Source organism: Streptomyces sp. NPDC014991 (assembly GCF_043080665.1).
Lineage (GTDB): Bacteria > Actinomycetota > Actinomycetes > Streptomycetales > Streptomycetaceae > Streptomyces.
In genome coordinates, this window is sequence record NZ_JBIBVY010000001.1 from 105,381 (window position 1) to 162,475 (window position 57,095).

At 72.1% G+C, this 57,095-nt stretch carries 52 protein-coding genes (1 of these 52 only partly in view); 13 read left to right on the plus strand and 39 right to left on the minus strand.

Annotated features, from left to right (window positions below; translation table 11 throughout):
* Positions 1 to 385: 385 nt before the first annotated feature.
* The 4 genes from ACF1BE_RS00455 to hisI all read right to left on the minus strand — a co-directional run bounded on the left by ACF1BE_RS00455 (position 386) and on the right by hisI (position 3,425).
* On the minus strand, positions 386 to 643 hold the full coding sequence (locus ACF1BE_RS00455; RefSeq protein WP_392196752.1) for an HGxxPAAW family protein: 258 nt from the start codon (positions 641 to 643) through the stop codon (positions 386 to 388).
* A gap of 199 nt (positions 644 to 842) precedes the next feature.
* Entirely contained in the window at positions 843 to 1,481 is a 639-nt protein-coding gene (locus ACF1BE_RS00460; protein ID WP_392196753.1) for a TIGR02234 family membrane protein, read from the minus strand.
* Positions 1,482 to 1,533: 52 nt separating this feature from the next.
* Positions 1,534 to 3,012 (minus strand): anthranilate synthase component I, encoded by a 1,479-nt coding sequence (locus ACF1BE_RS00465; RefSeq protein WP_392196754.1) that lies wholly within the window; start codon positions 3,010 to 3,012, stop codon positions 1,534 to 1,536.
* A gap of 11 nt (positions 3,013 to 3,023) precedes the next feature.
* A complete protein-coding gene (hisI, locus tag ACF1BE_RS00470) occupies positions 3,024 to 3,425 on the minus strand; it encodes a phosphoribosyl-AMP cyclohydrolase (RefSeq protein ID WP_392196755.1) in 402 nt (133 codons plus the stop codon).
* Between the two features lie 140 nt (positions 3,426 to 3,565).
* Here hisI and ACF1BE_RS00475 point away from each other — a divergent pair, with 140 nt between their 5' ends.
* Together ACF1BE_RS00475 and ACF1BE_RS00480 are read left to right on the plus strand one after the other, a co-directional pair.
* Positions 3,566 to 4,201, plus strand: coding sequence for a TIGR03085 family metal-binding protein (locus ACF1BE_RS00475; protein WP_392196756.1), 636 nt, complete (start codon positions 3,566 to 3,568; stop codon positions 4,199 to 4,201).
* A gap of 13 nt (positions 4,202 to 4,214) precedes the next feature.
* The gene (locus ACF1BE_RS00480) at positions 4,215 to 4,613 is read left to right on the plus strand and encodes a VOC family protein (protein WP_392196757.1); all 399 of its coding nucleotides are present in this window, start codon (positions 4,215 to 4,217) and stop codon (positions 4,611 to 4,613) included.
* A gap of 7 nt (positions 4,614 to 4,620) precedes the next feature.
* Here ACF1BE_RS00480 and ACF1BE_RS00485 read toward each other — a convergent pair whose 3' ends face one another.
* The 10 genes from ACF1BE_RS00485 to hisD all read right to left on the minus strand — a co-directional run bounded on the left by ACF1BE_RS00485 (position 4,621) and on the right by hisD (position 12,415).
* The gene (locus tag ACF1BE_RS00485; protein WP_392196758.1) at positions 4,621 to 5,871 is read right to left on the minus strand and encodes an MFS transporter; all 1,251 of its coding nucleotides are present in this window, start codon (positions 5,869 to 5,871) and stop codon (positions 4,621 to 4,623) included.
* 161 nt (positions 5,872 to 6,032) lie between these two features.
* The gene (locus ACF1BE_RS00490; protein WP_392196759.1) at positions 6,033 to 6,629 is read right to left on the minus strand and encodes a helix-turn-helix domain-containing protein; all 597 of its coding nucleotides are present in this window, start codon (positions 6,627 to 6,629) and stop codon (positions 6,033 to 6,035) included.
* Between the two features lie 73 nt (positions 6,630 to 6,702).
* A complete protein-coding gene (gene hisF, locus ACF1BE_RS00495) occupies positions 6,703 to 7,458 on the minus strand; it encodes an imidazole glycerol phosphate synthase subunit HisF (RefSeq protein WP_361984659.1) in 756 nt (251 codons plus the stop codon).
* Entirely contained in the window at positions 7,455 to 7,865 is a 411-nt protein-coding gene (locus tag ACF1BE_RS00500; protein WP_392196760.1) for a RidA family protein, read from the minus strand. The genes hisF and ACF1BE_RS00500 overlap by 4 nt, the downstream gene beginning before the upstream one ends.
* Entirely contained in the window at positions 7,862 to 8,587 is a 726-nt protein-coding gene (gene priA / locus ACF1BE_RS00505; protein WP_121789268.1) for a bifunctional 1-(5-phosphoribosyl)-5-((5-phosphoribosylamino)methylideneamino)imidazole-4-carboxamide isomerase/phosphoribosylanthranilate isomerase PriA, read from the minus strand. The genes ACF1BE_RS00500 and priA overlap by 4 nt, the downstream gene beginning before the upstream one ends.
* A 3-nt stretch (positions 8,588 to 8,590) precedes the next feature.
* The gene (hisH, locus tag ACF1BE_RS00510) at positions 8,591 to 9,235 is read right to left on the minus strand and encodes an imidazole glycerol phosphate synthase subunit HisH (protein WP_392196761.1); all 645 of its coding nucleotides are present in this window, start codon (positions 9,233 to 9,235) and stop codon (positions 8,591 to 8,593) included.
* Entirely contained in the window at positions 9,226 to 9,390 is a 165-nt protein-coding gene (locus ACF1BE_RS00515) for a hypothetical protein (protein WP_163010796.1), read from the minus strand. The genes hisH and ACF1BE_RS00515 overlap by 10 nt, the downstream gene beginning before the upstream one ends.
* 3 nt (positions 9,391 to 9,393) lie before the next feature.
* Positions 9,394 to 9,987: an imidazoleglycerol-phosphate dehydratase HisB gene (hisB, locus tag ACF1BE_RS00520; RefSeq protein WP_121789266.1), complete on the minus strand. Its 594-nt coding sequence runs from the start codon at positions 9,985 to 9,987 to the stop codon at positions 9,394 to 9,396.
* Positions 9,984 to 11,093 carry a histidinol-phosphate transaminase gene (locus ACF1BE_RS00525; protein WP_392196762.1) on the minus strand — a complete coding sequence of 370 codons (1,110 nt, stop codon included), beginning with the start codon at positions 11,091 to 11,093 and terminating at the stop codon, positions 9,984 to 9,986. The genes hisB and ACF1BE_RS00525 overlap by 4 nt, the downstream gene beginning before the upstream one ends.
* Positions 11,090 to 12,415, minus strand: a complete 1,326-nt coding sequence (gene hisD / locus ACF1BE_RS00530) for a histidinol dehydrogenase (RefSeq protein WP_392196763.1) — start codon at positions 12,413 to 12,415, stop codon at positions 11,090 to 11,092. The genes ACF1BE_RS00525 and hisD overlap by 4 nt, the downstream gene beginning before the upstream one ends.
* Before the next feature lie 199 nt (positions 12,416 to 12,614).
* Between hisD and ACF1BE_RS00535 the strand changes: the two genes are divergently transcribed.
* From ACF1BE_RS00535 to ybaK, 4 genes are all read left to right on the plus strand, one after another.
* Positions 12,615 to 14,192, plus strand: a complete 1,578-nt coding sequence (locus ACF1BE_RS00535) for an oxidoreductase (protein ID WP_392196764.1) — start codon at positions 12,615 to 12,617, stop codon at positions 14,190 to 14,192.
* 171 nt (positions 14,193 to 14,363) lie between these two features.
* A complete protein-coding gene (locus ACF1BE_RS00540) occupies positions 14,364 to 15,416 on the plus strand; it encodes a hypothetical protein (protein ID WP_392196765.1) in 1,053 nt (350 codons plus the stop codon).
* An 11-nt stretch (positions 15,417 to 15,427) separates the two neighbouring features.
* Positions 15,428 to 16,168, plus strand: coding sequence for an LON peptidase substrate-binding domain-containing protein (locus ACF1BE_RS00545; protein WP_392196766.1), 741 nt, complete (start codon positions 15,428 to 15,430; stop codon positions 16,166 to 16,168).
* A 16-nt stretch (positions 16,169 to 16,184) separates the two neighbouring features.
* Entirely contained in the window at positions 16,185 to 16,682 is a 498-nt protein-coding gene (gene ybaK, locus ACF1BE_RS00550) for a Cys-tRNA(Pro) deacylase (protein WP_392196767.1), read from the plus strand.
* A 63-nt stretch (positions 16,683 to 16,745) separates the two neighbouring features.
* Here the strand turns inward: ybaK and ACF1BE_RS00555 are convergent, their stop codons facing one another.
* From ACF1BE_RS00555 to ACF1BE_RS00570, 4 genes are all read right to left on the minus strand, one after another.
* Positions 16,746 to 17,414: an AAA family ATPase gene (locus ACF1BE_RS00555; protein WP_392196768.1), complete on the minus strand. Its 669-nt coding sequence runs from the start codon at positions 17,412 to 17,414 to the stop codon at positions 16,746 to 16,748.
* 34 nt (positions 17,415 to 17,448) lie between these two features.
* Positions 17,449 to 18,270 (minus strand): ABC transporter permease, encoded by an 822-nt coding sequence (locus ACF1BE_RS00560; protein WP_392196769.1) that lies wholly within the window; start codon positions 18,268 to 18,270, stop codon positions 17,449 to 17,451.
* 64 nt (positions 18,271 to 18,334) lie between these two features.
* Positions 18,335 to 19,348 carry an ABC transporter ATP-binding protein gene (locus ACF1BE_RS00565; RefSeq protein ID WP_392196770.1) on the minus strand — a complete coding sequence of 338 codons (1,014 nt, stop codon included), beginning with the start codon at positions 19,346 to 19,348 and terminating at the stop codon, positions 18,335 to 18,337.
* A 149-nt stretch (positions 19,349 to 19,497) separates the two neighbouring features.
* On the minus strand, positions 19,498 to 20,721 hold the full coding sequence (locus ACF1BE_RS00570; RefSeq protein ID WP_392196771.1) for an NYN domain-containing protein: 1,224 nt from the start codon (positions 20,719 to 20,721) through the stop codon (positions 19,498 to 19,500).
* Positions 20,722 to 20,945: 224 nt separating this feature from the next.
* On the opposite strand from ACF1BE_RS00570, the gene ACF1BE_RS00575 reads away from it, so the two are divergent.
* Complete coding sequence (locus ACF1BE_RS00575) at positions 20,946 to 21,125, plus strand: hypothetical protein (RefSeq protein WP_392196772.1); 180 nt, start codon at positions 20,946 to 20,948, stop codon at positions 21,123 to 21,125.
* A 70-nt stretch (positions 21,126 to 21,195) separates the two neighbouring features.
* Here ACF1BE_RS00575 and dnaE read toward each other — a convergent pair whose 3' ends face one another.
* Positions 21,196 to 24,735, minus strand: a complete 3,540-nt coding sequence (gene dnaE / locus ACF1BE_RS00580) for a DNA polymerase III subunit alpha (protein WP_392196773.1) — start codon at positions 24,733 to 24,735, stop codon at positions 21,196 to 21,198.
* A 237-nt stretch (positions 24,736 to 24,972) separates the two neighbouring features.
* On the opposite strand from dnaE, the gene ACF1BE_RS00585 reads away from it, so the two are divergent.
* The 4 genes from ACF1BE_RS00585 to ACF1BE_RS00600 all read left to right on the plus strand — a co-directional run bounded on the left by ACF1BE_RS00585 (position 24,973) and on the right by ACF1BE_RS00600 (position 29,712).
* A complete protein-coding gene (locus ACF1BE_RS00585; RefSeq protein WP_392196774.1) occupies positions 24,973 to 26,298 on the plus strand; it encodes a DUF2252 domain-containing protein in 1,326 nt (441 codons plus the stop codon).
* Positions 26,299 to 26,365: 67 nt separating this feature from the next.
* Positions 26,366 to 27,049 (plus strand): hypothetical protein, encoded by a 684-nt coding sequence (locus ACF1BE_RS00590; RefSeq protein WP_392196775.1) that lies wholly within the window; start codon positions 26,366 to 26,368, stop codon positions 27,047 to 27,049.
* 100 nt (positions 27,050 to 27,149) lie between these two features.
* On the plus strand, positions 27,150 to 27,962 hold the full coding sequence (locus tag ACF1BE_RS00595; RefSeq protein ID WP_392196776.1) for a thioredoxin domain-containing protein: 813 nt from the start codon (positions 27,150 to 27,152) through the stop codon (positions 27,960 to 27,962).
* 79 nt (positions 27,963 to 28,041) lie between these two features.
* Positions 28,042 to 29,712, plus strand: coding sequence for an alkaline phosphatase D family protein (locus ACF1BE_RS00600; RefSeq protein WP_392196777.1), 1,671 nt, complete (start codon positions 28,042 to 28,044; stop codon positions 29,710 to 29,712).
* Between the two features lie 8 nt (positions 29,713 to 29,720).
* On the opposite strand, the gene ACF1BE_RS00605 is transcribed toward ACF1BE_RS00600, so the two are convergent.
* A complete protein-coding gene (locus ACF1BE_RS00605; protein WP_392196778.1) occupies positions 29,721 to 30,293 on the minus strand; it encodes a dienelactone hydrolase family protein in 573 nt (190 codons plus the stop codon).
* Positions 30,294 to 30,402: 109 nt separating this feature from the next.
* On the opposite strand from ACF1BE_RS00605, the gene ACF1BE_RS00610 reads away from it, so the two are divergent.
* A complete protein-coding gene (locus ACF1BE_RS00610) occupies positions 30,403 to 31,509 on the plus strand; it encodes a mechanosensitive ion channel family protein (RefSeq protein WP_392196779.1) in 1,107 nt (368 codons plus the stop codon).
* A gap of 96 nt (positions 31,510 to 31,605) precedes the next feature.
* Here ACF1BE_RS00610 and ACF1BE_RS00615 read toward each other — a convergent pair whose 3' ends face one another.
* The 5 genes from ACF1BE_RS00615 to ACF1BE_RS00635 all read right to left on the minus strand — a co-directional run bounded on the left by ACF1BE_RS00615 (position 31,606) and on the right by ACF1BE_RS00635 (position 36,484).
* The gene (locus ACF1BE_RS00615) at positions 31,606 to 33,195 is read right to left on the minus strand and encodes a Na+/H+ antiporter (protein ID WP_392196780.1); all 1,590 of its coding nucleotides are present in this window, start codon (positions 33,193 to 33,195) and stop codon (positions 31,606 to 31,608) included.
* Positions 33,196 to 33,331: 136 nt separating this feature from the next.
* On the minus strand, positions 33,332 to 33,799 hold the full coding sequence (locus ACF1BE_RS00620; RefSeq protein ID WP_392196781.1) for a GNAT family N-acetyltransferase: 468 nt from the start codon (positions 33,797 to 33,799) through the stop codon (positions 33,332 to 33,334).
* Positions 33,796 to 34,740: an RluA family pseudouridine synthase gene (locus ACF1BE_RS00625; RefSeq protein WP_392196782.1), complete on the minus strand. Its 945-nt coding sequence runs from the start codon at positions 34,738 to 34,740 to the stop codon at positions 33,796 to 33,798. Before ACF1BE_RS00625 ends, ACF1BE_RS00620 begins: the two co-directional genes overlap by 4 nt.
* Positions 34,741 to 34,830: 90 nt before the next feature.
* Positions 34,831 to 35,466 carry a signal peptidase II gene (gene lspA / locus ACF1BE_RS00630; protein WP_392196783.1) on the minus strand — a complete coding sequence of 212 codons (636 nt, stop codon included), beginning with the start codon at positions 35,464 to 35,466 and terminating at the stop codon, positions 34,831 to 34,833.
* Positions 35,467 to 35,533: 67 nt separating this feature from the next.
* A complete protein-coding gene (locus ACF1BE_RS00635) occupies positions 35,534 to 36,484 on the minus strand; it encodes a TraR/DksA C4-type zinc finger protein (RefSeq protein ID WP_392196784.1) in 951 nt (316 codons plus the stop codon).
* 771 nt (positions 36,485 to 37,255) lie between these two features.
* Here ACF1BE_RS00635 and ileS point away from each other — a divergent pair.
* A complete protein-coding gene (gene ileS, locus ACF1BE_RS00640) occupies positions 37,256 to 40,432 on the plus strand; it encodes an isoleucine--tRNA ligase (RefSeq protein WP_392196785.1) in 3,177 nt (1,058 codons plus the stop codon).
* 421 nt (positions 40,433 to 40,853) lie between these two features.
* On the opposite strand, the gene ACF1BE_RS00645 is transcribed toward ileS, so the two are convergent.
* The 14 genes from ACF1BE_RS00645 to ACF1BE_RS00710 all read right to left on the minus strand — a co-directional run.
* A complete protein-coding gene (locus ACF1BE_RS00645; protein ID WP_392196786.1) occupies positions 40,854 to 42,068 on the minus strand; it encodes a DivIVA domain-containing protein in 1,215 nt (404 codons plus the stop codon).
* Between the two features lie 52 nt (positions 42,069 to 42,120).
* Complete coding sequence (locus ACF1BE_RS00650; protein ID WP_121789244.1) at positions 42,121 to 42,411, minus strand: YggT family protein; 291 nt, start codon at positions 42,409 to 42,411, stop codon at positions 42,121 to 42,123.
* A 59-nt stretch (positions 42,412 to 42,470) separates the two neighbouring features.
* Entirely contained in the window at positions 42,471 to 43,112 is a 642-nt protein-coding gene (locus ACF1BE_RS00655; protein WP_392196787.1) for a cell division protein SepF, read from the minus strand.
* 128 nt (positions 43,113 to 43,240) lie between these two features.
* Complete coding sequence (locus tag ACF1BE_RS00660) at positions 43,241 to 43,960, minus strand: YggS family pyridoxal phosphate-dependent enzyme (protein ID WP_392196788.1); 720 nt, start codon at positions 43,958 to 43,960, stop codon at positions 43,241 to 43,243.
* A gap of 6 nt (positions 43,961 to 43,966) precedes the next feature.
* Entirely contained in the window at positions 43,967 to 44,695 is a 729-nt protein-coding gene (gene pgeF, locus ACF1BE_RS00665; RefSeq protein ID WP_392196789.1) for a peptidoglycan editing factor PgeF, read from the minus strand.
* Positions 44,692 to 45,903 (minus strand): cell division protein FtsZ, encoded by a 1,212-nt coding sequence (gene ftsZ / locus ACF1BE_RS00670; protein WP_392196790.1) that lies wholly within the window; start codon positions 45,901 to 45,903, stop codon positions 44,692 to 44,694. Before ftsZ ends, pgeF begins: the two co-directional genes overlap by 4 nt.
* 280 nt (positions 45,904 to 46,183) lie before the next feature.
* Positions 46,184 to 46,978 (minus strand): cell division protein FtsQ/DivIB, encoded by a 795-nt coding sequence (locus ACF1BE_RS00675; RefSeq protein WP_392196791.1) that lies wholly within the window; start codon positions 46,976 to 46,978, stop codon positions 46,184 to 46,186.
* A 79-nt stretch (positions 46,979 to 47,057) separates the two neighbouring features.
* Positions 47,058 to 48,152 (minus strand): undecaprenyldiphospho-muramoylpentapeptide beta-N-acetylglucosaminyltransferase, encoded by a 1,095-nt coding sequence (murG, locus tag ACF1BE_RS00680; protein WP_392196792.1) that lies wholly within the window; start codon positions 48,150 to 48,152, stop codon positions 47,058 to 47,060.
* A gap of 6 nt (positions 48,153 to 48,158) precedes the next feature.
* Positions 48,159 to 49,538: a putative lipid II flippase FtsW gene (gene ftsW / locus ACF1BE_RS00685; protein ID WP_392196793.1), complete on the minus strand. Its 1,380-nt coding sequence runs from the start codon at positions 49,536 to 49,538 to the stop codon at positions 48,159 to 48,161.
* 68 nt (positions 49,539 to 49,606) lie between these two features.
* Positions 49,607 to 51,049: a UDP-N-acetylmuramoyl-L-alanine--D-glutamate ligase gene (gene murD, locus ACF1BE_RS00690; protein ID WP_392196794.1), complete on the minus strand. Its 1,443-nt coding sequence runs from the start codon at positions 51,047 to 51,049 to the stop codon at positions 49,607 to 49,609.
* The gene (mraY, locus tag ACF1BE_RS00695) at positions 51,031 to 52,101 is read right to left on the minus strand and encodes a phospho-N-acetylmuramoyl-pentapeptide-transferase (RefSeq protein WP_121789236.1); all 1,071 of its coding nucleotides are present in this window, start codon (positions 52,099 to 52,101) and stop codon (positions 51,031 to 51,033) included. Before mraY ends, murD begins: the two co-directional genes overlap by 19 nt.
* Positions 52,101 to 53,507 carry a UDP-N-acetylmuramoyl-tripeptide--D-alanyl-D-alanine ligase gene (gene murF / locus ACF1BE_RS00700; RefSeq protein WP_392196795.1) on the minus strand — a complete coding sequence of 469 codons (1,407 nt, stop codon included), beginning with the start codon at positions 53,505 to 53,507 and terminating at the stop codon, positions 52,101 to 52,103. The genes mraY and murF overlap by 1 nt, the downstream gene beginning before the upstream one ends.
* A gap of 4 nt (positions 53,508 to 53,511) precedes the next feature.
* The gene (locus ACF1BE_RS00705) at positions 53,512 to 55,167 is read right to left on the minus strand and encodes a UDP-N-acetylmuramoyl-L-alanyl-D-glutamate--2,6-diaminopimelate ligase (protein ID WP_392196796.1); all 1,656 of its coding nucleotides are present in this window, start codon (positions 55,165 to 55,167) and stop codon (positions 53,512 to 53,514) included.
* Positions 55,168 to 55,198: 31 nt separating this feature from the next.
* Positions 55,199 to 57,095, minus strand: partial view of a peptidoglycan D,D-transpeptidase FtsI family protein gene (locus ACF1BE_RS00710; protein WP_392196797.1) — the 3' portion only. Its footprint extends 68 nt past the window's final position; 1,897 of the gene's 1,965 nt are visible here — the last part of the coding sequence; its start codon lies beyond the right edge, outside the window; its stop codon occupies positions 55,199 to 55,201.

Here is a 57,095-nt window from a genome sequence, read left to right on the forward strand (position 1 = left end):
GGGCCGGTCGGCGCGGCGGGCACGTAGGGGTCCGGCGGGGCGCCGGAGCGGCCCGGGCGCGGGTCCGGTCACACCCGCGCCGAGGGGCCCGTCAGCACGCGGCGAGGGCCGGATGCGGGGCCGGGGCCCACGCACCGAAGTAGGTCCGGGGCCGGTCGGCGCGGCGGGCACGTAGGGGTCCGGCGGGGCGCCGGAGCGGCCCGGGCGCGGGTCCGGTCACACCCGCGCCGAGGGGCCCGTCAGTCCGGTCGCGGTGGCGGGAGGCGGGCCGGGGCGGCGCGGGTGCGTGCGGAGGCCCGTCGACACGCGTGTCCGGATACGGAGAAGGGCGGGCCGGGTCCCCTCACGGGTCACCGGGCCGCCCCTCTCGGAAGCGCCGCGCTGCTCAGCTCTCGGCGCCGGCCGGCTCGCGGGTCGCGGCGGGGGCGGTGTGCGGGGCGGGGCGCGACGCCTTGGGCTGGCCGAGACCCATGGCGCGCATGACGGCGCCGACGACGCCACCGAGCACCACGATCACCATGCCGGCCCAGAAGCCGGCCGGCTGGGCCATCACCATGAAGGCGCCCGAGACGCAGAAACCGATGAAGGCGATGATGACACCGGTCCAGGCGGCCGGGGTGTGACCGTGGCTGCTGCCCGCCATGACTTGCTCCTCGTTGCTGTGTACGTGTGCGTGTCGTAGTACGCGTCGCACGTAGTGTCCGTACGGTTCCGAGCCCGCCCGTCACTGTCCGAGCCGGACGCTCACGGTCCATTGTCCCGTACGCGTGTGGCCGCCGGACGCGGGGGTGGCGTCTGTTGCGCCACATCGGACCGCACCCGGCTGCGCCCGCCGCCGCGGCTCAGGCGCCGGTCGGGTCCTCGCCCCGGTCCAGGGCCTTCCAGATCTCCTCGGGCCGCTCCGGGTCGGCCGGCGGGGCCGTGCGGCGCGGCCGGGGGGTGCCGCGCTCGTAGCGGCCGGACATCGCGGGCCACAGCCGGCCGTAGCGCAGGGCGAGCAGCCCGGCGAGCAGGATCAGCAGGCCGCCGGCGGCCGCGACGTAGGGCCACGCGGTGTGGGTGAGCGCGTCGACCGTGGCGGACGTGTCGCCGCCGGCCCTGGCGGCCTTCTCGTCCAGGGCGGAGCTGTCGGAGGCGGCCACGAGGGCGGCGGCGGCGATCCCGGCACCGGACAGGGCGAGCAGCGCGGAGACGGCGAGGCGGCCGGCCCGGCGGACGGCGAAGACGGCGACGAGCGCGGCGAGGCCCACTATGGCGAGGGCCGCGGGGACGCCTGTGACGTCGCTGCCCCTGGCGGTCAGCGGGAACGCGCCGCCGGCCACCGTCGCGGTGCCCTCGGCCCAGCGCTGCCGGGTCGCGAGCAGGGTCACGGCCGCGCCGAGCGCACCGCACAGGAGGGCCACGGCGAGGCTGCGCCGGCCGGACCGGGCGGGTGCGGCGGCTTCGGAACGGGGGTGAGGCACGGCAGTCACGTACTCCACTATCGCCTGGACCCCGGGCGAACCGTCACCCGGGGCTCCTGAGGCGGGCGTGCTACCGGCTCAGCCGGTTCGCCGTGTGCACCGCCCGCAGCACCGCCGCGGCCTTGTTGCGGCACTCCAGGTCCTCGGCGGCCGGGTCGGAGTCGGCGACGATGCCGGCGCCGGCCTGGACGTACGCGGTGCCGTCGCGGAGCAGGGCCGTACGGATGGCGATCGCGGTGTCGGAGTCGCCGGCGAAGTCCAGGTAGCCGACGCAGCCGCCGTACAGTCCGCGCCGGGACGGCTCCACCTCGTCGATGATCTGCATCGCCCGGGGCTTGGGGGCGCCGGAGAGGGTGCCCGCCGGGAAGCAGGCGGTGAGCACGTCGAAGGCCGTGCGGCCCGGGGCCACCTTGCCGGTGACGGTGGAGACGATGTGCATCACGTGGGAGTAGCGCTCGACGGACATGAAGTCGACCACCTCGACCGAGCCGGGCTCGCAGACCCGGCCGAGGTCGTTGCGGCCGAGGTCGACGAGCATCAGGTGCTCGGCGCGCTCCTTGGGGTCGGCGAGCAGTTCCTCGGCGAGGGCCTGGTCCTCCTGCGGGGTGGCCCCGCGGTGCCGGGTGCCGGCGATGGGGTGGACCATCGCCCGCCCGTCCTCCACCTTCACCAGGGCCTCCGGGGACGAGCCGACCACGTCGAACCCGTCGAGGCGGAAGAGGTACATGTACGGCGAGGGGTTGGTGGCCCGCAGGACCCGGTAGACGTCCAGGGCGCTCGCCGTGCACGGCGTCTCGAAGCGCTGGGAGGGCACGACCTGGAAGGCCTCGCCCGCGCGGATGCGCTCCTTGATGTCCTCGACGGCGCGCTGGAAGTCGGGGCCGCCCCACAGGGCGGTGTGGTCGGGCAGCTCGGAGGGCGGCAGGACGGCCGGCGGCTGGGCGACCGCGCGCGTCAGGTCGGCCTCCATGGCGTCGAGACGGGCCACGGCGTCCGCGTACGCCTCGTCCACGCCGGTGTCGAGGTCGTTGTGGTTGATCGCGTTGGCGATCAGCAGGACCGAGCCCTCCCAGTGGTCCATGACGGCGAGGTCGCTGGTCAGCAGCATGGTCAGCTCGGGCAGCCGCAGGTCGTCACGCTCGCCGGGGCCGATCTTCTCCAGGCGGCGGACGATGTCGTAGCCCAGGTAGCCGACCATGCCGCCGGTGAAGGGCGGCAGGCCCTCCTGGTGCGGGGTGTGCAGGGTCTGGAGGGTGGCGCGCAGGGCCACCAGGGGGTCGCCGTCCACGGGGACGCCGACCGGCGGGGTGCCGAGCCAGTGGGCCTGGCCGTCGCGTGTGGTGAGCGTGGCGGCGCTGCGGACCCCGACGAAGGAGTACCGGGACCAGGAACGGCCGTTCTCCGCCGACTCCAGCAGGAAGGTGCCGGGGCGCTCGGCGGCGAGCTTGCGGTAGAGCGCGACCGGGGTGTCGCCGTCGGCGAGGAGCTTGCGCGTGACCGGGATGACACGCCGGTCGGCGGCCAGCTTGCGGAAGGTCTCGAGGTCCATGGCCGCTGACCTTACTGAGCGGAGGCGGTCGGGCCGGAATCGGCGGCTTCGAGGAGGACGTCCGCGTCGAAGCAGGTGCGTGCGCCGGTGTGGCAGGCGGCGCCCACCTGGTCGACCTTGACCAGCAACGTGTCGGCGTCGCAGTCCAGCGCGACCGACCTCACCCGCTGGAAGTGGCCCGAGGTGTCGCCCTTGACCCAGTACTCCTGGCGGCTGCGGGACCAGTAGGTGCAGCGGCCGGTGGTCAGCGTCCGGTGCAGTGCCTCGTCGTCCATCCAGCCGAGCATGAGCACCTCGCCGGTGTCGTACTGCTGGGCGATGGCGGGGACGAGCCCGTCGGTGCTGCGCTTGAGCCGCGCGGCGATCTCCGGGTCGAGGCTGCTGGGCCGGGGCGTACCGGTCGTACTGGTCATGGGTGCCATTGTGCCGCGCGGGGCCGGGCGGGCGGCCGGGGCGTCCGGGGAGTGGTCACGGCACCGGCCGGCGCACTCCGGGGAGGGCGGTGGGCGGGTGGCGGGTGGGAGGACGGCCGGCGGGGCCGTAGGCTGGCTGCATGTCGACCTTCGCCAAGCGTGAACGGCTTCTGCTCGCCGACCTCTTGGAAACCGTCGGTCCGGCCGCGGAGACTCTCTGCGAGGGCTGGCGGACCCGGGATCTGGCCGCGCACGTGGTCGTGCGCGAACGCCGCCCCGACGCGGCGGGGGGCACGCTGGTCAAGCAGCTCGCGCCGCGTCTGGAGAAGGTGATGGCCGAGTACGCCGCCAAGCCGTACGAGGAGCTGATCCGGCTGATCCGTACCGGCCCGCCGCGTTTCTCGCCCTTCCAGCTCAAACAGGTCGACGAGGCCGCCAACATCATCGAGTTCTACGTCCACACCGAGGACGTCCGCCGCGCCCAGCCGGGCTGGAGTCCGCGCGAGCTGGACGCGGTCTTCCAGGACGCGCTGTGGTCCCGTCTCGAGCGGGCCGCGCGGCTGATGGGCCGGGGCGTGCCGACGGGGCTGGTGCTGCGCCGTCCGGACGGGCAGACCGTGGTGGCGCACCGGGGTGCTCCGGTGGTGACGGTGACCGGTGAGCCGTCGGAGCTGCTGATGTTCGCGTTCGGCCGGCAGAGCGCGGCCCGGGTGGACCTGGAGGGTGACGCCGACGCGATCACCACGCTGCACGAGTCCCGGCAGCTGGGCATCTGAGAGGGGCCGCCTCGTGATCAAGGTGGCGATGACCGGCGTGTACGTGGACGACGTGGCACGGGCGCACACCTTCTACACGGACGTCCTCGGCTTCGAGACCCGCCTCCACATGGACCTCGGCGACGGCGCGCTGTTCGTCACCGTCGGGGCGCCCCAGGGGGCCCAGCCGGACCTGCAGCTGCTGCTGGAGCCCGGCGAGGGTCCGGTCGCGGAGCCGTACCGCAGGGCGCTGTACGACATGGGGCTGCCGTGCATCGTCTTCTCCGTGGACGACATCCGGGCCGAGTACGAGCGGCTGCGCGGGCTCGGGGTCCGGTTCACCCATCCCCCGCGGGCCCAGGGACCGGTACTGGCGGCGGTGCTCGACGACACCGTCGGCAATCTGGTGCAGCTGGTGCAGCCGACGGAGTGAGGTCCCGTCAGCCGGGTATCTCCGCGCGGCGCAGGTCCGGTGCGAGGAGGGCGACGGCCCCGCCGAGGCCGCAGACGACCGCACTGACCACGAAGACCGGCCCGAGGCCCCAGACGCCGATCGCGGCGGCCGCGAACGGCATGCTCAGCGGGGCGAGGCCGAGACTGACCAGGCCGGCCACGGCGGTGACCCGGCCGAGGTAGGCGGGGTCGGACCGGGTCTGGAGCAGGGCCCCGCACAGCGCGCCGCTGAGCCCGGCGAGCAGGCCGACGAGCAGGGCCACCCCGACGGCGGCGGCGAGCGCGGGCACGAAGGCGAGGGCGCCGATGGCGACGGAGCCCGCGACGCACGCGCACCCGGTGACCAGCCCCGCGCGGGGCACCCGGCCGCGCACGGCCAGGAGCAGCGAGGCGGCACCCGCGCCGGTGCCGAATCCGGCGAGCACCCAGCCCATCCCGGAGGCGCCCCAGCCACGCCGGTCGGCGAGCAGGGTCAGGCCGACGTTCAGCGGGCCGACGAAGCCGAAGTCGCCGAGGGCGATGGCCAGCATCAGCGGGGCGAGGACCCGGTGGCGGCGGACGTGGCGCAGGCCGTCCCGCAGCTCGGTCCAGGCGGTGCCGCGCGGCGCGTCCGCCCCGTCGGCGGGAAGGTCCCGGACGCGGACGGAGATCAGCAGCGGCACGGAGACGGCGATCAGCACGCCCGCCACGGTGAAGGCAGCAGGCGCTCCGCCGACCGCGACTCCGAGGCCGCCGAGCGGTGCCCCGGCGACGTTCGCGAACCGGATGGCGAGGCCGCGCATGCCCTGCACCCGGGCCAGCTGGCCGTTGTCGGTGATCCGGGCCGGGAGGGCGCCCACGGCGGGCATGAAGACGGCGTCGACGGTGCCGAAGACCAGCGCGAGCAGGGCGAGCGGCCACAGTCCGGGGCTGGTGAGGAACAGCAGGGCGGCGACCGCGAGGACGGCGGCGCAGCGCACGGCGTCGCTGCCGATGACGACCCTCCTGGGGCCCAGCCGGTCGGCGACGACTCCCCCGCCGAGCATCAGCACCGCCCTGGGCAGCGCACTGGCCGACATCACCAGCCCGGCCTGCGCAGGGCTCCCGGCCTGGACGGCGGCCCAGGACAGGGCCAGGTAGTAGACGCTGTCGCCGAGCATCGAGGAGGTGTAGGCGCCGAGCCAGCGCAGAACGTTGGGGTCGCGGTGGGCGGGGCGGCCGGGCGCGGCGGGGGCGGGGGGTAGGACGGTGGCGGTCACGGAGGGGTCCTCTCAGACACGGATCCGACGCGAACCGGACGCGCACCGGACGCGGATCAGCCGCGGGCGGGAAGCGGATCGGGCGCGGGCGCGGGTCGGATCCGGGCGAAGGCAGACGCGGACGCGGGGTCGGACGCGGCGAAGGCAGCGGGGAACTGGGATCAGGCGGGCCGGACCCGGAAGGGAAAGCCGTACGCGTACAGCGCGACGTGTTCGCGGCCCTCGGTGTCGCCGGCGGCCTCGGCGGCACGGGCCTGCTCGTCGTGCCTGCGCAGCAGCGCCTCCAGCTCCTGCTTCAGCGCGGTGAGTTCCGCCGGGGTCAGCCGCATCCAGGACTCGTTGTCGACGGACGCGGTGTTCCACTCGGGGGCCCAGGTGGGCCGCTCGTCCAGGTACCGGCGGTAGTGGTCGGCGCGCTGGTCGTGGAAGAGGCGCGTGGCCGCCAGGTGCGCCGCGGCCCTGCCGGGCTCGCCGCGGAAGTCCTCGTCCCGGATGCTCACCCCGTCCGAGGCGGGCTGCCACCAGCGTTCCCGCCCGTCACCGGTCTGCGGCTCGGCCTCCTCGATCAGCCCGTGTCCGGCGAGTCTGCGCAGGTGGTAGCTGACCAGGGAGACGGCCTCGTCCACCTGCTCGGAGAGCTGGGAGGCGGTGGCGACCCGCTCGACGCACAGCAGCCGGTACAGGTTCGCGCGCAGCGGATGTGCGAGGGCCTTGAGCGTGCCCACGTCCGTGATGCGGCGGTTCTCTTCGCTCGGCATGCCCTCACCCTAGATACAAAAGAGAAGTTGCACAATTCATCTTGCGCAACTTCTCTTTCGTATCTTCGAGCTGTCACCGCACCGGGTGCCCGGCCTCCCGGAGGGTCTGCTTCACCTCGCCGATCCGCAGGTCACCGAAGTGGAACACCGACGCGGCCAGCACCGCGTCCGCGCCCGCCTCGACGGCCGGCGGGAAGTCGGCCAGGGCGCCGGCGCCGCCGGACGCGATCACCGGGACGGTGACGTGCTTGCGGACCGCCGCGATCATCTCCAGGTCGTAGCCGTCCTTCGTGCCGTCCGCGTCCATGGAGTTCAGCAGGATCTCCCCCGCGCCCAGCTCGGCCGCCCGGTGCGCCCACTCCACGGCGTCGATGCCGGTGCCGCGCCGGCCGCCGTGGGTGGTCACCTCGAAGGTGCCCCCGGGAGTGCGCCGGGCGTCCACCGAGAGGACCAGCACCTGGCGTCCGAAGCGTTCGGCGATCTCGCGGATCAGCTCCGGACGCGCGATCGCCGCAGTGTTGACGCCCACCTTGTCGGCGCCCGCCCGCAGCAGCTTGTCCACGTCCTCCGCCGTGCGGACACCGCCGCCGACCGTCAGCGGGATGAACACCTGCTCGGCGGTGCGGCGCACCACGTCGTAGGTCGTCTCCCGGTTGCCGGAGGAGGCGGTGATGTCCAGGAAGGTCAGCTCGTCGGCGCCCTCGGTGTCGTACACCTTGGCCATCTCGACGGGGTCGCCCGCGTCACGCAGGTTCTGGAAGTTGACACCCTTGACGACCCGGCCGTTGTCCACGTCCAGGCAGGGGATGACTCGTACGGCCAGGGTCATGCGGACACTCCGGGTTCTCCGCCGGAGCGGAACGCCTCCACCTCGACCTCGACGACCAGACTGGGGTCGACGAAGCCCGAGACGATGATCATGGAAGCGGCGGGCCGGACGCTGTCGAACAGCTCCTTGTGGGCACGGCCGACCTCGTCCACGTCCCGGGCGTGCGTGAGGTACATGCGGGTGCGCACCACGTCGTCCCGGCCGAGCCCCACCTCCGCCAGCGCCGCCAGCGCCACGTTGAAGGCGTTGACCGCCTGCTCGTACGGGCCGCCCCCGGCGATCTGGCCGTCCACGATGGAGGTGCAGCCCGAGACCAGCACCAGGCCGTTGGGCAGCGCCACCGCGCGGGCGTAGCCGAACTGCTCCTCCCAGGGCGCGCCCGTCGTCACACGCTGTACGTCACTCACCGGGCCACCGCCTCCAGGGCCTCTTCCAGGGTGAACGCCTTGGCGTACAGCGCCTTGCCGACGATGGCGCCCTCGACGCCGAGGGGCACCAGTCCGGCGATGGCGCGCAGGTCGTCCAGGGACGACACGCCGCCGGAGGCGACGACCGGGCGGTCGGTGGCGGCGCACACGTTCTTCAGCAGCTCCAGGTTGGGACCCTGCAGGGTGCCGTCCTTGGCGATGTCGGTGACGACGTAACGGGCGCAGCCCTCCTTGTCGAGGCGCTCCAGCGTCTCGTAGAGGTCACCGCCGTCGCGGGTCCAGCCGCGGCCCCGCAGGGTCGTGCCGCGCACGTCCAGGCCGACGGCGATCCGGTCGCCGTGCTCGGCGATGACCCGGGCGACCCACTCGGGGGTCTCCAGAGCGGCCGTGCCGAGGTTCACCCGGGTGCAGCCGGTGGCGAGCGCGGCGGCGAGGGTGTCGTCGTCCCGGATGCCGCCGGACAGCTCCACCTTGATGTCCATCGCGCCGGTGACCTCGGCGACCAGGGCGCGGTTGTCGCCGGTGCCGAACGCGGCGTCCAGGTCGACCAGGTGCAGCCACTCGGCGCCGGAGCGCTGCCAGGCGAGGGCGGCCTCCAGCGGGGAGCCGTAGGACGTCTCGGTCCCGGACTCGCCGTGGACGAGGCGGACGGCCTGGCCGTCGCGGACGTCGACGGCGGGGAGGAGTTCGAGCTTGGCCATGGTCTACAGGGTTCCGATCCAGTTGGTGAGGAGCTGGGCACCGGCGTCGCCGGACTTCTCGGGGTGGAACTGGGTCGCCCGCAGGGCGCCGTTCTCCACGGCGGCCACGAACGGCCTGCCGTGCGTCGACCAGGTGACCCTGGGCGCCTCGATCACCGGGTTGTGGCTCTCCAGGGTCCACTCGTGGACGGCGTAGGAGTGCACGAAGTAGAAACGGGCGTCCGCGTCCAGGCCGGCGAACAGCTCGGAGCCGGCGGGCGCGTCGACGGTGTTCCAGCCCATGTGGGGCACCACGTCGGCCTGGAGCGGCTCGACGGTGCCGGGCCACTCGTCCAGGCCCTCGGCCCGGACCCCGTTCTCGATGCCGCGGGCGAAGAGGATCTGCATGCCGACGCAGATGCCCATGACCGGGCGCCCGCCGGACAGCCGGCGGTCCACGATCCAGTCGCCGCGGGCGGCGCGCAGGCCGTCCATGCAGGCCGCGAACGCGCCGACGCCCGGCACCAGCAGCCCGTCGGCGTTCATCGCCCGGTCGAAGTCGCGCGTGATCTCGACGTCGGCGCCCACGCGCGCGAGGGCGCGCTCGGCGGACCGGACGTTGCCGAAGCCGTAGTCGAAGACGACGACCTTCTTGGTGCTCAATTCCACACCTCCAGCCGCACGACGCCCGCGACGAGGCACAGGGCCGCCCCGATGGAGAGCAGCACGATGAGGCTCGCGGGCATCTTCTGCTTGACGAAGGAGATGATCCCGCCGGCCAGGAAGAGACCGACGACGATCAGGAGGGTCGACAGACCGGTCATGGGTTACAGCGCGCCCTTCGTGGAGGGGAGGATGCCGGCCGCGCGCGGGTCGCGCTCGCTGGCGTAGCGGAGCGCCCGGGCGAGCGCCTTGAACTGGCACTCCACGATGTGGTGCGCGTTGCGTCCGTACGGCACGTGCACGTGCAGCGCGATCTGCGCCTGGGCGACGAACGATTCCAGGATGTGCCGGGTCATCGTCGTGTCGTACGCGCCGATCATCGGCGCCATGTTCTCGGGCTCCGTGTGCACGAGGTACGGGCGGCCGGACAGGTCGACGGTGACCTGGGCGAGGGACTCGTCCAGCGGGACCGTGCAGTTGCCGAAGCGGTAGATGCCCACCTTGTCGCCGAGCGCCTGCCTGAAGGCGGCGCCCAGCGCGAGGGCGGTGTCCTCGATGGTGTGGTGGGAGTCGATGTGCAGGTCGCCGTCGGTCTTCACGGTCAGGTCGAACAGACCGTGCCGGCCGAGCTGGTCGAGCATGTGGTCGTAGAAGCCGACGCCGGTGGCGATGTCGGTCCGTCCCGTGCCGTCGAGGTCGATCTCGACCAGGACCGCGGTCTCCTTGGTGGTGCGCTCCACGCGTCCTATGCGGCTCATGCCTCAAGCTCCTTCTTCAAGTCCCGTACCGCGTCGAGGAACGCGTCGTTCTCCTGCGGGGTGCCGGCGGACACCCGCAGCCGTCCCGGTACGCCGTTGTCCCGGACCAGGACGCCCCGGTCGAGGATCCGCCGCCAGGCGTCGTGGGCGTCGTCGAAGCGGCCGAACTGCACGAAGTTCGCGTCGGACTCGGTGACCTCGTAGCCCATCGCGCGCAGTGCGGTGACCAGCCGGTCCCGTTCCGCCTTCAGCTGCTCGACGTAGCCCAGCAGCGTGTCGGTGTGCTCCAGCGCGGCCAGGGCGGTCGCCTGGGTGATCGCCGACAGGTGGTAGGGCAGGCGTACGAGCTGGACGGCGTCCACGACCGCGGGGTGCGCGGCGAGATAGCCGAGGCGCAGCCCCGCGGCGCCGAACGCCTTCGACATGGTGCGGGAGACGACGAGGTGGGGGCGGTCCGCCAGCAGTGGCAGCAGCGAGTCGCCGTGGCTGAACTCGACGTAGGCCTCGTCCACGACGACCATCGACGGCTTCGCCCGCTGGGCCGCCTCGTACAGCGCGACGACCGTCGCCGCCGGTACCGCGTTGCCGGTGGGGTTGTTGGGGGTGGTGATGAAGACGACGTCCGGCCGGTGCTGGGCGATCGCCCGCTCCGCGGCGGCGGGGTCGAGGGTGAAGTCCTCGTTGCGCGGGCCGGGGATCCAGCCGGTGCCGGTGCCGCGCGCGATGAGGGCGTGCATCGAGTACGACGGTTCGAAGCCGATGGCCGTACGGCCCGGCCCGCCGAAGGCCTGGAGCAGCTGCTGGATGACCTCGTTGGAGCCGTTGGCGGCCCAGACGTTCTCGGTGCGCAGCGGGTGCCTGCCGGTCCTCGTCAGGTACTTCGCCAGCTCGGTGCGCAGCTCGACCGCGTCCCGGTCGGGGTAGCGGTTCAGGTCGCGGGCCGCCTCCCGCACCCGCTCCGCGATCCGCTCGACCAGCGGCCCGGGCAGCGGGTAGGGGTTCTCGTTGGTGTTCAGCCGTACGGGCACGTCCAGCTGGGGCGCGCCGTAGGGGGACTTGCCGCGCAGCTCGTCCCGTACGGGGAGGTCGTCGATGCCGAAGTTCACTTGTTCGCCGGAACCTTCCATCCGAACCGCGCCTTGACCGCCGCGCCGTGCGCCGGCAGGTCCTCCGCCTCCGCCAGCGTCACCACGTGGTGGGCGACCTCGGCGAGCGCGTCCCTGGTGTAGTCCACGATGTGGATGCCGCGCAGGAAGGACTGGACGGACAGGCCCGAGGAGTGGCAGGCGCAGCCGCCGGTGGGCAGGACGTGGTTGGACCCGGCGGCGTAGTCGCCGAGCGAGACGGGGGCCCAGGGGCCGACGAAGACCGCGCCCGCGTTCTTCACGCGGTCGGCCACCTCGGCGGCGCGGGCGGTCTGGATCTCCAGGTGTTCGGCGCCGTACGCGTCGACCACCCGCAGGCCTTCCTCGATGCCGTCGACGAGGACGATCGCGGACTGCCGGCCCCTCAGCGCGGGCACGATCCGGTCCTCGATGTGCTTGGTGGCCGCGACCTGCGGCTCCAGCTCCTTCTCCACCGCGTCCGCCAGTTCGGCGGAGTCGGTGACGAGGACGGCCGCCGCGAGCGGGTCGTGCTCGGCCTGGCTGATCAGGTCCGAGGCGACGTGCACCGGGTCGGCGGTGGAGTCCGCGAGGATCGCGATCTCCGTCGGGCCGGCCTCGGCGTCGATGCCGATCCTGCCGGTGAAGTAGCGCTTGGCGGCGGCGACCCAGATGTTGCCGGGGCCGGTGACCATGTTGGCGGGCGGGCAGGACTCGGTGCCGTACGCGAACATGGCGACGGCGGTGGCGCCGCCCGCGGCGTACACCTCGTCCACGCCGAGCAGGGCGCAGGCGGCGAGGATCGTCGGGTGCGGAAGGCCGTCGAACTCCGCCTGCGGCGGGGAGGCGAGCGCGACGGAGGCGACGCCGGCCTCCTGGGCCGGTACGGCGTTCATGATCACGGAGGAGGGGTAGACGGACCGGCCGCCGGGCGCGTACAGCCCGACGCGCTCGACCGGCACCCATTTCTCGGTCACCGAGCCCCCGGGCACCACCTGGGTGGTGTGCGTGGTCCGGCGCTGTGCGCGGTGGACCAGGCGGGCGCGGCGGACGGACTCCTCCAGGGCGGCGCGCACGGCCGGGTCGAGGCCGTCGAGGGCGTCGGTGAGCGCCCGGGCCGGGACACGGACGGATTCCAGCCGTACTCCGTCGAACTTCTCGGCGAAGTCGATCAGCGCCGCGTCACCACGATGATGCACGGCCTCGCAGATCGGACGCACCTTCTCCAGGGCGGCCGAGACGTCGAAGTCGGCTCGGGGCAGCAGGTCGCGCAGGGCGGGGCCCTCGGGGAGGGCGTCGCCGCGCAGATCGATTCGGGAGATCACGGTCCCAATTCTCTCAGACCGGCGTCGGGAGTCGTCCGCGCGTATCAATGGCTGATACAGAACACGGGCCAATGGCTGGTACATAGGCTGGCCGGAACCCGGAAGATCCCCTTCACCTGCTGTGTTCCGAGGGTCACTCACCGGGCATGAACGGCTGTACGAAACTACTGGACCGGGACCGGACCGGGAGAGGACAACGGTGACCGAGGGGACCGGCATCCGCGCCGGGGACCTGCCGGACGACCTGACCGCGGCCGAGGCCGGCATGTGGCAGGCCTTCCGCAACGGCAGCGTGTACGACCTGAGCAGCGGAGACGCCATCGTGGACGACCCGCACGGCGGTCATCCGTGGGGTCCGGAACGCACCGTGCGGGCGCGCATCGTGTGCTGGCTGCTGCTGGACGGCCCGCCGGCGCTCGCGGGCCGGGTGTCGGCGCTGAAGCTCGCCGGCGTGCGGATCACCGGCACGCTCGACCTGGCCGGCGGCCAGGTCACGCCGTACCTGGAGCTGAGCGGCTGCCGGTTCGACGAGGAGGTCCGGCTGCCGGAGGCCCGCTTCACGACCGTGCGCCTGGTGGACTGTTCGGTGCCGCGGCTGGAGGCGGCCCGCGTGCACACCGAGGGCGATCTGCACCTGCCCCGCTGCCGCTTCCAGAACGGGGTCCGGCTGACCGACGCCCACATCGGCACCGACCTGCTGCTCAACCAGGCGATCGTGTACCGCGACCGCAGCGGGCGGTCGATCGCGGCGGACGGCATGACGGTCGGCCAGGATCTCCAGGCCGAGCTGCTGGAGTCGCACGGCGAGCTGAGCCTGCGCGGCGCCAAGGTCGGCGTGTCGCTCAGCCTGCGCGGCGCGAAACTGGCCAATCCGTACGCCCGCCTGGCCCTGAACGCCCCCCAGCTGACGGTCGGGCGCACCCTGTACCTGACCCCGGCCGGCGTCGGCAGCCCGCTGCTGAGCGGCACGACACCCGCGCGCGGGACACGCGTCCAGCGGTTCGAGTGCCGGGGCGGGGTGCGGCTGGACGACGGGCGGTTCGGGGACGCCGTCGACCTGGAGCGGGCCCGGTTCGCCTTCACCGACGACCAGGAACTGTCGCTGCGCCGGGTGCAGACGCCGGAGCTGCGCTTCCTCGGCGACCGGCCCGAGCGCGGCAAGGTGGTGCTGTCCGGCGCGCGGATCGTGAACCTGGTGGACCGTGCGAGCAGCTGGCCGGACGAGGGGAACCTGCACATGGGCGGGTTCACCTACGAGAACCTGGTGCCGCAGGGCCCGTTCCCGCTGACCCGGCGCCTGGACTGGGTGTCGGCGGCCACCGCCGAGTACGCCCCGGAGCCGTACGAGCGGCTGGCCGCGGTGCTGCGCGCGGCCGGGGAGGACGAGGACGCGCGCGAGGTGCTGCTCGCCAAGCAGCGCCGGCGGCGCGAGACGCTGCCGCTGGCGGGCAAGCTGTGGGGCCACGTCCAGGACTGGGCGGTCGCCTACGGCTACCGGCCCGGCCGGGCGGCGGTGTGGATGACGGTGCTGTGGGCGGCGGGCACACTGGCGTTCGCGCACGCGGACCATCCACCGGTGAACCCCGGTGGCCATCCGGCGTGGAGTCCGGCGCTGTTCACGCTGGACCTGCTGCTGCCGGTGATCGACCTGGGGCAGGCCGGCCAGTGGCAGCTGCGCGGCGGCTGGCAGTGGCTGGCGGCGGTGATGATCCTGCTCGGCTGGATCCTGGCGACGACGGTGGCGGCGGGCGCGACCCGGCTGCTGCGGCGCGGCTGAGGCCGCGACACGACGCGCCGGGCGCACGGGACATCGGCACCCGTCCTTCACCGCCGGACCCGGGCGCACACGATTTGAACATTCATCCTTTACGGGTCCTTCACCCTGTGACGTACAACTTCCGCCGACTTGCCCCAACCCTCTGGCGCCGCCGGGACCTGCGGACTTTCAATGGTCGGCACCATGGCTCTGCTGCCCTCGTTCATCCGCCCCACCCGGATGACCAAACGCTCCGCGCGCCCGTCCGGCCGGCCGCCGGCCGGGGACGAGACGGTGCTCGACGCGCCCGACGACCGTCTCTCGCCCGCGCTGGTCGCCGCGGGCCGGGGTGAGTACACCGCCGCGGCCGGCCTGCTGGCCGCCACCCGCGCCGCCGCCGAGTGGGAGAACCGGGACCGGTACACGCGCCGCCTCGCCGCCTTCGCCCGCTCACGCCCCGAGTGGTACGAGGAGTGGCGCGCCGCCGCCCCGGAGGACCCCGGCGCGCTGCTGGTCGGGGCCCAGCTGGCGGTGGACCGCGCCTGGCCGTCGCCGGCCCGCGCCGAACTGCTGCGCGAGGTGAGCCCGCACATCACCGCCGCCGCCCGCGCCGACGACCGCGACCCGGTGCCCTGGCGGATCGCGCTCGACCACGCCCGCGGCTCACGGGCCGGACACCGTTACTTCGAGGAGCTGTGGGAGGCTGCGGTCCGCCGAGCCCCGCACCACTACGGCTGTCACGTGGCCGCCCTGCGCTACCTCGCCACCTCCTGGCACGGCTCGCACCACGAGTGCCTCGACTTCGCCGACCGGGCCGCGCAGGACGCCCCCGCCGCCTCGCTCGTCCAGGCCCTGCCCGCCCGCGCGGCCTTCGGCTACCTGACCGACGGCTGCGGCCCCGAGGTGCCCCGCGCCCGGCTGGACGCGGCGGCCGACCGGGCCATCGGACTCTCCGGTCACTTCCCCGCGGCCGATCCGTGGCCCGCCGAGGTCCGCAACAAGCTGCTGTACGTCCTGCTGCGCCTGGACCGCCGGGAGGACGCCCGCACCCAGCTGCGGCTGATCGGCCCGTACGCCACGTCCTTCCCCTGGGATCGGTTCTCCGACGACCCGCTCGGCCACTTCCTGCGCCTGCGCGAGCACCTGCTGACGGAGGGGCCGCGGCCCCTCCCGGCCGGGCTGATCACAGCACCCGAGGATCCCCTCGGCGAGCACGGCGGACACGTCCGCGCCGACGACCACTAGGCTGGGGCGCCGTGACCACCGTCCGTCTCCCGCTCTTTCCGCTGAACTCGGTGCTGTTCCCCGGGCTCGTGCTGCCGCTGAACGTCTTCGAGGAGCGGTATCGCGCCATGATGCGCGAGCTGCTGAAGACCCCCGAGGACGAGCCGCGCCGGTTCGCCGTCGTGGCCGTCCGCGACGGCCACGAGGTCGCGCCCAGCGCCCCCGGCATGCCGGATCCCACGGCCGAGCCCGAACGCGGCCCGTCCGCCGGCTTCGGCCCCGACCTCCTCCGCGCCTTCCACAGCGTGGGCTGTGTCGCGGACGCGGCGACCGTCCGGGAGCGGTCCGACGGCACGTTCGAGGTGCTGGCGACGGGCACGACCCGCGTCCGCCTGCTGTCCGTGGACGCCTCGGGCCCGTTCCTGACCGCGGAGCTCCTGGAGCTGGTGGAGGAGCCCGGTGACGAGGCCGGCGCGCTGGCGGAGGGCGTCCTGCGGTCCTTCCGCCAGTACCAGAAGCGCCTGGCGGGCGCCCGTGAGCGTTCCCTGTCCTCGGGGGCGGAACTGCCGGACGACCCGAGCGTGGTGTCGTACCTGGTGGCAGCGGCGATGGTGCACGACACGCCGACCAAGCAGCGCCTGCTCCAGGCGCCGGACACCGCGTCCCGGCTCCGGGACGAGCTGAGACTCCTTCGCGCGGAGACGGCCATCATCCGTAGCCTGCCGTCGTTGCCGGCGTTCGAACTGACGCGGACGCCGACCAGTCTGAACTGAGGGGGACCGGCACTCGATGGCGAAGAAGCAGAAGCAGCAGTCCGGGGGCACGCCCGCGACGGTGGCCCTGACGGCGGCGGGCGTGGACTTCACGGTCCACGCCTACGCACACGACCCGTCCCACCCCTCCTACGGCGAGGAGGCGGCCCAGGCGATGGGCGTCTCCCCCGACCGGGTCTTCAAGACCCTGGTCGCCGACGTGGACGGCTCCCTGGTGGTCGGCGTGGTCCCGGTGGCGGGCTCCCTGGACCTGAAGGCCCTCGCGGCGGCGGTCGGCGGCAAACGCGCCACGATGGCCGACCCCGCTCTCGCCGAGCGCACCACCGGCTACGTCCGCGGCGGCATCTCCCCCCTCGGCCAGCGCAAGAAGCTGCGGACGGTACTCGACGACTCGGCCGGGTCCCACCCCACGATCTGCGTCTCGGCGGGCCGCCGCGGCCTGGAGGTGGAACTGGCCCCGCAGGACCTGGCCGACCTGACGGACGCGGTCCTCGCCCCGATCGGCCGGGGCTGAGGGAAGCACCCCGGCGCCCGTCGGCGGCCGGGGCCGGGAACGGTCGCGTGCGGTGCGTCGCGGTCAGGGGTGCGGATACGGCGGCCGGGGGTCCTGCGGGCCGAAGAGCGCCGGCTCGGGGTCCCGCGGCCCGAAGAGCGCCGTGAGCCCGAGATGCACCAGCGCCCCGCCCAGCGGCCAGGCCAGCAGGGCGCCCTTCGCGCCGAGCTTCAGCGGCGCCGGGAACGTCACCCCCTTGCCCACGGACCGCGCGTGCGCGAGCACGTCGGACCCGGGCCCCAGCCACACACCCAGTCGCCAGGCCAGCAGCGAGCCGAGCAGCCCGCCCACGCCCAGTGCCACCACGACCGGCACACCCCCGCGCCGCCGCAGCAGAAAGACGGCCACCGCGCTGACCAGCCCGAAGGCGAGCCCCAGCAGCGCGAACGTGCCGTCCACGCCGATCGCCTGCTCGCCCTCGGTGTCCTTGAGGTAGACGACCCAGTTCTTGTCGATCACGTCCCCGACCAGCGGCACGTGCGGCGCCAGCCACCACCACAGCAGCCCCAGCAGCACACCGCCGAGAGCCACCGCCACCGTGATCACGGCGGCCTCCCGTACTTCCGTCTTCATCCCGGGGCCGTCCTGTTCGTACGGACCCGCGCCCGGCGCCCCGGCGGCCGGCGGGACCTGCCGTACCTCGTGCGGGGAGTCGTCGTGCGGGGGCGGAGGCGGAGTCAGCGGTGCGGTCACCCTGACATCGTGCCAGGTCGCGCCGTGCGGCGCGTCACCGGACGGCGGCCCTGCGGTACGCCCGGGCCGCCACGGCCAGCGAGACCACTCCGACACCCGCGCACACCCCCAGGTCAACGAGGACGACCGCCCAGTCCGGATGGGCCTCGAACGTGTGGGCGTACGCCTCCACGCCATAGGTCGAGGGCAGCAGATCACGGGCCAGCCGTACGATCTCCGGCATCCGGTCGGCCGGCAGCACGCCCAGCAGCAGCGCCGCCGACATGCCCAGCTGCCCCAGCAGCGTGGCCAGCTCCGGCCGGGGCGCGAGCAGCCCGCAGGCGGCACCGAGCCCCGACAGCGCGGCCCCGGCCAGCGGGATGACGGCCAGCAGGATCCACAGGTTGGACAGCGGCAGCCCGAACAGCACGCACCCGAAGACGGCGGTCACCAGCGTGCCCGGCACGGTGAAGGAGGCGTACGCCGCCGCGGCGCCCAGCACCACGGCGGCCGGCGGCACCGGCAGCGTGGCGTAGTGGTCGAGTCCGCCGCTGGCCCGCAGCTGCCCGAAGTACTGCGACAGCAGGTTCAACGCGACGAACGCGACGACGAGCACCGACGACCCGGCCACCACGGACTGGGCCTCGCTGCCGCTGTCGACGACCCCCCGCATCATCACGGTGATGCCGACGGACTGGAAGGTGGCCACGAACAGCAGGGGGATCCGCGCCACGCGGGCCCGGGACAACTGCGCCCGGTAGACGGCCACCAGCGACGGCCACAGCCGCGCGGACGGCCCCAGCTCGGCCGGGCCGGGGGCCGTCTCGGGCACGGCCCGGGCACCGCCCGGCACCACCTCGGCGGGTACGACACTCACGGCGAGCTGCTCCCCTTCCCTACGGCGGTCGCACAGACCCCCATGCTCGGCGCGGCCGGTGCGCTCATGCCCTCACCAGCCCCTGCCGGGCCGCGCCGCCCAGCGCCAGGTAGACGTCCTCAAGGCTGGGCGTGGCGAGCGTGAAGTCGTCCAGGGCGGCGAAGGCGGCCCCGCCGGTCACGGTGGCGACGACGGCGCGGGCCTCCTCGGGCGCGAGCCGGAGCGTCCAGCGCCGGCCGGACTCCACGGCCCGCTCGCGCAGGACTGCGATTTCGGGCACCTCCAGTGGTGCCCGCTCCCGCCACACCAGCTCCACCCGCACCTCGCCGGCGACCCGCGCCTTGAGTCCGGCGGGGCTGTCGCAGGCGATGACCCGTCCCTGGTCGAGCACGGCGACCCGGTCGAGCACGGTCTCGGCCTCGATGACGTTGTGGGTGACCAGCAGCACGGTCGTACCGCGCTCGGCCCGGCGCCGGTCCACGGCCGCCCACACCGCGCGCCGGGCCACCGGGTCCATGCCGGTGGTCGGCTCGTCCAGCACGAGCAGCGGCCGTTCCCCGACGAGTGCGGCGGCGAGGCAGGCGAGCCGCCGCTGCCCGCCGGACAGCTTCTTCAGCGCCCGCCCGGCGATCGGGGCGAGCCCCAGTTCGTCCAGTACGGCGTCCCGCTCGGCCCGTGCCCGCCGTACGTCCAGGCCGCGCAGGCGTCCGGTGGTCTCGGCGGCGAGGGAGACGGTCAGCTCGTCCAGGGCGGAGGACTCCTGGCCCAGGTAGGCGAGGAGCCGCGCGGCCCGCTCGGGATGGCGCACGATGTCGTGCCCGAGGATCTCCACGCTTCCGGTGTCGGGCCGCAGCAGCCCGGTCAGCTGCCGTACGAGGGTGGACTTGCCGGCACCGTTCGGTCCGAGCAGCCCGAAGATCTCCCCGCCCCGCACGTCCAGCTCGACCCCGTCGGTGGCGCGCACCTCGGGCGTGCCGGGTGCGCCCCGCCACCCCTTCACGGGCGGGTAGGTCTTGCCGAGCCCGCGCACGCGTACGACCTCGTCGTACCGAAGTGCCTGTCCCGCGCGCGTACTCACAAGGGACGAGGGTACGGGGTCCGGGGCCTTTACTCGCCTTTGGGGCCGCTTCTCCCCGGCACCGGAGCAGGACCGCGCGGTCGTCGGCGGGACGGCCGCGCGGTCGTCGGCGGAGTGCGCCGCGAGGGTCGCCGCCGGGGTGCGCCGCGTCAGTCGCCCGCCGGGGCGCTCTCCGTCGCCGCCGGGACGTCGACCTCCCGCCAGAAACCCGCCCGGATGGCGTACCGGTCGTGCTCGTCGATCTGGTCGTCCTTGTGGGCCAGCAGCCCGAACCGCGCCGCGTAGCGCAGCAGCTCCCCGTCGATCCGGTGCGGGATCCGCGGGTACATCTGCGACAGCGACTGAAGGTGGTTCTGGTCGCCGCCGAGCCGGGACATCCAGCGGCGGGCGAAGACCTGTCCCACCTCGTACGGGTCGCCGCCGACGGTGGTGATGTCCTCCTCCCGGTCGGCCCAGCGCTGCTCGGCCGTGGTGAGCTGGGCCAGCGTCGGCATGGAGGCGACCTCGGGCGGCTCCGTGACCGCGCCGGGCCGGTCGACCCACCCCTTGTCGGAGGACCAGCGCAGGGTCGCGGTCGGCGGCTGCGGCGCGGACTGGGCGCCGGGCGCGCGCAGCGCGGCGAGGTCCTTGGGGGTCGGTACGGTCCTGGCGGCGGACGTCCGCTCCTGGGAGCCGTTCTCCGTCCCGGCGGTGGCCGGCGGGCGCGCGGTCCGCTCGGCGGAGCGCTCGGTGGCCGCGGACGGCGCCGACTCGGGCAGCGGCGCGGAGAGGATCGCGGCGATCTCGGGGCGGGGCACGGGCGGCGGCGCGCAGACCCCGGTCAGCTCCTTGGCGCGGACGGCCTGGGTGATCCAGGCGCGGTCCAGCACGCGCCGCTCATCGGCCTCGGCGACCAGGTCCTCGGACTGGTTGTAGTCGCCGTCGGCGGCCTGGACGGCCCACAGGTGGACGGCGACGCCGTGCTCCTTGGCGGCCATCATGCCGGGCAGCAGGTCGCCGTCGCCGGTGACGAGGACGATGTCGGAGCAGGCGCGGTTGCGGGCCAGCTCGGTCAGCTCGGCGTGCATGGCCGCGTCGACGCCCTTCTGGGCCCAGCGTCCGTCGCTGCGGGTGAGGGCGCCGAGCCGGACGGTGACCCTGGGCATGACGCGCAGCCGGCGGTGCTCCGGCTGGGGGACCCGGTCGGGGGCGCCGTCGAACCAGTAGATGCGCAGCAGCGGACGTTCGGTGTCGAACTCCGCGCGTTCCCTCAGCGCCTGGATCAGGGCGGCGTGGTCGACGGTGATCCGGGACCGCGAGGGCTCACCGGCGAGGAGGCTGGCGGCGGCTCCCAGCAGATACCCGGCGTCCACCAGGACGATGCAGCGGTCCACGCGACTCACCCTCTTCCCGGGAGGTTTTGCTCCGGACTTCCCTCGAGTCTGCCCGACCGCGCGGGGGTTAACGGCCGGAACTCGATCTTCGGCGTGGCGTTTGCGGGTCCCATGCGCCCACCTGCCCTGTCACACACGGTAATTATCCGACATGCGCCTGATGTCAGCGTATGTGAATCTGGTCCCGTCCCTGGCCCCAGACCCCTCGCAGGAGGCAGATCAGCATGGCCAAGAACAAGAACCGCAAGCAGGGCGGCCCGCAGAACCGTGCCCCGCAGGCCGAGCAGGCCCACGAGCGCACGCACCGTCCGCCGGCGGAGGAGGCCGAGTCCTCGATGGCGGGCATACCGGGCAGCCCGGCGGATGTCGCGCGTAAGCAGCAGAAGCGCTTCGGCCACAACTAAAGGGCAGTTGAAGCCGGACACACGAAAGGGGCGCACCCGCCGCGGGTGCGCCCCTTGACCCTCGGGGACCTCAGCCGGCCAGGCAGGACGGGCCGAGCAGCACCTTCAGGTCGCCGAAGAGCGCCGGGTCGGGCTTGACCCGGTGGCGGTCCAGACGCAGCACGGTGGTCTTGCGCGGGCCCTGCAGCTTGATGCGGACCTCGCTGTCGCCCTTGTGGTGGCTGAGGATCTCGCCGAGCCGGCTGACCATCGGCGGGGTCACCTTCACCGAGGGGATGGTGAGGATCACGGGCGCGTTGGTGCCGGCGTTGGACAGGTCCGGGACCATCAGCTCCATGGCGACGAGGCGGGGCACGTCCTCGCGCTTGTCGAGCCGTCCCTTGACGAACACCACGGCGTCCTCGACGAGTTGGGTCGACACCAGCTGGTAGGAGGCCGGGAAGAACATGCACTCGATGGAGCCGGCGAGGTCCTCCACGGTGGCGATGGCCCAGGCGTTGCCCTGCTTGGTCATCTTGCGCTGGAGGCCGGAGATGATCCCGCCGATCGTCACGACCGCGCCGTCCGCGTGCTCACCGCCGGTGAGCTGGGCGATCCCCGCGTCGGCCTTGTCGGCCAGCACGTGCTCCAGACCGAACAGCGGGTGGTCGGAGACGTACAGACCGAGCATCTCCCGCTCCTGGGCGAGCAGGTAGGTCTTGTCCCACTCGTCGGTGGAGAACTCCACGTCCAGCCCGAAGCCGGGTTCGCTGGTGCTCTCCTCGCCCATGCCGCCGAAGAGGTCGAACTGCCCCTCGGCCTCCTTGCGCTTGACCGCGACCACGTTGTCGATCATCGGTTCGTACTGCGCCACGAGGCCCTTGCGGGTGTGCCCCATGGAGTCGAAGGCGCCGGCCTTGATCAGCGACTCCGTGGTCCGCTTGTTGCAGACCACCGCCTCCACCTTGTCCAGGTAGTCCGGGAAGGAGGCGTACTTCCCCTTCGCCTTGCGGCACTTGATGATCGACTCGACGACGTTGGTGCCGACGTTGCGGACGGCGGAGAGGCCGAAGAGGATCACGTCGTCGCCCTGGGCGGCGAAGTTGGACTCGGACTCGTTGACGTTCGGCGGGAGCACCTTGATGCCCATGCGGCGGCACTCGTTGAGGTAGACGGCCGACTTGTCCTTGTCGTCCTTGACGGACGTCAGCAGGGCGGCCATGTACTCGGCGGGGTAGTTCGCCTTGAGGTAGGCGGTCCAGTACGAGACCAGGCCGTACGCGGCGGAGTGCGCCTTGTTGAACGCGTAGCCGGCGAAGGGGACCAGCACGTCCCACAGGGCCTGGATGGCCTCGTCGCTGTAGCCGTTCCGCTTCGCGCCGGCCTGGAAGATGGTGAAGTTCTTCGCCAGCTCGTCGGGCTTCTTCTTGCCCATCACGCGGCGCAGGATGTCGGCCTCGCCGAGCGAGTAGCCGGCGATGATCTGGGCGGCCTTCTGGACCTGCTCCTGGTAGACGATCAGGCCGTAGGTGACGGCCAGGACCTCTTCGAGGGGCTCCTCCAGCTCCTTGTGGATCGGGGTGATCTCCTGGAGCTTGTTCTTGCGCAGCGCGTAGTTGGTGTGCGAGTCCATGCCCATCGGGCCGGGACGGTAGAGCGCCGAGACGGCGGAGATGTCCTCGAAGTTGTCGGGCTTCATCAGGCGCAGCAGCGAGCGCATGGGGCCGCCGTCGAACTGGAAGACGCCGAGGGTGTCGCCGCGCTGGAGCAGTTCGAAGGTCGTCGGATCGTCGAGCGGAAGGCTCAGCAGATCGATGTCGATGCCCTTGTTGGACTTCACCATCTTGACGGCGTCGTCCATGATCGTCAGGTTGCGCAGACCGAGGAAGTCCATCTTCAGCAGGCCGAGCGACTCGCAGCTCGGGTAGTCCCACTGCGTGATGGTCACGCCGTCGGTGTGCCGGACCCAGACGGGCACGTGCTCGGTGATGGTCTCGCTGGACATGATCACGCCGGCGGCGTGCACGCCCATCTGCCGGACCAGGCCCTCGACGCCCTTGGCGGTGTCGATGACCTTCTTCACGTCCGGCTCGTTCTCGTACATCGCGCGGACCTCGCCCGCCTCCGAGTACCGGGGGTGGCTGGGGTCGGTGATGCCGTTCAGGTCGATGCCTTTGCCGAGGACGTCGGCGGGCATGGCCTTGGTGATCCGGTCGCCCATCGCGTACGGGTAGCCCAGCACGCGGGCGGAGTCCTTGATCGCGTTCTTGGCCTTGATCTTGCCGTACGTGCCGATCATGGCGACCTTGTCGGCGCCGTACTTCTCCGTCACGTACCTGATCACCTCGACGCGCCTGCGCTCGTCGAAGTCGATGTCGACGTCGGGCATGGAGACGCGCTCGGGGTTGAGGAACCGCTCGAAGATCAGTCCGTGCGGGATCGGGTCGAGGTCGGTGATGCCCATGGCGTACGCGACGATCGAGCCGGCGGCGGAGCCTCGGCCGGGGCCGACCGCGATGCCGTTGTTCTTGGCCCACATGATGAAGTCGGCGACGACGAGGAAGTAGCCCGGGAACCCCATCTGGATGATGACGTCCATCTCGTACTCGACCTGCTTCTGGCGGTCCTCGGGGATGCCGCCGGGGAAGCGGCGCTCCATGCCTCGGCGGACCTCCTCCTTGAACCAGGTGACCTCGGTGTAGCCCTCGGGGATGTCGAACTTCGGCATCAGGTCGCGCTTCTCGAACATGCCGGCCGTGTCGACCATCTCGGCGACGAGGAGCGTGTTGGCGCAGCCCTCCTGCCAGGCGTCCGAGGAGTCGATGGCGTACATCTCGTCCGTGGACTTCAGGTAGTAGCCGGTGCCGTCGAACTTGAAGCGGTCGGGATCGGAGAGGTTCTTGCCGGTCTGGATGCACAGCAGGGCGTCGTGGGCGCCCGCCTCGTGCGCGTACGTGTAGTGCGAGTCGTTCGTCACCAGCGGCGGGATGCCGAGCTTCCGGCCGATCTCCAGCAGGCCGTCGCGGACCCGGCGCTCGATCTCGATGCCGTGGTCCATCAGCTCCAGGAAGTACCGGTCCTTGCCGAAGATGTCCTGGTAGTCGGCGGCGGCCTTGAGGGCCTCGTCGAAGTGGCCGAGGCGCAGCCGGGTCTGCACCTCGCCGGAGGGGCAGCCGGTGGAGGCGACGATGCCCTCGGACCACCGGGCGATGGTCTCCTTGTCCATCCGGGGCCACTTCGTCAGCCAGCCCTCGGCGTACGCGTCGGAGGACAGGCGGAAGAGGTTGTGCAGACCGGTCCGGTTCACCGCCCACATCGTCTTGTGCGTGTAACCGCCGGAGCCGGAGACGTCGTCCCGCTTCTGGTGCGGCTGGCCCCACTGGATCTTGCGCTTGTTGCGCCGTGACTCGGGGGCGACGTACGCCTCGATCCCGATGATCGGGGTGATTCCGGCCTTCTTCGCGGAGTGGAAGAAGTCGTACGCCCCGTGCAGGTTGCCGTGGTCCGACATGGCGATATGGGTCATGCCCATCTCGTTGCAGGCCTCGAACATGTCCTTGAGCCGCGCGGCACCGTCCAGCAGCGAGTACTGGGTGTGGACGTGCAGGTGCGTGAAGGGCGGCTTTGACACGGTTCGAGCCTCCTGGACCAACGTGCGGCGACGGGCGTCCCACGGGCTGTGGACAGTCTGGGGGACAGCGTCGAAGTCTATGCCCCCGCACTGACACGCACGGGCCCCGTCCGCGTACCTTCGTGCGGGAACCGGGCACTCCCGCGTGGCGTCGCCCGTTGAAGACGGCGGGAGCGCCGCCGCAACCGTTCCCGCACCTGCACGCACCACCCGTCCCGCACCAGGAGGCACCCCGCGATGTCGGTCCCCCAGCTCAACGACGAGCAGCGCGGCGAGGAGATCCTCGCCGTCTTCGACACCGCCTTCGGCCGGCTCCTGGCCGCCGACCCGCCCGCCTTCCGGGTGAAGTTCCGCAAGATGGCGGCCTCCGCCTTCGCCTTCTACCGCGGCACGGCTGCCCTCTTCTACCACGACCTCGACGCCGAGAAGCGCGGTGGGCCGTACCTGGACGACCGCACCTCGCGCGTGTGGATCCACGGCGACCTGCACGCGGAGAACTTCGGCACGTACATGGACTCCAACGGCCGCCTGGTCTTCAACGTCAACGACTTCGACGAGGCCTACGTCGGCCCCTTCACCTGGGACCTGAAGCGCTTCGCCGCCTCCATCGCGCTGATCGGGTACGCGAAGGCGCTCAGCGACGAGCAGATCAGCGAGCTGGTGACGATCTACGCCGCCGCCTACCGCGAGCGCGTCCACGCCCTGGCCACGGGCGCCAAGCGGGACGAGGTGCCGCCGTTCACGCTGGACACCGCGCAGGGCCCGCTCCTCGACGCACTGCGTGTCGCCCGCTCGCTGACCCGGTTCGGCCTGCTGGACTCGATGACCGAGATCCGGGACTTCGAGCGCCGCTTCGCCCCGGGCGGCGGCTCCATCGAGCTGGACGCGGCCACCCGGTACAAGGTCCTGGCGGCTTTCGACGGCTACCTGGAGACGCTGCCGGACTCCTCCCTGGCCCGCCCGGACTCCTACCGGGTGAAGGACGTCGTGGGCCGGCGCGGTATCGGCATCGGCTCGGCGGGCCTGCCGTCGTACAACATCCTCCTGGAGGGCCACAGCGACGCCCTGGAGAACGATGTGGTGATCTACATCAAGCAGGCCCAGACCCCGGCCGTCTCCCGGCACATCACGGATCCGGCCATCGCGGAGTACTTCCAGCACGAGGGCCACCGCACGGTGATCTCCCAGCGCGCCCTCCAGGCGCACGCCGATCCGTGGCTGGGCTGGACCGAGCTGGACGGCGCGGGCCAGTTGGTCGCCGAGGTCTCGCCGTACGCCGTGGACCTGGACTGGGGCGACATCGACGACCCCGAGGAGATCGCGGCCGTCGTCGCCGACCTGGGCCGGGCCACCGCCACCATGCACGCGGCGGCGGACGACCAGTCCGGCGAGTCCCTGGTGCCGTTCTCCACCGAGCGGGCCATCGACGCGGCGCTCGCGGCCGACGAGGAGGGCTTCGCACCCCTGCTGGTGGACTTCGCGCACAGCTACGGCGCACGCGCGCGCGCCGACCACCAGATCTTCGTGGACCTGTTCCGCAACGGCCGGATCCCGGGGCTGTGACGCCGCGGATTCACAGGCACCCTTTAGGGGTCTCTTACCCGGGTACGTGACAGACTCTGCTCTCGCTATGGACATATCCGGGACCCAGCTCAGAGCCGTGCGCGCGGCGCTGTTCACGGCCTTCGTCGTGACGCTCGGCACCGCGTCGCACGTGCTGCTGTCCCGTGCTCCGCTGCCCTCGGCCACCGTGGCCGCGGTCGCCACCGGAGTGTTCGGCACCGCCTACGCACTGGCGGGCCGGGAGCGCGGCTTCGGCCGGATCGCGGCCCTGCTGGTCCCGCTGGAACTGGCCGCCGACACGGTGTTCACCACCGGCCAGCACGCCTGTTACGGCCGGGCGGGCGGCCCGGTCGCCGGCCCGCTGCGCGCGGTCGGCCTGGACGTGCTGTGCGAGGGCCGGGTCGGCACCCCGCTGGCCCAGGTGGCCGGCGGCGACCGTACCGGCGCCCTGCTCGCCCACGCCGGCCCGGCCGCCGCCTGGCTGCTGCTCGCCGCGCACGTCGGCGTGGGCCTGCTGGCCGCCGCCTGGCTGCGCCGGGGAGAGCGGGCGCTGGCCCAGCTGCTGTGCGCGGTGGCCGGCAGCACGTTCCGGCCGCTGCTGCTGGCGGTGGCCGCGGTCACCGTACGGGCGCTGCCGGCCCGCCCGGCGCCCCGCCCGGCGCCGCCCCGCACCGCGGCCCGTGACCGGCTCCTCGTGCACTCCCTGGGACGGAGGGGACCGCCGTGCTCCCCCGCCGCGGCCCTCGCCTGAGCCACACCGGCTCCCGCGCGGCCGGCGGCGTCCGGACACGGCAATCCCCCACCCGCGTCCCGCGTACGGCGGGTGCGCGTCCCCCATGGAGACCACCAGCATGAGCAAGCGGAACAGCCAGACGGCGAAGACGGCGGCCCGGGAGCGGCTGCGCCAGGAGCGCGAGCGGCAGGCCAAGCGCGACAAGGCCAGGCGCCAGCTGATCGTGGCCGCCTCGGTGGTGGCCGTCCTGGCCGCGGCCGGCGGCATCGGCTACGCCGTCGTCCAGGCCAACAAGCCCGAGTACTGGGAGGCCGCGAAGAAAGACAAGCTCGTCGAGCCGGCCCACACCTCGGGCACCGACGGCACGACCGTCGTCCTCGGCAAGGCGAACGCCGAGAAGACCCTCGTGATGTACGAGGACCCGCGCTGCCCGGTCTGCGCGGCGTTCGAACAGACGGTCGGCCCGACCCTGAAGAAGGACCTCGACGCCGGCAAGTTCAAGCTCAAGTACGTCGGCGCCACGTTCATCGACAAGAGCCTGCCCGGCGAGGGCTCCAGGAACGCGCTCAGCGCCCTGGGCGCCGCGCTGAACGTCAGCCCCGAGGCCTTCCTCGAGTACAAGTCCGCGATGTACTCCAAGAAGTGGCACCCCGCGGAGACCACGGACAAGTTCAAGGACGACGCGTACCTGATCAGGATCGCCGACACCGTCCCCGCCCTGAAGGGCAACGCGGCGTTCCGGAAGGCCGTGAAGGACGGCACCTACGACCGGTGGGCACTGGAGGAGTCCAAGGTCTTCGACAAGGACGGCGTCTCCGGCACCCCGACCCTGAAGATGGACGGCAAGACCCTGACGGGTCCCGACGGCAAGAACGCCCCCATGACCGCGGCAGACTTCGACACCGCGATCGGAGCGGCCCTCAAGGGCTGAGCCGACGTCCCGTCAAAGAGCGGGCGAACTTCTGCCGTTCGCCCGCTCTCGCGCGTACCGATCAGTAGCCTGATCGTCCGTGACCAGTCGATACAGAACATCCGAGGCCGCCCAGAGCCTCGGCACGCCTTTTCCTCGCCGCCGTACGGTCGTCAAGGCCGCGGCGGCGACCGCTGTCCTGGCCGGCCCGCTCGCCGCCGCCCTCCCGGCCCGCGCCGCCACGGACGCCCCCGCCTTCCTGCACGGCGTCGCCTCCGGTGACCCGCTGCCCGACGGCGTACTGCTGTGGACCCGGGTCACCCCGGTCCCGGAGGCGATACCGGGCTCCGGGACCGGCCCGGACACCGAGGTCGGCTGGGTCGTCGCCAGGGACAGGGCGCTGACGGACATCGTCGCCAGAGGCTCCACCACCGCGACCGCCGGCTCCGACCACACCGTGAAGGCCGACATCCGCGGCCTGGCGCCGGCCACCGACTACTGGTTCCGCTTCTCCGCCGGCGGCACCGACTCCCCGGTGGCGCGCACCCGCACCGCGCCGGCGGCGAACGCCGACGTGTCCGGGCTGCGCTTCGGCGTCGTCTCCTGCGCCAACTGGGAGGCGGGCTACTTCGCCGCCTACCGCCATCTCGCCGCCCGCAACGACCTGGACGCCTGGCTGCACCTCGGCGACTACATCTACGAGTACAAGTCCGGCGAGTACGCGGCCCGCGGCACGGTCGTCCGCCCGCACGCCCCGGCCAACGAGATCCTCACCCTCGCCGACTACCGCACCCGGCACGCCCGGTACAAGACCGACCCCGACCTCCAGGCCCTGCACCTGAAGGCGCCCGTCATCGCGATCTGGGACGACCACGAGTTCGCCGACAACGCCTGGTCGGGCGGCGCGGTCAACCACACCGAGGGCGCCGAGGGCACCTGGTCGGCCCGTCAGGCCGCCGCCAAGCAGGCCTATTTCGAGTGGATGCCGGTCCGTCCGGCCGTCGCCGGCACCACCTACCGGCGTCTGCGCTTCGGCAAGCTCGCCGACCTGTCCCTGCTGGACCTGCGCTCCTTCCGCTCCCAGCAGGCGTCCACGGCCAGCGGCTCGGTGGACGACCCGGACCGCACGCTCACCGGGCGCGCCCAGCTCGACTGGCTGAAGGCCGGGCTGAAGGCCTCCGACACCAGGTGGCGGCTGGTCGGCAACTCGGTGATGATCTCGCCGTTCTCCTTCGGCTCCCTCACCGCCGACCTGCTCAAGCCGCTCGCCAAGCTGCTCGGGCTGCCGCAGGAGGGCATCGCCACCAACACCGACCAGTGGGACGGTTACACCGACGACCGCCGCGAGCTCCTGGCCCACCTGCGCTCCAACGCCATCGGCAACACAGTCTTCCTGACGGGTGACATCCACATGGCCTGGGCCAACGACGTGCCGGTGGACGCGGGCACCTATCCGCTGTCGGCGTCGGCGGCCACCGAGTTCGTGGTGACCTCGGTGACCTCCGACAACCTGGACGACATCGTGAAGGTGCCCGAGGGCACGGTCTCCGCGATCGCCTCCCCGGTCATCAAGGCCGCCAACCGGCACGTCCACTGGGTGGACACCGACCGCCACGGCTACGGCGTGCTGGACATCACCGCCGACCGCGCGCAGATGGACTACTACGTCCTGTCCGACCGCGCCGACACGCACGCCACGTCCAGCTGGGCGCGCTCCTACCGCACCCGCAGCGGCACGCAGAGGATCGAGCGGACCTACGACCCGGTGTGACCCATCGCTCAGCCGAGCGTCTCCAGGAAGCCGAGTGCCACCCGCCAGGTGGCCTCGGCGGCCTCCGCGTCGTGGTCCGGCAGGCCGGGGTCGGTGTAGAGGTGGCCCGCCCCGGCGTACCGGTACACCTCCACGTCGGCGCCCGCCCGGCCCATCTGGAGGTACCAGGCGCTCAGCCAGTCGTCCGTCTCGAACGGGTCCGGCTCCGCCACGTGCAGCTGCACCGGCAACTCCTCCACCTGCGCGTTCGGCGCGATGTCCGAGGTGCCGTGCAGAAGCAGCAGCCCGCGCGCCTTGTCGTCGCCGAGGGCGAGGGTCTGGGCGATGGACGCGCCCAGCGAGAACCCGGCGTACACCAGGCCCCGGTCCGAGTACGGCGCCGCCGCCAGCACGGCCCGCTTCAGCAGTTCTTCCTTGCCGGTGCGCTCCTTGAACTCCATGCCGTCCTCGACGGTGTCGAACGTGTGTCCCTCGAACAGGTCCGGCGTCCACACCTCGTGTCCCGCCGCGCGCAACCGGTCCGCGGCCTCGCGCACCGCGGGCCTGAGTCCGTAGGCCGAGTGAAAGAGCATGATGTTCATGAGGCCATGGTGCCAGCCGTCACTCTCGCGGCCCGTATCGGCGGCCGTACCCACACACGCTCGGAACACACATGTTCATCACCCGCCGAGCCCGGTTACGTTCGGAGGCATGGAGAACATACTCCGCCCCCTGATCGTGGTGGGCAGCTCGGTGCTGCTCACCCTTGCCCTCGGCTGGGCCACCGACCGGCTGCTGCGCAAGGCCGACGAACGCAACCCGGACTCGCCGCTGTGGGAACTGCTGCGGCGCGGCCGCATCCCCTACCAGCTGGTGCTGTGCGCCGCCATGCTCAGAGGCTCCTACGACCAGGCGCAGCTGTCCGCGCAGCACCACACCGGCATCGGCCGCGCACTGACGCTGGTGCTGATCGGGTCCGCCGCCTGGCTGGTGATCCGGATCGCCGCGGCCGTCGTCGAGACCTCCTACAGCCGCTACGCGCGCGTCCACCGGGACGCCGCCCGGGTGCGCCGGGTCCGCACACAGGTGGAGCTGATCATGCGGGTGGTGTCCGCGATCGTCATCGTGATGGCGATCGCCTCCATGCTGCTGACGTTCCCCGCGATGCGCGCGGCCGGCGCCTCGCTGCTGGCCTCCGCCGGCATCCTCGGCATCGTCGCCGGTGTCGCCGCCCAGTCGACCCTGTCGAACCTGTTCGCCGGGCTCCAGATCGCCTTCGGCGACATGGTCCGCATCGGCGACACGGTCGTCGTGGACGGCGAGTGGGGCACGGTCGACGAGATCACCCTGACCTTCCTGACCGTACGGACCTGGGACGAGCGCCGCATCACCATGCCGGTGTCGTACTTCACCTCCAAGCCCTTCGAGAACTGGTCCCGCGGGACCCCGCAGATGACCGGCACCATCTACTGGCACCTCGACCACAGCGCGCCGATCGAGGCGATGCGCGAGAAGCTGCGGGACATCCTGCGCGCGTGCCCGGCCTGGGACGGCCGCGCCTACAGCCTCCAGGTGACCGACACCACACCGAACACCGTCCAGGTGCGCGCCCTGGTGACGGCGAAGGACGCGGACGACATCTGGACGGTGCGGGTCGCGGTCCGCGAACAGATGATCACCTGGCTGTCCGAGAAGCACCCCTACGCCCTGCCCCGGGTGAACACCTCCGAGGCCGTGCTCCCGCCCTACCGTGTCCCGTCCCCCGACGGTGCCTCGCTGCGCCGGGCCTACGAGTTCCCGCGCACCGGCCGCGGCTGACCGGCCGGGGGCGTCCCGCCGGCCGCTGTAGCCGCCGGCTCCGGATCTTCGGCCGGGCGGCTCCGGCGCCGGTAGCCCGGCGGCTACCGGAACACGTCACCGCAGGCTGCGCACGTCGAGGTGGCGCAGCACCCGGTCCACGATCTCCGGATCCGCTCCGGGCTCGCTGCGGGCGGCCAGTACCTCGTGCCGCGCCGCGCTGAGCATCTCGCCCTGGATGCGCCGCACCCGCTTGAGCCGTTTGACCCGCTGGTGCTGCGCCTCCCGGCGCTCCTCCTCCCCCATGTCCGGACTGATCCGGATGCCGATCTCGAAGGCCCTGCGCAGCATCTGCTCGGAGAGCTCGTCGGGCAGGTCCTCCACCTGCTCGATCTCCCGCAGCCTGCGCTTCGCGGCCTTCGCGGCCCGCACCGCGAGTTCCTTCTCGAACTCCTTCTCCGTCTCGGAGTCGGCCCGCACGCCCAGCCGCCTCACCAGCCACGGCAGCGTCAGCCCCTGCACCACCAGCGTCGCGATGATCACGCCGAAGGCGATGAACACGAGCACGTCCCGCTGGGGGAAGGGCGAGCCGTCGTCGGTCTTCAGCGGGATGGCGAGGACCAGCGCCACGGAGGCCACCCCGCGCATCCCGGACCACCACATGACGACGGTCTCCCGCCAGCTCACCGGGATCTCCTCGTCGTAGTCCCGGCGGCGGGCGTGCAGCCGTTTGGTCAGCCAGGTGGCCGGCAGCAGCCACAGCAGTCGTACGACGACCACCACGCCCACCACGGCGGCCGACCAGCCCAGCAGCTCGCCCCAGCGCCCGCTGCCCGTGCGGATGGCGTTGTGCAGCTCCAGGCCGATCAGCCCGAAGGCGACCCCCGTGACGAGGGTGTCGATGATGTCCCAGAAGGTGTGCCCGGCCAGCCGGGTCATCACGTCGTCGGCGTCGGTGGCGTACTCGGCGAGGAACAGTGCCGTGGTGAGCACGGCGAGCACCCCGGAACCGTGCAGCTTCTCCGCGAGCACGTAGGAGGCGTACGGCACCAGCAGGGTCATGCCGATCTGGAGGGTCGGATCGCCCAGCAGGTCCATCAGCCTGTTCGCGCCCCAGCCCAGCACCAGTCCCACGGCCACCGCGACGACGGCGGACAGCACGAGGTCGAGCCCGGCCCGCCAGGGCGAGAAGGAGCCGCTCAGGGCGGCGGCGATCGCCACGTGGTACAGCACGATGGCCGTGACGTCGTTGAAGAGGCCCTCGCCCTCCAGGATGGACACCAGGCGGCGCGGCAGTCCCAGCTGTCCGGCGACACTGGTCGCGGCGACCGGGTCGGGTGGTGCGATCAGGGCGCCCAGCGCGACGGCCGCGGCGATCGGCAGCCCGGGCACGATCGCGTGGGCGACCAGCGCCACGCACACCGTGGTGACGAACACCAGGGCGACGGCCAGCAGGAAGATCGGACGGACGTTGGACGCGAACTGCCGCCAGGAGGTCCGGCGCACGGCGGCGTAGAGCAGCGGCGGCAGCAGCGCGGGCAGGATCAGGTCGGGCGGGATGTTCACGTCGGGCACGAACTCGGCCACTGCCAGGGCCCCGCCGAACAGGGTCATCAGCACGGGCGCTGGCACCCCGAAGCGGTCCCCGACCGGGACGCTCACCAGAGCCCCGAGCAGCAGGGCGAACAACAGGGCCAACTGATCCACGGACGGCGCTCCGGGCTCGACGATCACACGGCAGACCTCTAGCCTGCCACGACGCCCGCGCCCCGGCCGTACCGACGTCTCCCGGACCGCGCGGCCGTCCCGGCGGGCGGGGGCTGCAGGGAGCGGCGGGCGGGGGTTACAGGGAGCGGCGCATCGCCCGGTGCGGTATGCCGGCGTCCGGGAACTCCGGGCCGTACGCCACGTAGCCGAGCCGCTCGTAGAAGCCCAGCGCATGGGTCTGCGCGTGCAGGTCCAGGGCGGTGAGGCCCTGCGCGCGGGCGGCGTCCTCGATGGCGCGCACCAGGGCCGCGCCGATGCCGAGCCCGCGTGCCTCCCGGGAGACGGCGAGCCGCCCCAGGGAGCCCACCGCCGGGTCACCGCCGGTCTTCGCCGCCGCCGCCTCGCCGTGCAGCAGCCGCCCGGTGCCCAGGGGCACCCCGTCCTCGCGGACCGCCAGGACATGCACGGCCACGGCGTCGCAGGCGTCGTACTCGATGTCCGGTGCGACGCCCTGCTCGGTCACGAAGACTTCCTTGCGCACCGCGAAGCAGGCCTCGCGGTCGGCGAGGTCCGTCACGACCCGGATCGTGTGACGCGGGCTCACGCCCACGTCTCCTCCCGGACCTGGTCGAGGGCCTGCCGCAGGTCCTCGGGGTAGTCGCTGGCGAACTCCACCCACTGTCCGTCGCCGGGGTGCTCGAAGCCGAGCCGGACCGCGTGCAGCCACTGGCGGGTCAGGCCCAGCCGCTTGGCGAGGGTCGGGTCGGCGCCGTAGGTGAGGTCGCCGACGCAGGGGTGGCGGTGCGCGGCCATGTGGACGCGGATCTGGTGGGTACGGCCGGTCTCCAGCTTCACGTCGAGCAGGGAGGCGGCGCGGAAGGCCTCGACGAGGTCGTAGTGCGTCACCGACGGCTTGCCGTCCGCCGTGACCGCCCACTTGTAGTCGTGGTTCGGGTGGCGGCCGATCGGGGCGTCGATCGTGCCGCTCGTCGGGTCCGGGTGGCCCTGGACCAGGGTGTGGTAGCGCTTGTCGACGGTGCGTTCCTTGAACTGGCGCTTGAGCGACGTGTAGGCGCGCTCCGACTTCGCGACCACCATCAGGCCGGAGGTGCCGACGTCGAGGCGGTGCACGATGCCCTGGCGCTCGGCGGCGCCGGAGGTGGAGATCCGGTATCCGGCGGCGGCGAGACCGCCGATGACGGTCGGCCCGGACCAGCCCGGCGACGGGTGCGCGGCCACGCCGACCGGCTTGACGATCACGACCACGTCATCGTCGTCGTGCACGATCTCCATGCCCTCGACCGGCTCGGCGACCACCTGCACCGGAGCCGCCGCCTGCGGCATCTCGACCTCGAGCCAGGCGCCGCCGTGCACCCGCTCGGACTTGCCGACCACCGCCCCGTCGACCTGGACCTTGCCGGCCGCGGCCAGCTCCGCCGCCTTCGTGCGGGAGAAGCCGAACATGCGGGAGATGGCGGCGTCGACGCGCTCGCCCTCCAGGCCGTCCGGCACGGGTAGGGTGCGGATCTCGGGAATGGTGCTCACCCGTCGAGTATGCCGGACGAGAGACCGGCCACCGAACGGGCCTGTGGAAAACCGCCCGTCCACGGGCCCCGCGGGCCGGCGGGACCGGTGTCAGTCCTTGTGGACCGTGCCGTCCGGGTCCAGGCCGCGGAAGGACAGCAGCACGATCAGGATGCCGCCGCACACGATCGCCGAGTCGGCGAGGTTGAACACCGCGAAGCCCTGGGGCGCGATGAAGTCCACGACCTCGCCCTCGAAGATCCCCGGCGCCCGGAAGATCCGGTCGGTGAGGTTGCCGAGCGCCCCGCCCAGCAGGAGGCCGAGCGCGATCGCCCAGGGGAAGCTGTAGAGCTTGCGGGAGAGCCGGATGATCACCAGGATCACGGCGGCGGCGATGAGCGTGAAGATGATCGTGAAGGCCGCGCCGAACCCGAAGGCCGCGCCCGGGTTGCGGATGGCGTGCAGCTCCAGCCAGTCCCCGACGACCTGGATCGGCGCGTGGCCCTCCAGCCGGGCGACGACGAGCATCTTGCTGATCAGGTCGAGGGCGTACGCGAACGCGGCCACCGCGAACAGCACGGCGATCCGGCGCCCGCGGCCGGTCCGCTGCCCCACCGGGGCGGGCCCCTGACTCGCACCGGCCGGGCCGGACTCGCCCGGGCCGGCGGGCGCTCCGGCCGCCGCAGTCCGCTCGCCGCCGTCGTCCGGGGTGTCCGGCGTACCGATGATGCGCTCCGCCTCTGCCACGTGAGTCCCTCAACCTAGGTGCCTGACTGGGGACGAGACTACGGCACGCCCCCACGGCCCCCGGCGTTCAGGAGCGGCGTTCCTGCTTCTGCTTGCACTCCACGCACAGCGTGGCCCGCGGGAAGGCCTGCATGCGCGCCTTGCCGATGGGGTTGCCGCAGTTCTCGCACAGGCCGTAGGTGCCCGCGTCGAGCCGTTCCAGGGCGCGCTCGGTCTGGTCCAGCATCTCGCGCGCGTTGGCGGCCAGCGCCATCTCGTGCTCGCGTGTGATGTTCTTGGTGCCGGTGTCGGCCTCGTCGTCGCCCGCGCCGTCCCCTGAGTCCCGCATCAGACCGGCGACGGACGCCTCCGACGAGCTGATCTCCGCCCGCAGCCGGCCCGCCTCGGAGTCCAGCTCCGCGCGGGCACCCGCGACCTCCTCCGGGGTCCAGGGGTCCTCTCCCGAGCGCACGGCCAGCTCGCCGGGCTCCGCCGCGGCGGCCCGCGCCTTGGGAAGGGGGGTCTGTTCCGCCGTGGCCGTGCCTGGGGTCTTCTTCGCAACCACTGTCGTGGCTCCCGTCTGCTTCGCGGCCCGCGCCGCACCCGCCTTCTTGGCCGTGCTCCTGTGAGCCGTCCCCGTGGGGACGGGCTCGTGGACCGCCCGCCCGGCGCCGGTCTTCCCCGCCGTCGGCTCCTCGGGGGCCGCCTTGTCCGCAGCCGTCTCGTCAGTGGCCGTCCTCGGCGTCGGCTTCTTCGGCACCGTGGTCTTCCCGGCCGCCGAGGCCTCCACCGACTCGCCGGCTCCCGTGTGCCCGTGCGCCGCCTTCCCGGCCACCGCTTTCTTCGCCGCGACCTTCCTGGCGACCGTCCTGGGCGCCCGCTCCACCGCCGTCTTCTCCGCCGTCGTCTCCGTCCTCCGGGCCGAGTCCTTCGCGGTCGCGTGGGTCGCGGCCGCCCTCTTCACGACTGCTTCCTTCGCGCCCGCCTGCTTCACGGGCGTCTTCCTCACGGCCGCCTTCTTCGTGACCGTCTTCTTCACGGCGGCTCTCCTCGCCACCGGTCCCTCCGCCTTCTCCCCCTCTTCCCGCTCCTCCCGCACAGCCGCGCGACCGGCTGCCGGCTTCCCCGCAGCCGTCCTCCTGGTGGCAGGTCCCGCGCCCGTCTTCCCGGTCGCCGGCTGCTGTACGGCGGTCTTCTTCGCCACCATGGCCGCGGCCCCTTCACATATTGTGATCTTGCTCGCGAATCGTGCTGGGACGATAAATCGACTTGAGTCCCGCGGCAACGGGGCACACCGCCCGATTCGCCCGCCCGCACCCCCCGAGGCACGGGCCTGCATCCGTTGTGCCCAGCTCCCCGCCGGGTAATCCGTCCGCTCCGGCCCGCGCGGACCGGTGTGCCCGCCCCCTCGCCATTCGGGTCACGCGGTGCGGCCCCGGCCCCGCGCCCGCACCGCGCGGAAAACCGGTCGGCCGCTGTCCGGGGGGCGCCGTACACTGGGCGGAGCGAAAAGCGTGGATGGGGACGAGTAGCGGCGTACGCAGCCCAGAGCGACCCGGGGACGGTGTGAGCCCGGGGGCGAGCGCGACGTGAAGATCACCCCGGAGCCGCCGGAAGAAAGCCGCAGCCGAAGGGCGACGGCGAGTAGAACCGGCCTCGCGACCCCAATGAGGGGGCTCACCGGCGCGTACGGCGTGCCGGAGGGCCAAGGAGGGTGGTACCGCGGGAGCGCGCCGCACACGGCGTAGACAGGATCTAGGCTCTCGTCCCTCCGACGGAAGGCAGCAAGTCCGTTGGAGGATGCTCGCAGATGACAGCGCCGACGTACCGCCAGGTGCCCGCACAGGTCGACCTGCCCGCCCTCGAGCACGCCGTGCTCGACTTCTGGCGCGAGCAGAAGATCTTCGCCAAGAGCCTGGAGCAGTCCGAGGGCCGCCCCGAATGGGTGTTCTACGAAGGGCCGCCCACCGCCAACGGCATGCCCGGCGCCCACCACATCGAGGCACGCGTCTTCAAGGACGTCTTCCCCCGCTTCCGCACCATGCGCGGCTACCACGTGGGCCGCAAGGCCGGCTGGGACTGTCACGGTCTGCCGGTCGAGCTGGCCGTCGAGAAGGAGCTGGGCTTCTCGGGCAAGCAGGACATCGAGACGTACGGCATCGCCGAGTTCAACGCCAGGTGCCGCGAGTCGGTGACCCGGCACACCGACGCCTTCGCCGAGCTGACGACCCGCATGGGCTACTGGGTCGACCTGGACGACGCCTACCGGACCATGGACCCCGAGTACGTGGAGTCGGTGTGGTGGTCGCTGAAGGAGATCTTCGGCAAGGGGCTGCTGGTCCAGGACTACCGTGTCGCCCCCTGGTGCCCGCGCTGCGGCACCGGCCTGTCCGACCACGAGCTGGCGCAGGGCTACGAGACGGTCGTCGACCCCTCCGTGTACGTCCGCTTCCCGCTCACCTCCGGCCCGCTCGCCGGCGAGGCCGCGCTCCTGGTGTGGACGACGACCCCCTGGACCCTGGTGTCCAACACGGCGGTCGCCGCGCACCCGGAGGTCACCTACGTCGTCGCGACGGACGGCGAGGAGAAGCTCGTCGTCGCCGAGCCGCTGCTCGCCAAGGCGCTCGGCGAGGGCTGGGAGCCCACCGGCCGGACCTTCACCGGCGCGGAGATGGAGCGCTGGACGTACCAGCGCCCCTTCGAGCTGGTGGAGTTCCCGAGCGCCGGCGAGGGAACCGACGGGCACAGCCCCGCACCGGCGCACTACGTGGTCAACGCCGAGTACGTGACGACCGAGGACGGTACGGGCCTGGTCCACCAGTCCCCCGCCTTCGGTGAGGACGACCTCAAGGTCTGCCGCGCCTACGGCCTGCCGGTCGTGAACCCGGTCCGCCCGGACGGCACCTTCGAGGAGGACGTCCCCCTGGTCGGCGGCATCTTCTTCAAGAAGGCGGACGAAAAGCTCACCGAAGACCTGGCGCAGCGCGGCCTCCTGTTCAAGCACCTGCCGTACGAGCACAGCTACCCGCACTGCTGGCGCTGCCACACCGCGCTCCTGTACTACGCGCAGCCCTCCTGGTACATCCGCACGACGGCGATCAAGGACCGCCTCATCCAGGAGAACGAGAGGACCAACTGGTTCCCGGACACGGTCAAGCACGGCCGCTTCGGCGACTGGCTGAACAACAACATCGACTGGGCGCTGTCCCGCAACCGCTACTGGGGTACGCCGCTGCCGATCTGGCGCTGCGAGGACGACCACCTCACCTGCGTCGGCTCCCGCGCGGAGCTGACCGAGCTGACCGGCACGGACCACTCGGCCCTGGACCCGCACCGGCCGTACATCGACGACGTCACCTTCGCCTGCCGTCACGACGGCTGCGGCAAGACGGCCACGCGCGTGCCGGAGGTCATCGACGCCTGGTACGACTCGGGTTCCATGCCGTTCGCGCAGTGGGGCTACCCGTACAAGAACAAGGAGCTGTTCGAGAGCCGGTATCCGGCGCAGTTCATCTCCGAGGCGATCGACCAGACCCGCGGCTGGTTCTACACGCTGATGGCCGTCGGCACCCTCGTCTTCGACAGGTCGTCGTACGAGAACGTCGTCTGCCTGGGCCACATCCTCGCCGAGGACGGCCGCAAGATGTCCAAGCACCTGGGCAACATCCTCCAGCCGATCCCGCTCATGGACCAGCACGGCGCGGACGCGGTGCGCTGGTTCATGGCGGCCGGCGGTTCCCCGTGGGCGGCCCGCCGGGTCGGTCACAACACCATCCAGGAAGTCGTCCGCAAGACCCTGCTGACGTACTGGAACACGGTCGCCTTCCAGGCCCTGTACGCCCGCACGTCCGACTGGGCGCCCTCCGCGGCGGACCCGGCACCGGCCGAGCGCCCGGTGCTGGACCGCTGGCTGCTGTCCGAACTGCACGCCCTCACCGACCAGGTGACCCAGGCGCTGGAGGCTTACGACACCCAGCGCGCCGGCAAGCTGCTGTCCGCGTTCGTGGACGACCTGTCCAACTGGTACGTCCGCCGTTCGCGCCGTCGCTTCTGGCAGGGCGACAAGGCCGCCCTGCGCACCCTGCACGAGGTGCTGGAGACGGTCACGAAGCTGATGGCGCCGATCACGCCGTTCATCACCGAGCGGGTGTGGCAGGACCTGGTCGCGCCGGTCACGCCGGGCGCGCCCGAGTCCGTCCATCTGGCCTCCTGGCCCGAGGCGGACCTGTCCGCGATCGACCCGGAGCTGTCGAGGCAGATGGTCCTGGTCCGCCGGTTGGTGGAGCTGGGCCGCGCCACGCGCGCGGAGTCGGGTGTCAAGACGCGTCAGCCGCTGTCCCGTGCGCTGATCGGGGCCATCGGCTTCGAGTCCCTCGACCCGGAGCTGCACGCGCAGATCACGGAGGAGCTGAACGTCGAGGCGCTGGCATCGCTCAGCGAGGTCGGCGGCAGCCTGGTCGACACGACCGCCAAGGCCAACTTCCGGGCGCTGGGCAAGCGGTTCGGCAAGCGGGTGCAGGACGTGGCCCGGGCGATCGCCGGTGCCGACGCCGCCGGGTTGTCCCTCGCGCTGCGTGCGGGCACCGCGTCCGTGGAGGTCGACGGGGAGACGGTCACCCTCGCTCCCGACGAGGTCATCATCACGGAGACCCCCCGCGAAGGCTGGTCGGTGGCCTCCGACTCCGGTGCCACGGTCGCCCTCGATCTGGAGATCACCGAGGAGCTGCGGCAGGCCGGTCTGGCCCGTGACGCGATCCGGATGATCCAGGAGGCCCGCAAGAACAGCGGCCTGGACGTGGCCGACAGGATCGCCCTGCGGTGGGCCTCGACCGATCCCGCGGTCACCGCCGCGCTGTCCGAGCACAGCGCGCTGATCGCCGAGGAGGTCCTCGCGACCGACTTCGCCCAGGGCGAGGGGGACGACACCTACGGCGACGCCTTCACCGACGAGGGCCTGTCCCTGACGTTCCGGCTCCGCCGGGCGTAATCGCCGAGGGGTGCGGAAGGGCCCGGTCTCCGGCAAGGAGACCGGGCCCTTCCGCGTGAATCGCCGGACCGACGGTTCACACCCGGATACCGGACCGTGGGTTCCCGCCCTGAGGCCGCACCCTGGGCCCCGCCCGGGCGCCGGCCCGTGGATTCCGCCGGCTACCGGGCCGCCCTCCCACCTGGGTCCCGCCTGACGCCGCACCCTGGCCCCGCCCAGGCGCCGGCCCGTGGAATTCCCGCCGCCTACCGGGCCGGCCTGCCACCCGGGTGCCGGCCGGTCCTGTCACCGCCGCGCGGTGTCCCCGCACCCCGGCGGCAGTCGCGCGCAACCCGCGTAAAAGGGGCGGGCCCCCGGACCGAAGTCCGGGGGCCCGCCCCTTGGGCGCTGCCGACGCCGTTGTCGTACTAGTGCCCGGCGCTCAGTTGTCGTCCTCGTCGATCAGGAACCCGCGCATCGGCGAGGGCGCCTGGCCCATCGGGGACGGACCCTGCGGACGGACCGGGGCCATGGGCTGGGTCATGGCCGGGGTCATCTGCTGCTGGCCGCCGTAGGACGGGCCGGACGGACCGGGGTTGCCGCCCATGCCCTGGTTGCCGCCGTAGGACGGGGCGCTCGCGCCGGCCGGGGCCATGGAGGGCGACGGGGACGGCGGCAGGGACGCGGTGGCCGGGTTGCGCGGCGGGGCCAGGGAGTCGTCGGCCTGGGTCTCCAGCTGACGCAGCTGCGACTCGAGGTACGACTTCAGCCGGGTGCGGTACTCGCGCTCGAAGCCGCGCAGGTCCTCGACCTTGCGCTCCAGCGTGGCGCGCGCGGACTCCAGGGAGCCCATGGCGACGCGGTGCTTCTCCTGCGCGTCCCGCTCCAGGGCGTCGGCCTTGGCACGGGCGTCCCGCTCCAGACCCTCGGCGCGGCTGCGGGCCTCGCCGACGATCTTGTTGGCCTCGGAGCGGGCCTCGGCGATCGCCTGGTCGGCGGTCTGCTGGGCCAGCGAGAGGACACGGGCGGCACTGTCGCCACCGGGGCCCTGACCGTGGCCGCCCATGGGACCGCCCATCGGGCCGCCCATCTGCTGCTGCATGGGCGGCTGACCGCCCATGTGGCCCTGCCCCATGGAGCCCTGGCCCATCGAACCCTGACCCATGGAGCCCTGGCCCATCGACCCCTGCCCCATCGAGCCCTGGCCCATCGGCCCCTGGCCCATCGGGCCGGGACCCTGCGGGCCACCCTGACCGCCGGGGCCGGCGGGCAGCTGCGGGGCACCGCTCGGCAGCTGGGGCGGACCACCCATGGGGCCGCCCATCTGCTGCTGCGGCGGGCCCGATATGCCGGCGGGCACCGGTGCGCCGGGACCTCGCATCCCCTGCTGGGGCATGCCCTGCTGAGGCATTCCCTGCTGGGGCATGCCCTGCTGCTGGTCCTGCTCCGGGGGCTTGCGCATGTTCTGCTGGTTCTGGGCGGCCGCGCGCGTGGCCGCGGCCAGTTTGGCGCGCAGGTCCTCGTTCTCGCGCAGCAGCCGGGTCAGTTCGGCTTCGACCTCGTCGAGGAAGGCATCGACCTCGTCCTCGTCATAGCCTTCTCGGAGGCGGACGGTCGTGAACTGCTTGTTCCGCACGTCCTCGGGGGTCAACGGCATCTCTTCACCTCAACGTAGTCATCGGCAGTCGGCAAGACCGTATCGTCCACCCTCATCTCACGAAGTGCTGCGCAATGGAGATGAGGACGTAAACGATGATCATCAGTACGAAGAAGGACAGGTCGAGCGCCACGCCCCCGAGACGCAGCGGCGGGATGAACCGCCGCAGAAGCTTCAGCGGTGGATCGGTGACAGTGTAGGTGGCCTCCAGTACGACCACCATCGCCTTGCCGGGTTGCCACGAGCGGGCGAACTGGAACACGTAATCCATGACCAGCCGGAAGATGAGCACGACGAGGAACACCATCAGCGCGATGTAGATCACCTGCGCGAACACGCTCATGGCCTGCTGTTCCCTCTCCCCTGCTCCGTGCTTTCCGTACTGCGGTCCGGTCGTGCGTCTCAGCTCTGGTTGAAGAACCCGCCCTCTGCGATGCGGGCCTTGTCCTCCGCCGTGACATCGACGTTAGCAGGAGACAACAGGAACACCTTCTGCGTCACCCGCTCGATGCTGCCGTGAAGACCAAACACCAAACCGGCCGCAAAGTCGACAAGTCGCTTCGCGTCTGTGTCATCCATCTCAGTCAGATTCATGATCACCGGGGTGCCCTCACGGAAGTGTTCCCCGATGGTACGGGCCTCGTTGTAGGTCCGCGGGTGAAGCGTGGTGATCCGGTAAGGCTCTCGTTCCGACACGACCTTGGGCATGATCACCGGTGCGTTCTTCTCCAGGGACTGACGTTCTTGTGTGATGGATGCCACGGGCGCGATCCGCGCCGGGCGTCCCGATTCCGCGGCGAGCGAAGTCGAACGGGCCACCGGCTCGCGCGGCGCGGGCGGTTGCACGATTCGCACCTCTTCGTCCCTTTGGGACTGGTGTGCACCATGCGACTGATGTGACGGTTCGTGCCGTCGGTGGTCCCGCTCGAGCTCCGGGTCCAGCTCGGGTTCGAAGTCGTCGTCGGGGTCGAATCCGCGGCCGTCGTACCCATCGTCCTCCACGAGGCCGAGGTAGACCGCCATCTTGCGCATCGCGCCGGCCATGCTCTGAGTCCTCCGCTCTGTGGTGGATCGACTGACGACTGCCAAATGCCCGCGATCCACGTGGTCGTTGTGCCCGCCTTGGCGGACACTGACCATATTTTCTGCTGTGGTCCGACTTCCTGGCGACGTTACCCGAGCCTGGGGCGGACTCCGAGTACCGCACTGCCGACGCGTACATGTGTCGCCCCGGCGGCCACGGCCTGTTCGAGGTCCGCACTCATCCCTGCCGACACCATGGTTGCAGCCGGATGGTTCCGGCGCAGGTCGGTCGACAAATCCATGAGCCGTCCGAACGCCGCCTGTTCGCGTCCCGCGTATTCCCCGGTGAGCGGAGCGACGGTCATCAGGCCGTCGAGCCGCAGCCCGGGCGCCCCGGCCACGAGGTCGGCCAACTCTTCGATTCCGTCCGGCGCCACGCCACCGCGTTCGCCCCGGCCGCTCGCCCCCGCGTCGAGCGCCACCTGGAGGAGGCAGCCCACCTCGCGCTCCGCCCGTACCGCCTCCTTCGACAGCGCGGCGACGAGCCTGGAACGGTCGACGGACTGCACGACATCGGCGTAACCGACCACAGAACGCACTTTGTTGGTCTGCAACTGACCGACGAAGTGCCACGTCAGGGGCAGATCCGCGCACGCGGCGGCCTTCGGGGCCGCGTCCTGGTCGCGGTTCTCGGCGACCTGGCGCACGCCGAGTCCGGACAGGATCCGCACGTCGCTGGCCGGGTAGGTCTTGGTGACCACGATGAGGGTCACCTCCTCGCGCCCGCGCCCGGCCGCCGCACACGCGGTCGCGATGCGCTCCTCCACCTTCGCCAGGTTCGCGGCGAGTTCGGTCTTACGGTCCGTCATGCCCCATCAGTCCAGCCACACATAGCCGGCGAGCCGCCCCGTGGTGCGGTCGCGGCGGTACGAGAAGTGGTCCTCCGACTCCAGCGTGCACACCGGCGACTGCGCCCGGTCGCACACCCCGAGCCGGTCGAGCTGCGCGTGCACGCCGGCGCTCACGTCGACCGCGGGCGTGCCCCAGCTCGTCTCGGCGTGCGCCGCCGGTTCGACGGCGGCCACCTCGGCGCGCATCGCCTCGGGCACCTCGTAGCACCGGCCGCAGACGGCCGGTCCGGTACGGGCGACGATCCGGTCCGCCGCGGCGCCCAGTTCGACCATGGCCCGTACCGCGGCGGGGACGACGCCCCCGACCATGCCGGGCCGGCCCGCGTGGGCCGCGGCGGCGACCCCGGCGACGGGGTCGGCCAGCAGTACCGGCACGCAGTCGGCGGTGAGGACGGCGAGGGCGAGTCCGCGCCGGGCGGTGACGACCGCGTCGGCCTCGGGCACCGGACGCTCGCCCCACGGCGCGTCCGCCACGACGACGTCGGTGCCGTGCACCTGCCGCATCCAGACCACCGAAACGGGGTCCAGGCCGAGCGACTTGGCCGCCAGCTCCCGGTTGGCCCCCACGGACTCCGGGGCGTCGCCGACCGCGCCGCCGAGGTTCAGCTCCTCATACGGAGCGGCGCTCACCCCGCCCCACCGGTCGGTGAAGGCGAAGTGCGCGCCGCTCACGCTCTCGCGCCGTCCTATCACTTGAGGAAGTCCGGGACGTCCAGTTCCTCGGCCGTGCTGTCCGCGTAGGCGGGCCGCGGCGCCGGTGTGACCGGCGGCGGGACCGGGATGTCGGCCACCGGCTCGGGGGCCGGCTCCGGCTCCTCCTTCGGCTTCACGCTGCCCAGCGAGCCGTAGGACGGACGGCTGGGCTCGCTCGGCCGCGCCGGCGCGGGCTCCTCGCGGCGGGCGGGCGCCGATCCGGAGGCCGAGCCGAGCACGTTGTCCCGGCGGGCGGGGGGCTGGCCGCCGTCGAAGCCGGCCGCGATGACGGTGACCCGGACCTCGTCGCCCAGCGCGTCGTCGATGACCGCGCCGAAGATGATGTTGGCCTCGGGGTGCGCGGCCTCGCTGACCAGTTGGGCGGCCTCGTTGATCTCGAACAGGCCGAGGTCGGAACCGCCCGAGATGGAGAGCAGCACGCCGCGGGCGCCGTCGATGGACGCCTCCAGCAGCGGGGAGGAGATCGCCATCTCGGCCGCGGCCACCGCGCGGTCGTCGCCGCGGGCCGAGCCGATGCCCATGAGGGCCGAACCGGCTTCGGACATGACCGACTTGACGTCGGCGAAGTCCAGGTTGATCAGGCCGGGCGTGGTGATGAGGTCGGTGATGCCCTGCACACCGGAGAGCAGGACCTGGTCCGCGGACTTGAAGGCGTCCAGGACCGAGACCTGGCGGTCCGAGATGGACAGCAGCCGGTCGTTGGGGATGACGATGAGGGTGTCGACCTCTTCGCGGAGTTCCGCGATGCCGTCCTCGGCCTGGTTCGCGCGGCGCCGTCCCTCGAAGGTGAACGGGCGCGTGACCACGCCGATGGTCAGGGCGCCCAGGTTGCGCGCGATGTTGGCCACGACGGGTGCGCCGCCGGTGCCGGTGCCGCCGCCCTCGCCGGCCGTCACGAAGACCATGTCGGCCCCCTTGAGGACCTCCTCGATCTCCTCGCGGTGGTCCTCGGCGGCCTTGCGGCCGACGGCCGGGTTGGCTCCGGCGCCGAGTCCGCGGGTGAGTTCGCGGCCGACGTCGAGCTTGACGTCGGCGTCGCTCATCAACAGCGCCTGTGCGTCGGTGTTGATGGCGATGAACTCGACGCCCTTGAGACCGACCTCGATCATCCGGTTGATGGCATTGACACCACCGCCGCCGACACCGATGACCTTGATGACTGCGAGGTAGTTCTGCGGTGCTGCCACGTCGAAGGCCTCTCGCCTCGAATTACGTTGTCGCCGCCGTGCGGATGCCCCGCGCCGGGACGACGGATGCCGAATGGGACGGTCCGTAGCGCCGACCCGAACCCTAACCTTGAAGTTTAGGGTTACCAGTGTGTCTGTTCCCTGGAGTCTTCTGAACAGGACACTAAGTCGACAAGTGGCGCCCGTTCAACGAACACGCCGAACCTCCCGTTTTTCTTTTCACCCTATGTGATCAGGCATAGCGGTGCCCAACCAGGGTGCTGGCCTGCGCGGATGTGCGTCAACTCCCCGATGACGCGGGGGCGGTGGGAACAGAGACATCAAAGTGCCGTGCGCCGGGAACTGCTTTCATGAGAGCCGTGAGGGCCCGCGCCTTGGCGCCGCCGTCCTCTCCGCTGCCCCATGCCACCGTGCGCCCGTCGCCCCACTCCAGCGAGATCGCGTCGTAGGAGCGGACTTGGACGGCCCTGGTGGCCCTCAGCACGGGTTCCGGCAGGTCGCCGGCGACCCGGACGGCCTCGCGCACCAGACGGTCCGCGCCGAAACGCCGGAAGCTCGCGGCGCCCGACCCCTTGCGGGAGGCGGAGATCTCCAGTGCCGGGACGCCTTTCGGTGCCCGCGGAACCGTAGCGAATCGGACACCTTCGTCATCGACTTCGACGAAGTTCCCGCCCTTTCGGACGAGCAGAACCGGAGTGCGCTCGATCACTTTCAGGCCGATTCCATGAGGCCAGGAACGAACCACGTCAACGGTGTCAATTCGGGGCAATTTCCGGCGAAGCCGGGCTTCGACGGCGTCCGTGTCGGCGGAAATCATCGGCTCCCCGACGGGAACGGCCGCCGCCTCGCGCACTTCGGCAGGGGTCAGCACCCGTGTCCCGGACACCGAGACGTGGTCCACCCGCAGCCAGGTGGAGCCGTACAACGCCCAGACGGCACCGGCCCCCAGAAGCACGAGGAGGGCGGCGAGGGCGGCGAGCACCAGAAGGCGCCGCCTCCTGGTCCGGGAAGCGGGCGGCGGGCCGGACGACTCCTGCCGGCGTTCACCGCGCTCGGCGGTCGTCGGTCCGGCCACGCTCACTCCCTTTCCTGGCCCGGTTCACCTCCGGGGCGCCCCGGCGTGCGCGCGCCCGTTCGGCTCATCCGCCCATGTCTTACTGCTGACGGCGAGAGGCGATCGCCTCGTACACCATGCCGACGAGCAGGTCGTCGGCGTCCCGGCGGCCGAACTCGCTCGCCGAGCGGGACATCTCGTACAGCCGGTGGGGGTCGGCGAGCACGGGCAGGACGTTCTGCTGCACCCACTCGGGCGTCAGTTCCGCGTCATCGACCAGGAGTCCGCCGCCGGCCTTGACCACCGGCTGGGCGTTGAGCCGCTGTTCGCCGTTGCCGATGGGCAGCGGGACGTACGCGGCCGGCAGCCCGACGGCGGAGAGTTCGGCGACGGTCATCGCGCCCGCGCGGCAGAGCATCATGTCGGCCGCCGCGTACGCGAGGTCCATCCGGTCCAGATAACTTACCGGGATGTAGGGGGGCATCCCCGGCATCTGATGCACCTGCGGCAGTTCGTTCTTCGGCCCGACCGCGTGCAGGATCTGGATGCCGGCCTGCTGGAGCCAGGGAGCGACCTGCTGGACCACCTCGTTGAGGCGCCGGGCGCCCTGGGACCCGCCGGAGACGAGCAGGGTGGGCAGGTTCGGGTCGAGCCCGAAGCGGGCGCGGGCCTCCGGGCGGACGGCGGCGCGGTCCAGGGTGGCGATGGAGCGGCGCAGCGGGATGCCGATGTAACGGGCGTCACGCAGTTTGCTGTCCGGCGTCGAGACGGCCACCCGGGCCGCGTACCGCGAACCGATCTTGTTGGCCAGGCCCGGGCGGGCGTTGGCCTCGTGGATGACGATGGGCACACCGAGGCGCTTGGCGGCCAGATAGCCGGGCAGGGCGACGTAGCCGCCGAAGCCGACCACGGCGTCCGCCTTGGTGCGCTCCAGGATCTGCTCGGCCGCCTTGATCGTGCCGCGCAGCCGGCCCGGGACGGTGATCAGCTCGGGCGTCGGCTTGCGGGGCAGTGGCACCGCCGGGATCAGCGCCAGCTCGTAGCCGCGCTCCGGAACGAGCCGGGTCTCCAGGCCGCGCTCCGTGCCCAGGGCCGTGATCCCCACGGTCGGGTCCTGCCTGCGCAGGGCGTCCGCGAGGGCGAGCGCGGGCTCGATGTGGCCGGCGGTCCCCCCACCGGCGAGTACGACATGCACCGAAATTCACCGCTCTCCGGACGTACGCGCCGCCGAGGCACGCCGTCGCATCGTGTTCCATCTCCGTGGTCCCCGGCCGGACACCCGCCCGGCACCGGAGCCTCCCGCCCGCTTTCTACCAAAGCGAGGTTGCCGCGTCGCGAGCGCCGCCCGCGCAGCGGGCTCGTCGCGTGCGAAGGCGATCAGCAGCCCGATGGCGAACATGGTCGGCAGCAGGGCGGACCCTCCGTAGGAGAACAGCGGGAGCGGGACACCGGCGATCGGCAGCAGACCGAGCACCGCACCGATGTTGATCACCGCTTGGGTGGTGATCCAGGTGGTCACGCCTCCCGCGGCATACCTCACGAAGGGGTCCTCCGTGCGTCCGGCCACGCGGATACCCGCATAGCCTAGAGCCGCGAACAGGGCGAGCACCGACAGCGTCCCCGCGAGACCCAGTTCCTCGCCGGTGACGGCGAAGATGAAGTCGGTGTGCGCTTCCGGGAGTTGGCCCCATTTTTCCACACTTGCGCCGAGTCCGGAGCCGAAGAAGCCGCCGGAGGCGAGGGCGTAGATGCCGTGCACGGCCTGCCAGCAGTCGGCGACCCCGGTCTTCGGCTCGGTGGCGCCGATGCAGGCGAGGCGGGCCATCCGGTTGGGGCTGGTCTTGATGAGGACCACACCGATCAGTGCGGCGACCGACAGCACGCCCGCGAACAGCCGGGTCGGTGCGCCCGCGAGCCACAGCAGGCCGAACAGGATCGCCGTGAGAATGATCGCGGTACCCATGTCGCCGCCGAGCATGATCAGCCCGAGCAGCAGGAACGTGACCGGAACCAGCGGCACCAGCATGTGCTTCCACTGGGTCAGCAGCCTCCTCTCCTGCTTGCGGGCGATCAGGTCGGCGCCCCACAGCACCAGGGCCAGCTTGCCGAACTCGCTGGGCTGGATCTGGAAGGAGCCGCCGAGCGAGATCCAGTTCTGGTTGCCGTTGACCGCCATCCCTATCCCGGGCACCTGCACCAGGGCCATCAGGAAGACGGCGCCGGCGAGGATCGGGTAGGCCAGCGCCCGGTGCAGTTTCACCGGCATGCGGGAGGCGGCGAACAGCAGTGCGCCGCCGATGAGCGCGGCGAGGAACTGCTTGCGGAAGAAGTACGACCCCGGCAGCGACAGCTGCAACGCGGTGATCTGGGAGGCCGAGTAGACCATCACCAGGCCGAGCACGGTGATCAGCACGCTGCCGCCGGCGATCAGGTAGTAGGCGGTCAGCGGCCGGTCCCAGGCCCTGCGCGCGCGTGTGCAGAACCGTTGGACGGGGTTCTCGCGCGGGGGCCGGGGGACGGCGGGACGCGGGCGCCGGGGCGCCCGCTGCACGGGCGGCCGGCCGGTTCGGCTACTGGGCATCGGCGCCTCCACTGAACGTCGACCGTCCCACGCGTCCCTCCCAAGGTCCGCCCGGCAGGCGGCCGGGGTCAGGCTCCGAGTTCGCGGACCGCCGCCGCGAACGCGTCGCCGCGCTGGTTGTAGTTGGTGAACATGTCCATGGAGGCGCATGCCGGGGCCAGCAGCACCGTGTCGCCGGGCCGAGCCAGCCGCTTCGCCTCCGTCACCGCCTGGAGCATCGCCCCAGTGTCGGTCCGGTCGAGGTCGACGACGGGTACCTCCGGGGCGTGTCGCGCGAGGGCCTCACGGATCAGTGCCCGGTCGGCGCCGATCAGGACGGCTCCGCGCAGTCGCCCGGCCGACTTGGCGACCAGTTCGTCGAAGGTCGCGCCCTTCGCCAGACCGCCCGCAATCCATACGATCGGTTCATATGCCGCCAACGAGGCTTCCGCGGCGTGGGTGTTGGTCGCCTTGGAGTCGTCGACGTACGCCACCCCGTCGATGTCGGCCACGTACGCGATGCGGTGGGCGTCGGGCCGGAAGGCCCGCAGGCCGTCGCGTACGGCCGTGGCGGGCACGCCGAAGGCGCGCGCGAGGGCCGCCGCGGCAAGGGCGTTGGCGATGTTGTGCGGGGCCGGCGGATTCACGTCGGAGACCTGGGCCAGCTCCTGCGCGTTCTTCTGCCGGTTCTCGACGAAGGCCCGGTCGACCAGGATGCCGTCCACCACGCCGAGTTGGGAGGGTCCGGGCGTGCCCAGGGTGAACCCGACGGCCCGGCAGCCCTCTTCGACGTCGGCCTCGCGCACGAGGTTCTCGGTGGCCTCGTCGGCGGCGTTGTAGACGCAGGCGACCCGGTTCCCCTCGTAGATACGGCCCTTGTCGCGTGCGTACGCCTCCATGGAGCCGTGCCAGTCCAGGTGGTCCGGCGCGAGGTTGAGGACGGCCGCCGAGTGGGCGCGCAGGGAGGGCGCCCAGTGCAGCTGGTAGCTGGAGAGTTCCACGGCGAGGACGTCGTGGTGCTCCTCGCCGAGGACCGCGTCCAGCAGGGAGACGCCGATGTTGCCGACGGCGGCCGTGCGCAGGCCCGCCGCCGTCAGGATGGAGGCGAGCATGCGGACGGTCGTGGTCTTGCCGTTGGTGCCCGTCACGGCCAGCCAGGGAGCCGCGTCGGGGCCGCGCAGCCGCCAGGCCAGCTCCACGTCGCCCCAGACGGGCACGCCCGCCTTCCCGGCCGCCAGGAACAGCGGCTTGTCCGGCTTCCAGCCGGGCGCGGTGACGATCAGCTCGGTGCCCTCGGGCAGGGTGGCCCCGTCACCGAGGCGCACGGTGATGCCGAGCGCCTCCAGCTCCGCGGCCTGTTCCCGCGCGCGGGCGTCGTCGCCGTCGTTGACGACCGTGACGACCGCCCCGCGCGCGTGCAGCGCCTTCGCCGCCGGGATCCCGGAGACGCCGAGCCCGGCGACGGTGACGTGCCTGCCCTGGAATTCGAAGGACCCTGAAGGCGCCGAGGAGGTCACTTGTCCGCTGCCCATCCCGCGTAGAAGAGGCCCAGTCCGACGATCACACAGATGCCCTGGATGATCCAGAAGCGGACCACCACGAGTACCTCGGACCAGCCCTTGAGTTCGAAGTGGTGCTGGAGTGGTGCCATCCGGAAGACGCGCTTGCCGGTGAGCCGGAAGGAGCCGACCTGGATGACGACCGACATGGTGATGAGGACGAACAGGCCGCCCATGATGGCCACCAGCAGCTCCGTGCGGGAGAGGATGGCCAGGCCGGTGAGGACACCGCCGAGCGCGAGCGAACCGGTGTCGCCCATGAAGATCTTCGCCGGCGAGGTGTTCCACCACAGGAAGCCCAGACAGGCGCCCATCAGCGCGGAGGCGACCACGGCCAGGTCCAGCGGGTCGCGCACCTCGTAGCAGGCACCCGGGTTGGTCAGGGTGCCCGCGTTGGCGCAGGACTCCTGGAACTGCCAGACGCCGATGAAGGTGTAGGCGCCGAAGACGAGGACGGAGGCGCCGGTGGCGAGGCCGTCCAGACCGTCGGTCAGGTTCACGCCGTTCGACATCGCGAGGATCATGAACAGCGCCCAGACGACGAACAGCACCGGGCCGAGCGACCAGCCGAAGTCGGTGATGAACGACAGCTTGGTGGAGGCCGGGGTGTTGCCGCGCGCGTCGGAGAACTGGAGCGACAGCACGGCGAAGGCGATGCCGACGATCAGCTGGCCGGCCATCTTGGCCTTGGCCCGCAGGCCCAGCGACCGCCGTTTGACGATCTTGATGTAGTCGTCGAGGAAGCCGACCAGGCCCATGCCGGCCATCAGGCCGAGGACCAGCAGACCGGAGTAGGTCGGGGGGTAGCCGGTGATGAGCTTGCTCAGGAAGTACGCGGCGATCGTCGCCAGGATGAAGGCGATGCCGCCCATGGTCGGCGTACCACGCTTGCTGGCGTGCTCGCGCGGGCCGTCGTCACGGATGTACTGGCCGTAGCCCTTGCGGGCGAGGAGCTTGATCAGCAGCGGGGTGCCGACCAGGGTCAGGAAGAGGCCGATGACTCCCGAGAACAGGATCTGCTTCATCATCGGGCATCGACCCCGCCCTCGGCACCGGACTCGGTGAGCGCCTGGGCCACGCTCTCCAGCCCCACCGACCGGGACGCCTTCACGAGTACGACGTCCCCCGGGCGCAACTCGCTGCGCAACAGGTCGATCGCCGCCTGTGCGTCGGACACGTGCACCGACTCCTCACCCCACGAACCCTCGTTATATGCGCCCAGTTGCAGCCAGGAGGCCTCAATCCCCCCGACGGCGACGAGCTTGCTGACGTTGAGCCGGACGGCGAGCCGTCCGACGGCGTCGTGCTCGGCGAGCGCCTCGTCCCCCAGCTCGGCCATCTTGCCGAGCACCGCCCACGTGCGGCGCCCCTTGCCCATGGCCGCGAGCGCCCTGAGGGCGGCCCGCATGGACTCGGGGTTGGCGTTGTAGGCGTCGTTGACGATGGTCACGCCGTCCGGGCGCTCGGTGACCTCCATGCGCCAGCGGGAGAGGGAGCCCGCCTCGGAGAGCGCGGTGGCGATCTCTTCCGCGGACATGCCCAGCTCATGGGCGACGGCGGCCGCGGCGAGCGCGTTCGACACGTGATGCTCACCGTACAGGCGCATGGTCACATCGCTTGCACCGGAGGGTGTGAGAAGTCTGAAGGCGGGCTGTCCGCTGTCCGTGAGTCGTACGTTCTCGGCGCGTACGTCCGCTTCGGCCGACTCTCCGAAAAGGACCACCTTCGCCTTGGTTCGGGAGGCCATGGCCCGCACCAGCGGGTCGTCGGCGTTGAGGACCGCCGCGCCGTCCTCGGGAAGGGCCTCCACGAGTTCGCCCTTGGCCTGGGCGATCTGTTCGCGTCCGCCGAACTCGCCGATGTGGGCGGTGCCGACGTTGAGCACCAGGCCGATCTTCGGGGGCGTCAGGTCCGCGAGGTAACGGATGTGCCCGATGCCGCGGGCGCCCATCTCCAGCACGAGGAACCGGGTCTCCTCGGTGGCGGTCAGGGCGGTCAGCGGCAGCCCGATCTCGTTGTTGAGCGAGCCGGGCGTGAACACCGTCGGCGCCCTGCGCCCGAGGACCTGCGCGATGAGGTCCTTGGTGCTGGTCTTGCCGGCCGAGCCGGTCAGGGCGACGAGGGTCGCGCCGAGCCGCTGTACGACGTGCCGGGCGAGGGCGCCGAGGGCCGTCTGGACGTCGTCGACGACGATCGCGGGGACGCCGACCGGCCGGGACGCCAGCACGGCGACCGCGCCGTCCCGGACGACCTGGGCCGCGTAGTCGTGGCCGTCCACGCGTTCGCCGACGAAGGCGGCGAACAGGCTGCCGGGCACCACCTCGCGGGAGTCCCGGACGACCGGTCCCGTGACCTGCGCGGACGGATCCGGTATGTCGTGCGTCTGCCCGCCGACGACTGCTGCGATCTCGGCGAGGGAGAGGGCGATCACAAGTTCATCCCTGGGTCTTCTGGATAGCTTCGCGAAGCACCTGGCGGTCGTCGAAGGGACGGATCACGCCGGCGATGTCCTGGCCCTGCTCGTGGCCCTTGCCCGCGACCAGCACGGTGTCGCCGGCCTGGGCGCGGCCCACGGCGGCGGCGACGGCGGCGGCCCGGTCCTCGAACAGGAGCACCTCGCCGCGCTCGTGCGCGGGCACGGAGGCCGCGCCCTGGAGCATGGTCGCGAGGATCGCGAGGGGGTCCTCGGAGCGGGGGTTGTCGGAGGTCAGTACGGCCGTGTCGGCGAGCCGGGCCACGGCGGCGCCCATCGGGGCGCGCTTGGTCCGGTCGCGGTCGCCGCCGCAGCCGAGGACGACGTGCAGCCGGCCCTTGGTCACCTTGCGCAGCGCCTTGAGCACGGACTCGACCGCGTCGGTCTTGTGGGCGTAGTCGACGACCGCGAGGTACGGCTGCCCGGCGTCGACGCGCTCCAGACGGCCGGGGACGCCCGGTACGGCCGCGATGCCGTCGGCGGCGGCCTGCGGGTCGAGGCCGGCCGCGGCGAGGGCGACCACGGCGGCGAGGGTGTTCGCCACGTTGAACGGGCCCGGCAGCGGCGACCTGGCCTGCACTCGCTCGCCGTTCGGGCCGAGGACGGTGAACGTCGAGTCCATCGGGCCGACCTGGACGTCCTCGGCGCGCCAGTCGGCGTCGGGGTGGCCCTCGGCGGAGAAGGTGACGACAGGGACACCCGCCTCGGCGGCGAGCCGGCGGCCGTACTCGTCGTCGGTGTTGACGACGCCGAGCCTGCTGCGTCGCGGCGTGAACAGCTGGGCCTTCGCCTGGAAGTAGTCCTCCATGCCGGAGTGGAACTCCATGTGCTCCGGGCTGAGGTTGGTGAAGACGGCGATGTCGAAGACACAGCCGTCGACCCGGCCGAGGACCAGGGCGTGACTGGAGACCTCCATGGCGACCGCCTCGACACCGCGTTCGCGCATGACGGCGAACAGGGCCTGGAGGTCGGTGGCCTCGGGGGTGGTGCGCTCGGACTTGATGCGCTCCTCGCCGATGCGCATCTCGACGGTGCCGATGAGTCCGGTGCTGCGCGCGGTCTTCAGGCCGCCCTCGACCAGGTAGGCCGTGGTGGTCTTGCCGGAGGTGCCGGTGATGCCGATCTGGAGCAGGCCGCGCCCGGGCCGGCCGTAGATGGTGGCCGCGAGTTCGCCCATCCGCGCGCGCGGGTCGTCCACGACCAGGACGGGCAGGCCGGTGGCGGCGGCGCGTTCGGCGCCCGCCGGGTCGGTGAGCACGGCGACCGCGCCCAGGCCTGCGGCCTGGGTGGCGAAGTCGGCGCCGTGCAGCCGGGCACCGGGCAGGGCGGCGTAGACGTCGCCGGGGCGGACGGCACGGGAGTCGTGGGTGATGCCCGTGACCGCGGCGGAGCCGGCCGGAGCGGCGGCACCCAGCTGACCGGCGAGTTCCGCGAGGGGTGTGGCGGAGACCTCGACCGGTCGCGGCGGTCCCGGATATGTCACGGAAGCGCCCTTCTGGGTGGTTCGGGACTGATCAGCGTGTGGCACGGCGGTGAGCGTACCGGGCGCACCCGCTGCGGAGCGAAGTGAGGGGTTCTCGGCCCCGTGGTCCCCGTCGTCGGGGGTGATCGTTGTCACGAGCTGGTTCCTGGTGTTTCCGGGGTGCTGATCAGGGCTTGTAGTCGACGGGCAGGTTGGCGGCCTTCGCTCCGGTCGGCGGGATCTGGAGGGTCTTGAGGGCGAACTCCATCACCTGCTTGTAGATGGGACCGCAGATCTGACCGCCGAAGTAGCTGCCGGCGGTGGCGTTCTGGATGGCGCAGTACACGGTGACACGCGGGTTGTCCGCGGGGGCGAAACCGGCGAACGACGAGGTGTAACCGCGGTAGCGCCCGGTGGCCGGATCCACGCGGTTGGCCGTGCCGGTCTTGCCCGCGACCCGGTATCCGGGGATGCGGGCCTTGATGCCGGTGCCCTGCTCGTCGTCCACGACCGACTCCAGCATCTGGGCGACCGCCTTGGCGGTCTTCGCGCTGACCACCCGGGTCTTCGCGGGCTTGCGGGCGGGGGTGAAGCGCCCGTCGGCGCCCTTCGTGCCGCGCACCAGGCTCGGCTCGACGCGGACCCCGCCGTTGGCGATGGTCGAGTACACGGAGGCGGCCTGCATCGCGTTGATGGAGAAGCCCTGGCCGAAAGGAATCGTGTACTGCTGCGAGGTGGACCACTTCTGCGGCGGTGCGAGGATGCCGCGGGTCTCACCGGGGAAGTCCAGCCCGGTGTAGTCGCCGATGCCGAACCGGTGCAGGTAGGAGTGGAGGATCCGGTTGGCCTCGGGCTGGGACCTGCCGAGTTCGCCGGTGGCCAGGATGGTGCCGATGTTGCTGGACTTGGCGAGCACGCCGTTGAGCGTGAGATACCAGGTGGCGTGGTCGATGTCGTCCTGGAACAGGCGGTCGCCGCGGTGCAGCCGGTTGGGTACGACGACGTGGGTGAGCGGGGTCGCCACCTTCTGTTCGAGCACGGCCGCCATGGACATCACCTTGGCCGTGGAGCCGGGCTCGTAGGCGTCCTGGAGGGCCGCGTTGCCCATGGCGTCGCCGTCGGCCTTCGGCAGGTCGTTCGGGTCGAAGCCGGGCGAGTTGGCCATGGCCAGGATCTGGCCGGTGCGGGTGTCCTGGACGATGACGTACCCGCGGTCCGCCCGGGACTTGCGCACCTGCTCGGTGATGGCGTTCTGCGCGGCCCACTGGATGTCCCGGTCGATGGTCAGCTCGACGTCGGATCCGGGCACGGCCGGCGTCTGCGTCGATCCCACGGTCGGCACCTGACGCCCGCCCGACTGGGCGTAACGGACCTCGCCGTCCTTGCCGGTGAGCTGCTTGTCCAGTTCCTGCTCGATGCCGCCGCCGCCCCGGCCGTCGGCGTTGACCCAGCCCAGTATCCCGGCGGCAAGGTCTCCGTTGGGGTACACGCGCTGGCTGCTGGGGTCCGCGAAGACACCGGCCAGCACGTTGGCGGTGTGCCCGTCCGTCCCCGCCTTCTTGGCGAGCGCGGCCTTCAGGTCCTTGATCTGCTTCCAGACCTGCGGGGTCTGCCGCGCGGCGAGCCGGGTGTAGCGGGAGTTCCTGTTCGCGGGCCGCAGCTTCTTGACGAGCGTCGCCTGGTCCTGGCCGAGGATCGGCGCGAGCAGCGCGGCGGCACGCTCGGGGCCGTCGCCGGTCTTCAGCTGCTTGGCGGTGAACATCGTCGGGTCGGCCGTGATGTCGTAGGCGTCCTCGCTGATGGCGAGGGCCACGCCGTTGCGGTCGGTGATCCCGCCGCGCGCGGCGGCCAGGGTGTGCACCACGTAGCGGTTCTGCTCGGCCCGGGCCGCGTAGGCGCTCGCGTCGACGGCCTGGACCTGGAGCAGCCGTACCACGAAGGCGAGCATGACCAGGGTCAGGCCGAGGCTGACCAGGCGCAGCCGGGGCCGGGGGCTGCCGAGCCGGAGGGGGCGCGGGGGCATGGGCCGGGCCCCGGCGGGACGGCGGGCCGGACGGGCGCCGGGCCCGGGCTGCCGCCGGTCG

What these genes read in the sequence shown, in the direction of transcription:
- ACF1BE_RS00455 (WP_392196752.1), bottom strand. Translation starts at nt 643, where the DNA reads ATGGCGGGCAGCAGCCACGGTCACACCCCGGCCGCCTGGACCGGTGTC.
- ACF1BE_RS00465 (WP_392196754.1), bottom strand. Translation starts at nt 3,012, where the DNA reads ATGGACCTCGAGACCTTCCGCAAGCTGGCCGCCGACCGGCGTGTCATC.
- hisI (WP_392196755.1), bottom strand. Translation starts at nt 3,425, where the DNA reads ATGACCAGTACGACCGGTACGCCCCGGCCCAGCAGCCTCGACCCGGAG.
- ACF1BE_RS00475 (WP_392196756.1), top strand. Translation starts at nt 3,566, where the DNA reads ATGTCGACCTTCGCCAAGCGTGAACGGCTTCTGCTCGCCGACCTCTTG.
- ACF1BE_RS00490 (WP_392196759.1), bottom strand. Translation starts at nt 6,629, where the DNA reads ATGCCGAGCGAAGAGAACCGCCGCATCACGGACGTGGGCACGCTCAAG.
- hisF (WP_361984659.1), bottom strand. Translation starts at nt 7,458, where the DNA reads ATGACCCTGGCCGTACGAGTCATCCCCTGCCTGGACGTGGACAACGGC.
- priA (WP_121789268.1), bottom strand. Translation starts at nt 8,587, where the DNA reads ATGGCCAAGCTCGAACTCCTCCCCGCCGTCGACGTCCGCGACGGCCAG.
- ACF1BE_RS00515 (WP_163010796.1), bottom strand. Translation starts at nt 9,390, where the DNA reads ATGACCGGTCTGTCGACCCTCCTGATCGTCGTCGGTCTCTTCCTGGCC.
- hisB (WP_121789266.1), bottom strand. Translation starts at nt 9,987, where the DNA reads ATGAGCCGCATAGGACGCGTGGAGCGCACCACCAAGGAGACCGCGGTC.
- ACF1BE_RS00540 (WP_392196765.1), top strand. Translation starts at nt 14,364, where the DNA reads ATGGTCGGCACCATGGCTCTGCTGCCCTCGTTCATCCGCCCCACCCGG.
- ybaK (WP_392196767.1), top strand. Translation starts at nt 16,185, where the DNA reads ATGGCGAAGAAGCAGAAGCAGCAGTCCGGGGGCACGCCCGCGACGGTG.
- ACF1BE_RS00575 (WP_392196772.1), top strand. Translation starts at nt 20,946, where the DNA reads ATGGCCAAGAACAAGAACCGCAAGCAGGGCGGCCCGCAGAACCGTGCC.
- ACF1BE_RS00585 (WP_392196774.1), top strand. Translation starts at nt 24,973, where the DNA reads ATGTCGGTCCCCCAGCTCAACGACGAGCAGCGCGGCGAGGAGATCCTC.
- ACF1BE_RS00590 (WP_392196775.1), top strand. Translation starts at nt 26,366, where the DNA reads ATGGACATATCCGGGACCCAGCTCAGAGCCGTGCGCGCGGCGCTGTTC.
- ACF1BE_RS00595 (WP_392196776.1), top strand. Translation starts at nt 27,150, where the DNA reads ATGAGCAAGCGGAACAGCCAGACGGCGAAGACGGCGGCCCGGGAGCGG.
- ACF1BE_RS00605 (WP_392196778.1), bottom strand. Translation starts at nt 30,293, where the DNA reads ATGAACATCATGCTCTTTCACTCGGCCTACGGACTCAGGCCCGCGGTG.
- ACF1BE_RS00610 (WP_392196779.1), top strand. Translation starts at nt 30,403, where the DNA reads ATGGAGAACATACTCCGCCCCCTGATCGTGGTGGGCAGCTCGGTGCTG.
- ileS (WP_392196785.1), top strand. Translation starts at nt 37,256, where the DNA reads ATGACAGCGCCGACGTACCGCCAGGTGCCCGCACAGGTCGACCTGCCC.
- ACF1BE_RS00645 (WP_392196786.1), bottom strand. Translation starts at nt 42,068, where the DNA reads ATGCCGTTGACCCCCGAGGACGTGCGGAACAAGCAGTTCACGACCGTC.
- ACF1BE_RS00650 (WP_121789244.1), bottom strand. Translation starts at nt 42,411, where the DNA reads ATGAGCGTGTTCGCGCAGGTGATCTACATCGCGCTGATGGTGTTCCTC.
- ACF1BE_RS00655 (WP_392196787.1), bottom strand. Translation starts at nt 43,112, where the DNA reads ATGGCCGGCGCGATGCGCAAGATGGCGGTCTACCTCGGCCTCGTGGAG.
- ACF1BE_RS00660 (WP_392196788.1), bottom strand. Translation starts at nt 43,960, where the DNA reads ATGACGGACCGTAAGACCGAACTCGCCGCGAACCTGGCGAAGGTGGAG.
- ftsW (WP_392196793.1), bottom strand. Translation starts at nt 49,538, where the DNA reads ATGCCCAGTAGCCGAACCGGCCGGCCGCCCGTGCAGCGGGCGCCCCGG.
- murD (WP_392196794.1), bottom strand. Translation starts at nt 51,049, where the DNA reads ATGGGCAGCGGACAAGTGACCTCCTCGGCGCCTTCAGGGTCCTTCGAA.
- mraY (WP_121789236.1), bottom strand. Translation starts at nt 52,101, where the DNA reads ATGAAGCAGATCCTGTTCTCGGGAGTCATCGGCCTCTTCCTGACCCTG.